This window comes from Chryseobacterium sp. HNCC26DJ241, from assembly GCF_057180505.1.
Window position 1 is genome coordinate 1 of sequence record NZ_JBXUGL010000019.1, and the last position, 57,671, is coordinate 57,671.

Here is a 57,671-nt window from a genome sequence, read left to right on the forward strand (position 1 = left end):
TTAAATCTTATGTTGATACTAATATCATTACCAAAACGAGAGAAAATTTTGTCTAATAAATGATGAGCATCTTTACAATAACCGCATAGTGGACTGGTAACAATAGAAATTTTATGTTTACTTTGACGATTACCCAATACAATATATTCTTTCTCAAAAAATTGCTGTTCCGATTTTTGCAATGTATTTTTAAAAACCTCATAATTTCTAGAAAATCGTAATTGCTTTATATAGTCTTCTTTTATTTCTTTTCTTTCCAAGAAAACGGGCTTTATCATTTTTACTAAAAATGCCATTAATACAAACACAAAAACAAAAAGTATAATAGATTTTATAGTAATATCAAATGTGGGTTTGTATATCAACACTAAAATAAACTGCAAATAGACTATTCCTATTATGGAAAGACAAACCGGACACCACTTTTTTTCTATTTTGTATTGAAAATATATAGAATAAAAAGTCATAGGAAAAGACAATACAAAGCCTATAAACATAAAATTGAAAAATAAACTTGATAAACCTGCTACCGAAAACAACAAAATTGCTAACATTTGAGAGCTAAAAAACCAAATGCTTACATCGCTTATTTTGAAGTTTTTAAACAAAGCAGCTTTGTCAGAATTGATAATCTGCGAACAATCCGCATTTGTAATTGCTTTGCAAAATGTTTGAGATACTTTGGATTCTATACCCAATTCTGTTTTCAAAGCTTCCAAAGCAAGATAGACTCCTAAAATGGAAAATATACCAAAAAGTAAAACCAACCAAGAAGATGAAAAAAAATATATCATTCCTAATAAACCGGCAAATAATGCACACAAAAAAATAGTGTTATACGATTTTTGCTTTATTTCTGTTGTTATTTGCTCTGGTACTTCCGCAAGAAGCACTACATTTTGCCAAAACTTTTTTAATTCTTCCGGAGTATAACAAGAGGTATTCTTTTCTTCTTTGCAGCAATATTTATTATCCTTTTTTGTGATATGTGAAAGAAAAATGGAATCATCTTCTTTTCCAATTAAAGCAACAAATGAATCGGGCAATTCTTCTATTCTATCTGCGGATAAGTTTATTGCTACATTTGAAATATTAAAAAAAGTGAGTGCATCTGAAAATGCCAATAAACTTGGATAATCCGGATGTGTTTCTACCTGAAACTGAAACTCGTTTTTATCTATATCGAATTTTTGAGATTGTATATACGAATAAACTGCTTCTAAATCTTGATTAGATGCCATATATTATTAAACTATTAAAAATTGAACTTATTTTAGATTTTCTTCTAAGAACTTTTCTAATTCAGTTGGTGAAATATCTTTCTTTATAATTTTTCCTTCAGAATCTAAAAGAAATGTTGTAGGAAATTTATTGATATTGTGTTTCATGGTTTGTTCTCCGTTTTCATCAAGAAGATTCTGCCACTTTAAATTGTTTTTCTTTATTACGTTCTTCCAATTTGATATACTTTGAGTTTGATCAGTTGAAATTCCAATAATTTCGAAATTCTTACTGTATTTTTCATAAATGGATTTATAGGCAGGCATTTCCTCTATACAAGGTTTGCAATATGAAAACCAGAAATCAATAAGAGTAAATTTTTTAGAAATTTCAATTTTTGAATCTTTGATTTTGAAATTAAAAACTTTCCCTTCTGAAAATTGCTTTGAATTTTGTATTTCCTGTAATAAAACCTTTCCAGGATAAGATGCTTTAATTGTTTTTGATAAATTATTAAACGCCTTTTCATAAAACTCATTATATTGCCCTTCACGTTTCATTTTTTCTGCAATGTCCCAAAATAAAGCAATAGAATTTGGTTTTCTTTTTGAATAATCAATGATCTGTTTATTTTCTTTTATTTTTATCTGTTCCTGCTGAATATTCAAACTGTCTTCCGTTTTTTTATCAATACTTACAAAATTATTTTTTTTATACCCAATATATCGAAGGCTGTCTAATTTTCCTTTTTCAGCATTAATTACTTTCATATAATCTCGATAATCCGATATATCTTTTTTTATTTTACTGTTATTTCCGGTTTCGCTAAGTATTTTTCCTGTTTCCGAATCGAACACTATGTATTTAGAATTATTCGAAATATAAAAAACTTCAGTAGGCATAAAAGATTTACCTTCTAAATCTATTATAAAATAAAAAGGACGTGGAAAATGATCCGAATAAGGTAAAACAGTAAATCGATATTCCCCATTTTTTATTTGTACACTATCATAATTTATATGATCATGATAATAATTAATTTTAGCTTGTGGAGATAAAGTTAATATTTTTTGATATTTATTTTTGCTGTCTTTCCCTATAATATCAATTTTATTCTGACAATGCGATTTTATTGTAAATATTGAAAATAATAAAATAAAAATTCTATTGAACATGTTTAATTTTTTTAACTAAGTTATAAAAGAAAGTAAAAACTCTCTCTGTAATTGTTAATCAATGATATTTCCATTTTGTAAATAAAAAAGTATACCTATTGTTAAATAATTAAAAATAATCAGTAGGAATGGGTAATGTCTTCCACAATACTTTTCATTTCCTTTCTATAGATACCATTTTTTCAATGTTAAAAAGACTTTTATATTATACTAAATCCTTACAGATTCCAGAGCTTTAGGCAAAAATGTATTCGGGAAAACTTGGCGTGCTTCTTCGGTAAAGACAGAAAGATCTCCGTAACGATTGGAAAAATGTCCAAGAATAAGCCTTCCCACTTCTGCTTTTCTTGCAATCTGAGCAGCTTCTAATGCAGTGGAATGTCCGGTATAATCTGCCATTTCTTTTAAATCGTGAAGAAACGTGGATTCATGATACAGAACATCTACATTTTTAATAATTGGAACAATATCTTCCTTGATTCTGGTATCACTACAAAATGCATAAGAAACGGGAGGTTTCGGATCGGATGTAAGGCTTTCATTTTTTATGACAAAGCCATCACTCAATACAAAATCTTTTCCTGATTTTAAATTCTGATAATCGCAGGTTTCAATTTCCGGATATTTGGAAATTTCTGCTATATTCAGGTGTCGTTCTCTTGGTTTTTCCCTGAAAAGATAACCATTACAATATACTCTGTGATTCAAAGGGATGGTAAATACTTCTACCCTTTTATCTTCATATATTTTTTCGGAATAATCTTTATCAAGTTCATGATACACAACTTCAAAACCTTGATGAGTTTCAGTAATTTCAAAAATAGTCTCAAGCATTTTTTTTATTCCTTTCGGGCCATAGACATGAAGCGGGTTTTCTCTTCCCAAAAGTCTGAAAGAGGCTATCAATCCGGGCAAACCAAAACAGTGGTCTCCATGAAGATGTGAAATAAAAATATGATTGATTTTCGAAAAACGTACTTTTGCTTTACGAAGCTGAACTTGTGTACCTTCTCCACAGTCAATAAGAAAATAGCGTTCCTCCATTTCCAAAAATTGTGCTGTCGGTGAAGAATTAACCGTCGGAATAGCCGAATTGAAACCAAGAATAGTAAGATACGAACTCAAAATTAATCAATAATATCCGGCAAAAATAAAGAAAAAACAGTTTAAATATTCACTTTTCCAAAATCTTTCGGAAATAAAATTCATCTTAAAATATATGATTAATCTTATTCAAACCTATTTTATAGATTTTTCTTATAAAATTAATTCGCCCGATGTAAGAATTCATTATTTTTTCATGAGCTAAATCTCGTTGCTATTAATCAAACTCAGCTTATTAACTATTTATGAGCACATCACTTTTTTCTTTTGAATTAGTTCTTAGTTTTTTGAAACAATTCTTTTACTACTTTTGTGGTTAAAATGTATTTTAATTTTTTTATCATATCTTGAAATTTTTCTTAAATATCTTTTATGAAGCGACTTTCATTCATCATCATCTTTTTCCTATTGTATTCATTTTGTTCAGCACAGAAAGACTATTATTCGCAGATTGAAAAAAAATCACAATTTATAGAACTTGCCGGAAAACCACTTACAGATAAATTTACCAATCTCAAATCGGTGAAAGTAGTATTTGATTATTCTGATAAAAAATTGTATTTCTTTAATAGCAAAAAATACATTTATCATCACGATTTTTGCGAAGATGTATTAGGATATAAAAATGATTTAGGAAAATTCAATGATGAAAGCTATAATGCAACCAACAATCGGGCTTACCTTTTGGCAAACCTCAATTATTTGGAATCTTCAGATGATTGGGTGATGGAATTGGCTGCTTCCGATTTTATGAATGCAAAACTTATCAATTTTTTCTTTGCTGAAGTTAAAAAAAAGGTATACTTCAAAGACAAGTTGAAATTTTACCTCAATACACCCAGAACCATTTCATTACAAGAAAAAGGCGAACTGAAAATTCCTACCGTATATTCTGATTTTCTTTTTAAAAGAATTACGGAACAATCAATAGAAAGCGCATCTGCTGTAGGAATCCTCAAAAAATACGATCTTCTGAAAAAAGAAAATTTTTATCCGCAACCCAACGAAATTATCATTATCAATACCACTCCGGAATTTATTCCGCAGGTAAAAGGTGTAATCGTTACCGAATTGCAAACACCTTTAAGCCATTTGGTTCTTCTCGCCAAAAACCGGAATATTCCTGTTTATGTAGATACAAAAGCATGGGAAAAAGACCAACTGAATAACCTGATCGGAAAAAAAGTAGAATTTGTTACAAATGAAAATTCATATACTTTACAAGGGAGTAACAAACCTATTTCTAAAGAGATTGCAAAAGAAAAAATCATCCTTAAAAGAGATCTTTCCGTAAAAAAACTCATTGATCTGGATGGAATTTTACCTGCAAATTCCCAAAATAGCATTGGTTCTAAAGCGACCAATCTCGCTTTGCTGAAGCAGGTGGAAAAAGAGATTAAAAAATTCAAAACTCCGGAATATGCTTTTGCCATTCCTTTTTATTATTATGACCAGCATATTCGTGAAAACGGATTTCAAGAAAAAATAAATGAAATTCTTTCACTACCAAAAGATTCGGTAAAAGCAATTGATGCAAAGCTGAAAGATATTCGAAAAGCCATTAAAAAATCTAAAATAAATCCTGAACTTTTACAACTGGTACAAGAAAAACTGGAAAAACAATCGGATTTCAAAAGTTTCAAATTCCGTTCTTCTACCAATGCGGAAGATCTGGACGGTTTCAACGGAGCCGGATTGTACGATTCCAAATCAGCAAAACTGGGGGATTCTACAAAAACTGCGGAAAAGGCAATTCTGGAAGTTTGGGCAAGTTTCTGGAATGACCGTGCTTTCCACGAAAGGGAATTATTCGGAATCGACCATCTTTCCTGCGCAATGGGAATTTTGGTTCACCGTTCTTTTCCGGATGAAAAAGCGAATGGTGTTTTGGTCACCCGAAATCTTTACAGAGAAAAATACAGCGGAATTACTGTAAATGTGCAACTTGGCGAAGAATCCGTTGTAAAACCTGAACCAGGAGTTACTTGTGACGAGTTTTATTGCCATAATTTCAACGGATTAGGCGATACCATCAGTATAGATTATCGTTCTACATCAAGTCTGAATCATGATAAACCTATTCTGAATGATGAGCAAATCAAAACTTTGTTCAGACTCTCGCCGGTTTTACAGTCCAAAATAAATGCTCTCTGGAAAAAAAGAGGTATGAGCAAAAGAACAATGCCTTTAGATATAGAATTTAAAATTGTAGGTGATACCAATCAGCTTTACATAAAGCAAGCAAGAGCTTTTATGGATTAGTAAGATACTTTTAAAACCACAATATTTTCTGGAAGATTAATGGTTTTTATCTGATAATTGAAGGCTTTCATCTGCAATTTTTCTGATATGAATTTCCTTTTTTCATCCTCAGAAAACTGCATAAAATCTATAGAAGTGATGACTTCGACATTATTTTTATCACTAGTAGAAGGAGCTTTTTTCTCAAGATAATTCAGGTAAATGTATATTAGAACAATCACGAGATTAATTCCCAAAAGAAATTCCAGCCTATTGATCGGTAAAAGAATATCCAACATGGAAATTGTGATGGAAACAAACAGAAAAACAATGGTTTGCAGTGTAAAAGTATCTGTTCTGAAACGCAAAATGGAAAAAGCTGCAAACAGCCCAAAACCAATACCGATACTTATTTCGATTTTCACAAAAGCCAAACACATAAAAAACGTGCAAATGCTTATAAGACTGAGAAGCGGATGCAGTTGTATTTTCCGATTCCGATTTGTAAAATAATACATTGCAAATACAGAAATGCAAAGTATGATAAAACGTTCTATAATTTCCTGAACTTCCACAAAATGTATTTTTCCGTAAATATAAAAATTTTGCGGTTGATTTTTAAACTTATAAAGTCTAAAAAAAATATAGCAACAATTTTGTCATTCTGAGGAACGAGGATTCTTAGGAGATATTAAATTAATACAAATATAGATACTTCGACTTCGTTCTGTATGACATCTGTAATAATTGAGTTTTTTATATAACATTGTCAGTCTGAGCGAAGTCGAAGACTTAAACATATTTAACTATAATTTAAGCATTTTGAAATTCGCTGATAAAATGCAATTTCACATTCGGGAATTTTTCCTGCGTCATGTGAATCGTGAAAGAAGAATCTGCAAGAAAAACCAATTGATTATACTTATCTCTTGCTAAAAATCTCTGTTTCAAGCGTGCAAATTCTTTAAATTCTTCCGATTTTTCATCCGCTTCCACCCAACATGCTTTATGAATAGAAATGGGTTCGTAGGTACATTTTGCTCCATATTCATGCTCCAAACGATATTGGATAACTTCATACTGAAGTGCACCAACAGTTCCAATAATTTTTCTGTTGTTCATTTCAAGCGTAAATAATTGGGCAACACCTTCATCCATCAATTGATCGATTCCTTTTGCGAGTTGTTTTGCTTTCAACGGATCATCATTATTGATATAACGGAAATGTTCCGGAGAAAAACTCGGAATGCCTTTGAAGCTCAGCTTTTCTCCTGCTGTCAAAGTATCTCCAATTCTGAAATTTCCCGTATCATGCAATCCGACAATATCTCCCGGAAAACTTTCATCCACCACTTCTTTTTTGTCTGCAAAAAAAGCATTGGGTGAAGAGAATTTCATTTTTTTATTTTCTCTTACCAAAAGATAGTTTTCGTTTCTTTTAAATGTTCCGGAAACAATTTTTACGAAAGCCAATCTGTCTCTGTGCTTCGGATCCATATTGGCGTGAATCTTGAAGACAAATCCAGTAAATTGAGTTTCATCTGGTTTTACTAATCTATTATCGGCTTGCTTAGGTTGTGGTTCCGGCGCAATTTCGATAAAGGCATCCAAAAGTTCACGAACTCCAAAATTATTCAATGCTGAACCGAAAAATACAGGTTGCAGATTTCCATTTTTATAATCTTCACGATTGAATTTAGGATAAACCGATTCTACCAATTCCAGCTCTTCTCTCAAAGTTTGGGCAGCTTTTGCTCCAATCACTTCATCAATACTGGAATCGTTAATATTATTAAACGTAATGCTCTCTCCTACTTTTTGTTTTTTTTCTTCAAGAAAAAGCTGAATATTATTTTCCCAAATATTGTAAATTCCCTGAAAATCAGAACCCATTCCGATTGGTAAAGACAACGGAACTACGGACAATCCCAGTTTTTGTTCCACTTCATCCAAAAGATCGAAAGCATCTTTACCTTCCCTATCCAATTTATTGATGAAAACCAACATCGGAATATTCCTCATTCTACAAACCTGAACTAATTTTTCGGTTTGTTCTTCTACCCCTTTTGCAACATCAATCACAACAATTACAGAATCTACAGCTGTTAAAGTTCGGTACGTATCTTCAGCAAAATCTTTGTGACCCGGAGTATCCAGAATATTGATTTTATGATCTTTATAATTAAACGCCAAAACTGAAGTGGCTACCGAAATTCCTCTTTGTCGTTCAATTTCCATGAAATCGGAAGTAGCTCCTTTTTTTATTTTATTGGATTTTACAGCTCCCGCTTCCTGAATGGCACCACCAAATAAAAGAAGTTTTTCTGTAAGCGTAGTTTTTCCGGCATCAGGATGAGAAATGATCCCGAATGTTTTTCGTTTTTCTATTTCTTTGATTAAATCAGACATATTCAAAATTATGGCTGCAAAAATCGGGAATTTTAATGAAATTAAGAAATAACAATTATTTTAAATATATTTGGTCAAATTTTTAAATCACCATTGAAGTATAGATGAAAGAAAATAATAATTTACCAATCACATTATTTGGAGGTTTTGTTCTGATTTTAGGGTATATCGCAGGAAACATATTATCCGGAATTTTAGTTGCTCCTTATATTTTGTATCTCATTTTTGCAGGAGGTTCAAAAAATTTGGATTTAAAGCAAATAGAGTCTGTATTAGGAAGCGCTGGTTTTACGATGCTTTCATTTGTGGTTATATTTTCTACAGTCATATTTTTTTATGATTTTATAGTTGTAAGAAGTAAAACGAAAAAACCTATCAATTTTAATTTTTCATTGGCAGACACCAGTACTTTATTACTTATTTTTCCTATGATGTTCGGGATGATGTTTATAGGCGAGTTTATAGCATCGCAAATTCCTGTTTCAGGGGATTTTTTTGGAAAAATGTATAAAATTTTTAGTGAAATGATGGAAAGAATTACAGATGATACGGCAGCAATGTTTATAACTACGGTAATATTTGCTCCTATTTTTGAAGAAATAATTTTCCGTGGAATCATCCAAAAAGGTCTTATAAATAAAGGAATAAAACCTATTAATGCAATTTGGGCTGCGTCTATCATTTTCGGAGTAGTTCATGGAAATCCATGGCAGTTTGTGGGAGCTGTTCTTTTAGGTTTTGTAATGGGAACTGTATATCACAAAACCAATTCTTTACTCCTTTCAATGCTTTTGCATGGGTTTAATAATCTTTGTTCGGCATTGCTAATTACCTATACCAAAAGTGAAAGTTTTGCAGACGCTTTTAAGGTCTCTGAATGGGTGATTCTGGCGGTTGGAGTTGTCATTTTTTCCCTCTTTTATTATCTGTTTATGAATAAATATAGAGTTAATTATTCTGAAGCTAAAAATAATCTGTAAAAAATGGAGCTGCTCATTGCCACACACAACATACACAAAAAGGAAGAAATCCAACAGATTCTTGGAAATGATTTTTTGGTAAAATCTTTAACTGACTATGACATTCATGATGAAATAATTGAAGATGGAAAAACGTTTGAAGAAAACGCAAAAATCAAAGCAAAATATTGTTTTGAAAAAACAGGAATTCCGAGTATTGGCGATGATTCCGGATTGGTAGTGGAAGCACTAGACGGACGTCCCGGAATTTTTTCTGCACGCTATGCAGGAGATCATGATTTTGCAAAAAATATAGAAAAAGTTTTGGATGAAATGCAGAATGTAGAAAACCGAAAAGCCTATTTTATAACGGTTTTATGCTATTATGATGAGTTCGGTGCAACATTTTTTGAAGGACGGGTTTATGGAAATCTATTGACAGAAAATAAAGGAACGAAAGGTTTCGGATACGATCCTATTTTCATTCCCAAAGGTTATGAAAGAACGTTTGCCGAAATGCTTCCTGAAGAAAAAAATAAAATTAGTCACAGGAAAAAAGCAATGGATGAGCTGTTGAAGTTTCTAAAATAATTTTTATTTTCTAATTGTTTTTTTTATTTTAATCTTATATCCTCATATTTTGCTCTTTCAGTTCTCAAAGAAACCAGCCAATCAAGATACATTTCTTCGGGCATACTACGATAACCAATTTTATGAATATGAGAATACTCTTTATTCATAAGATCAAAAAGTTCTTTCGCTTTTGGATTATTTAATGCAGTTTGAATTTCTTTTGCATTCTGTTCTTTCATCATTTTCTTGAATTGCTTTGTGTGCGTCTCAGCTTGTAATAACAAAGCATTTGGTAAATATGGATATACTTGGATTGCTCTTTCTGCACATTTCAAAGCAAAACTTCCGTCATTGTCAGGAAAACTTCTATTGTATGCATTGGCTAAATCTACCAAAAGGAGTGCAAGGCTTTCTTTATTGTTCAGAGCTTTCATAAACACTCCATTCTTAATAGCATCTAAATGGATAAATCCCGAAGCCATCAACCAAGCATCAATTGGGAAAATTCCACTTGTAATTTCGGTATTATACCAACCAATAGATTTGATATTATGTTTTATATAAATATGGTTAGGAGCAAGTGCCAAATTAGCATCCACCTCCAACTCTTCTGCTAAAATTTTATAAAGATATGGCATTGAGTTGCAGTTGCCTTTTTGAGTTTTAAGTAGTTTTGAGACAAACAAATTAGATAATTCTTTATGTCCGAACACATCTTCAAAATCATAAGCAAAAGGCTTATAATTTAAAGTATCATTTCCTACAATTACGGGTGTTGCCTGACATATTACTGTATAAATTGCAGAATATTTGTTCACTTTAGCCTCATCTCTTTCTGTATAATTAAGTTTTCTGTTATTTAATAAAAGATTACAGAAATGCTTTAGAAATTTGATTTTATTGTTTAATTCTATCGTATCATATTTTCCTTGATAATAAGCATTTTCTACATTATAGACCGCCTCTTTAAAACTATACTTTTGCTTATCATTAAGCATATTATCAATTGTTTGATATGAGTCGGAATAGAAACTATTGTCTTGACTTTTGTACAAGCTAAAAAGCAATAATACCAAAGCAAAATATATTTTTCCCATTTTTTTTATTTGCTAATAAATATTCGTTAAAATAATTATAAGCCTTTTTTTTGAATTAGAATTATGTTTTTTTTAATATATTTTTACTTTTTTTAAAGTGTGTCTGAGGAACATTCCCTTTCCATAAATATCCTAGTTTCATTTTCATTATTAATATATTTACATCCTTTAAAATACATAGCATCTTTAGGTGCATCTGTCTCTTTTGATTTTGGTAAAATTTTAACATCAAATTTGCTTTTTTTAAGATTTTTTCTAAAAAAATAATTGATCTTTAAGTTTTTATTTATCGAGTTTATTTCATAAACGATTGGTACTTTCTTATATTCATAAACAAGATATTTTATATTCATTATACTATTATAAGATCTAGGGCTAATCGTAAATAAATACTCATTATCACATACTTTTGATAAAGAAATTAGTAAAAATTTATATTCAGATTTTTTCTCAATATAATAATCTAAGTTTTTATAAAAATCTGCCTGATTCGTTTGAGCTTCAAACTGAAAACTTAATATAAAGAATAATAAAAATATTATCTTCTTATTTTTTAAATTTGCCTCCATATGCATCTAAAATGGTTTCTGAATTATACAAAATTGTTGTGTTATATTCTGTTGCATAAATAAAATTTTTGGATCTTAAAAAGCGCTGAGAAGTAGATCTATCCCCTTCTTCAGTTTTTCGATAAATTTTAAATTTATAATCGTTTTCTTGTTTAGGAAAAGTGATCATTTCAAAACCACTTGGGTTTAAAGCTCCTGATAATGGTATATTTTTACTCATGAATCCTGGGTGTGAATGCCCAAATAGTGTAACATTATAGTCGTTATTGATAACTCCCAACATTCCTGATACATCACGTGGTTTGTGATCAGTACCAACAACAGTAAAATTGCTTTCTGTAAGAATTCCAAACTCATTATCAGAGTTTTTTGCAGCATAATCAAAATAATTTAATGCTGTATCCTCATTATTTCTTCCAAAATCAATATAATCAAAACCTCCTTGCGATTTTGCATTTTTAGCTATAAATCCTTTTTCACCAACTTCAACACCTCCATCATTTTCGGCTTTTAGATTTCCATTATTATCAAAGTTTTTTTCAGCATAAACAACGTCTGTTTTAGATTCAGCCATCCAAGTAAGATTTCCTAATTTATCCAATTTATATATATCTTTTGCCTCTCTACCATCAGGATCAATAAACTTTATAGGATTATTCATCGCATAATTATAAGGCGACCAATCAGAAAACTCCTCACTCAAAGGATCAGGAGAAATCCAGCGACCATGAGTATCACCAATGGGTTGTGCATCAGGGTCAGATAAGTCAATTTCTCTTAATTCTATGACGCTTCCGCTTTTTGTATCATATTTTATAGAGCCAATTACAACAATACTATCCGTATCGTGAAACTCCAAATATTTTCCTTTGCTTAATGTGGAAATTTTTGGATAAACTCCATATTTAGCAAATGGATTTCCGATAGCAATATTTTTGCGTCTCCTTTCAGCTTCTTCTGGAGTAAGCGAATCTTTAGTTTTCAAAACTTCATCCATATAGGGACGGTTTCGTTCTTCCTTAGTTAGCTTTACAGGATTTACCCATTTCTTTTCGGTTTTGGATTTCTGTTTTGTTAGAGTTTTTTTTACTTGCGCCTGTGTAAAAATTGCCAGTATTGCAAAAATTAGCAATAGAAACTTTTTCATAGTCATTTGTTTGTTCGCTAAAGTTATTTAATAATTTTTTATTTAGATAATATCTTATCTCTAATCTCATATTTTATATTTCAAATCTCACACCTCGAATCCCGAATCTCGCATCTCCCCATCTTACAATTTACTCGGATCTATCGGAATATATTTAGGCTTTTGTTTCTCCTTTTTCTTTCCTTTAGTTGCTTCCTGCTTTTCCTTTTGCTTTTGTAGCTGATATAGGTGCATTTTTTGAGTCAATGCTTCACTTTCCTGCTTGTTGCTTTCTGTTTTCAAGTTTGCAAGCCATGTTTCATAAGCAGAAGCGGGCATTTCGGCATAGCCTAACTCATCAATATGCTGCATTTGCTCAGTGCCTTGTTTAATTTGTTCTATTGCCTTTGGAAAATAATTGATCTTTTCCAAATCATTTTGATCTTTCGGATTAATGCCTAATCGTTCTAAGACAGAAAGTAATCTTGCCCTGCTTATATTTGCCTTTTCCATATTCGGAGATATTCCGTTAGGATAGAGTTCTAATGCTTTGTCAATAACCTTATTCACAAATTCGTCATAACCGAATTTATGTACATAACCTCTTGCTAAGTCAAAATAAGCCATTCCCAATAATTCTTTTTTGGAAAGATTTTCCATATAGATTTTATTTTGCAGAGCTTCGGATTTGATGTATCCCGATTCCAATAAAGAAGTATCGGTAGAAAACATTCCGTTGGTCAGTTCTATATTCCGCCACTTTCCTTCATCATCCATAAAACGGATATAGGAATGATTGGGAGCCATAGACAAATAAGCTTCTGTTCCCATAGCTTCCGCAAGCATTAGATAATATTGGGGCAAAGAATGACATTGTCCCGAACCAGTTTTCAGAAGTTTGGAAACAAACATTTTGCTCCAGTCTTTTTCTCCCATATAATCTTTAAAATCATATTCAAAGGATTTATGGGGTTTTCCTCCCAAGTTCATATCTTTAGAAAAATACTCAAAAATCATCAGGTTTTTAGAAATATTGTTCTCGGTGTCCTGTTTCCGTTCTTTCATCTTCTGCAAGAGTTGTTTTGCAGTTTTATTAATTCCTGATTTAAAATTCTTCAAATCTCCTTTGTTATCATAAAAAGCATTTTCTACAGTAAAATTAACATCGGTCAAAGAATAATTTTCAGAATCCATTGCAGATAATTTATCAAAAGCACTGTAATAAGATTGTGTTCCGGCTTTTCCTGACAGGGAGGGCAATTCATAAGACATAGCACGTCCATTTATTACCCATTCGTGAAATTTTATTTCTTCTATATCTTTATTCAGTTCTGCCTGTTGTCGGTTTTTTTCTTTTTCTTCCGCTTCCACCCGTTTAAAATCTTCCAAAACCATTCTTCTGTTTTTCTCTTCCATTTGGGATAGATTACCATCAAGATAATTATTCGGAACAGCAGGAACATTGGATCTCGGATTGCTGAAATTTTGATGGAAATAATTGCCTAGACTACTTGGATTATTAGTAGCTTGAATATTGGGTAAGTTGGGAATCTGAGCAATAACTGGAATGCTGAAAATTAATAATAAAAGAAATAAATAGTGTTTCATTTCATCAAATGTGGGGTTAAAGATAATAATTTTCTGTAAAAATAAAAAAGGTGTGAATTGACATTCACCCTTGTCTCAGGTTACTGGTATAACCCATCTAAGAAATGAAGCAAAACACACCCAATCGGGCGCATCTTACAGTCATATTTCTTTGGTTTTAATATTTCGAGTATTTGAGTTAGAAAATGACTGCTAAACACAATATGTTATTTTTTTACCTTTTGTTTTTTTTCTTATATTTTTTGTTTTTTATTATTCAGAAAATATAGCAACAATTGTATTTTGGTAGAATAATTTTTTACATTTGTTTGCGTTAATTACAAAAAAATACTAAATATGGCATCAATATCAGAAAAAGGACATGCAAAAAACATTGCAAACGCAAATCTTTTAAACACCCACATTACACAATTGGGAAATATATACAATCCCAGCAACCCAAAATTACTTTTATCCAATCTGCAAAGCATTTATACTAATGCTCGCACCCATCAGGAAGCAGTGAATGATAAGCTCGCTCCCTATTCTATTGCAGTAGGCAATCGGGAGATTCTTTTCAAGCCTCTTGGAAAAAAGGTTACAAAGCTTAGAAAAGTATACAAAGCGACTCAGGATGTTACTGAAACACAATTGGAAAATTTTATGACTATAGCCAGAAGATTAAAAGGAACTAAAAAAAATAATGAAACAGCTCCCAATCCTGAAGAAGGAGGAGAAAGCCAGACACCACATTCTACTTCACAGATGAGCTTTGATCAGCGTACCAATAATTACGGGCAGCTCATTGCATTATTAGAGAATACTCCCAACTATTCACCCAATGAAGCAGAATATCAAATTGCAAATTTATATGCAGAAAGAGAACAGATGTTACAGGCAACTCAATCCGTTGCTGATACATTCATACCGCTTAATAGCGCACGAAGTGTACGAAACGAAACCATGTATTTAGGCGAAGAAAATCTAGTGGATACTTTCAACAAAGCAAAAGATTATCTTTTCACCATTTTAGACAGCAACTCTGTACAATATAAAGCCATATCGAAAATACGATTCAAAAAAGCATAATTTTAAAAATAAGGTTCTGGCAAAATTGCCGGAACCTTATTTTTAAAATCAACAGTAGCAAAAATAGAATAGTCTCCTGCTAATCTTGAATAATCTTCCGCCGAAGTTGAATAGCCTTCCGCAAATCTTGAATAAACACCCGCTAAACTTGAATAACCTTCCGCCAATGTTGAATAGACACCCGCTAAACTTAAATAACCTTCCGCCAATGTTGAATAGACACCCGCTAAACTTGAATAACCTTCCGCCGAAGTTGAATAGACTATTGTCTAAGTAGAAAAGTAGAAAAGTAAAAACAAATAATCTCTAAAATAAAAATCCCGAAAACTTTTCGGGATTTTTACTTCTAAAGACTCAAATCTTTTTTTACTTGTTGGATTTTCGCTTCCAAATCCGGAAGTTTTTCTATAAAATCCTGTTGAGAACTGATACTATCTCTTACGGAAACGTAGAATTTAATTTTCGGCTCAGTTCCGGAAGGACGAACACAAACCTTAGTCCCGTCTTGAGTATAGAAAATCAAAACATTGGATTTTGGAATATCGTCCATTACTTTTTTCTCATTTTTTGAAACTACCAAACACGTCTGTTCTTTAAAATCCTTCACTTCTTCCACTGGAGAACCAGCAATTTCTTTTGGAGGATTAGTTCTGAAATCACTCATCATTTGGTTAATTTCTTCAGCTCCGCTTCTTCCTTTTCTTACCACATTTATTAAACCTTCATAATACATTCCGGTTTCTTTATAAATATCAATCAGATATTGATACATGGTTTTTCCGTTTGCTTTACACCAAGCTGCAATTTCACAAGCTATAAGAATAGAACCGCAAGAATCTTTATCACGAACAAAATCTCCCGTCATAAAACCAAAACTTTCTTCACCGCCGCAAATAAATTTTTCTTCACCTTCAAAATCACGGATCATTTTTCCGATCCATTTAAAACCTGTTAATCCTACTTTGCAGTCTACACCAAATTTTTCAGCAACATCAAAGAAAATATCAGAAGTTACAATTGTAGAACCAATGAATTCTTTTCCGGTAATTTTTCCCGCCTGCTTCCATTGATTCAAAATATAATAAGTAAGAATTGTATTGGTTTGGTTTCCATTCAGAAGCTGAATTTCTCCATCCAAATTTCTTACGGCAATTCCCAATCTGTCACCATCAGGATCAGTACCAATTACAATATCCGCATTGGTAATTCTGGCTAAATCTGTTGCCATTTCCAAAGCAGCAGGTTCTTCCGGATTCGGAGATTCTACGGTCGGGAAATTTCCACTTGGAATCATTTGTTCCGCCACCAAATCCAGTTTTGTGAACCCGGCTTTTTTCAGAGCTTTTGGGATTGTAGTATAGGTTGTACCATGAATAGAAGTGAAAACAATATTCAGATTATCTCTTCCTACATTCTGATATAGAGAATTTTCTATACAGGCATCAATATAAACATCATCTTGCGCTTCTCCGACCCACTCAATCAGATCATCATTTCCATTAAATTTAATATCTTCAAATTTTGTAGAATACACTTCTTTAATGATAGCTTCATCATGTGGTGGAACAATTTGCGCTCCATCATTCCAATATACTTTGTACCCGTTATATTCCGGTGGATTGTGCGAAGCTGTCAATACAATTCCAGCATTACATTTTTTGTCTCTTACTGTGAAAGAAAGTTCCGGAGTCGGTCGGTGCTCTTTGAATAACAAAACTTTAATTCCATTTGCTGTTAAAACATCGGCAACTATTTTCCCGAATTCTTTAGAATTGTTTCTTACATCATAAGCAATTGCCACTTTTATTTCTTCTCCGGAAAATTGCTGATGAAGATAATTTGCCAAACCTTGTGTTGCTTGTCCGAGTGTATATTTGTTGAGGCGGTTGGTTCCCACTCCCATTATTCCACGCATTCCACCTGTTCCGAATTCTAATTCTCTGTAAAAGGAATCTTCCAAATCGGGAGAATTGGAATCAATTAAAGTTTGAACCGTATTTCTGGTTTCTTCATCGAAAGTTTCTAAAAGCCAGAGCTTTGCTTTTTCTAATGTTGTCATATATTTTGGTTGTTTGTTGATAGTTGTTTGTTGATAGTTGTTTGTTGATGGATGTTGCGAAATTTCTAATAACTATTAACCATCAACTGACAACTAATTTATTCTAATTTTTTATTCTCCACTCTTGCTGTTTTATCTATTTTAAATGCCCGAATCGGATCATTGTAATATAAAAATTTAGCAGTGTTTCGGATATGGCCTTTCAAGGAATCTTTTACATTCACTTCTGCATAATTCCCGTTTTGGGAATCAATATTCAGATTATCAATATACCAATAGGGAGCAAGAATATTTGCCGTATCTTTTATTTTAATTTCAGCATTTTTCGTGAATCCTTTAAAATTCGCCAAACTCAAATCCTGCATTTCAACAGTAGTTTTTCTGGAATTCACTGCGCCAATAAATTTAGCATTATTTTTTAAATTCAGCTTGATATTATCTGCCCGAATTTCTCCCGAAACATTAAACTCCACAGAATCAGAAATAGAAATATCGGAAGGATTGTATTTTCCGTAAATGGTAATATTGTAAAAATCAACTCCTTTTGTTTCCCGTTTTTCGGAAATAGTTAAAATTTTATCTTTTACCTTTATTTTAAGATTGTCAAAAATATTGGGATACGTTTCCACTTCCACTCTGCTTTTCGGAGAATTTATCAGAAATACCCGGAATTTTCCATCAACAGAAATCCCGGTAAAATCCTCAACTTTTTCTTCTTTGAGTTCAATTTTTCCTTTCTGTGAGATTTTTCCGCATGAAATAAATATGAAAAATATAAAGAAATAAGAATAGATTAATTTCATTTTCTCATTTTGTTTTAAACAATTTTTTTAGATTCCTTCGGAATGACACGTATTGAGTTTAACCATTGATTTAATCAAACTATCAAATCACTTCATCAATATTATAATTCTTATGCTCTCTGTTGGTTCGGATTATCATTTCACCTAAAAATCCGGCTACAAAAAGTAAAGTTCCCAAAATCATCAATGTCAATGCGATAAAAAACCAAGGATTATTTACGATTAAATTTCCATACACTTTATAAACATATACATCAATCAATTTTGAAATTCCCAACCAAAGCGCAGAAAGAAAACCGAAAATAAACATCAATGTTCCCACTGCTCCAAAAAAATGCATTGGTCTTCCTCCAAACCTACTGATGAACCACAACGTAACCAAATCCAAAAATCCTCTTACAAATCTTTCCGTTCCGAATTTTGAACTTCCATAAGGTCTTGCCTGATGTTGCACCGGCTTTTCTGTAATTTTTCTAAAACCTGCATTGGCAGCCAAAACAGGAATGTAGCGATGCATATCTCCATAAACATCAATGGATTTTACCACTTGTTTTTTATAGGCTTTCAAACCACAATTGAAATCATGAAGCGAAACGCCCGAAACTTTTCTGGCCGCAGAATTAAAAAGTTTTGAAGGTATGTTTTTAGTCATCACATTATCAAAACGTTTCTTTTTCCATCCGGAAACAATATCGTAATTTTCGTTTTTTACCATATCATAAAGTTCCGGAATTTCTTCGGGAAAATCCTGTAAATCAGCATCCATCGTAATTACCACATCACCATTTGCTCTTTCAAAAGCGGCGTGCAAAGCCTGAGATTTTCCATAATTTCTGGAAAATCTAATTCCACGGATTTGCGGATGCTGAACTTTTAAATTTTCAATAATTGCCCAGGAAAGATCAGTACTTCCGTCATCTACAAACCACACTTCATAAGTATAGTTATTTTTTTTGCAGATTGCATCAATTCGGGAAAAAAGTTCTTCAAGGGATTCTTCTTCATTCAGAAGAGGTATGATGATGGAAAGATTCATTAATCAATTTCAAATTTTATAACACAAAGATAAACGGAATTATTCAAATTTTCATCTTGCTCTTTTGCTTCTGAAAAAGGCTCCGAAAAAAAGCGAAATCGCCACATAAAAAATCAGTATCGCTGCAAAATATCCCGCAAAATGGCTGAATGTAAGCATATCTTTATCCTTTACTTTTTCGGGAGCAAAGCTTTGCAATCTTTCCTTGTATTTTTTTTCGAGTTCATCAAGGTCTTCTTTATTTTTCAGAATGCTTTTGGCTTTGTTGTATTCGGTATTCAATTCCGATTTTTGCCTTTCAACATATTGATAATTCAATAGATCTTTTGCATCTCTGTCTACAAAATTCAGAAAGGCGAAAATGCTTGACATTGATAAAAATCCTCCTACAAACATCGGAACAAATGCTCTTCCAAACGCTTCTCTAAAATTGATAGAACCATTATTTTTCCAATAAGAATACACGGAATAAAAAGCAGTTCCGCAATATAAAACAGGAAGCAGAAAAGCATTAATTTTAATAGATGTATCAAAAAAATGGATTCCTGAGAAAAAATAATAGACAATAAAAAAAATTATCATCGTGATAATGAAGAGGATAACTCCAAGAGCTAAAGGATTTTTATTCATATATGAATTTTGATTTTCAAATTTTATAAAATTATGTATCTTTGCAGCGGCAAGTCCTAAACAACCAGCTCCTGAAAATCCTCCAGGGTGGGAACGCAGCAAAGGTAATCGGTTGTAGCGGTGTGATTTAGGTAGCTTGCCATTTTTTATTTAATTGAATAAAGAGATTAAGCTGATTTTTTGAAAGTTACTTAATCTCTTTGTTTTTAGTTTATATTTCAAATTCTTCTCCTAATTTTGGTAACGTAAAATCAATATTTCTCTCCTGAAATCTCGCTTTTGCTTCATCGTGATTAATCTTAATTGGTGGAAAAGTATCAAAATGACATCCGATTACTTTTTTTGTCTTTAAAAGTTCTGCTGCTGCAAAACTTGCTTTTCTTGCACACATGGTATAATGCGAACCTACCGGTAAAATAGCCAAATTAATTTCACCAAAAAGCTGATTGAAATATGCCATGTCTGCCATTACTCCGGTATCTCCTGCCAAATACACATTTTTTCCCTGAAATCTGAAAATATATCCGGAAGGTTCACCTCCATAACTTCCATCCGGAAATGAGCTGGTATGAGAAGCCGGAACCATAGAAATTTTCATATCATCAAATTTCGCAGAACCTCCGAAATTAATATCTATTGAATTGGAATGCGCGAAATATCCGCAGATTTCCGGCTGACCAATTACCGCTGCATCAGGATGTTTTTCCAGAACTTCTTTTACGTCTGCAATGTGATCTCCGTGTGCATGAGTAATCAATACATAATCTATTTTCTGAGCCTCAATTTCAAAACCTGATTGAGCTTTTTGATAATTATAAAACGGATCTGAAAGAATGTTTTTTCCGTTGTAGGTGAACAAAAAACAATTCTGTCCTAAAAATTTTATTTTCATATTTTTTACTTTTTTATAAATTTTATCATTACTGGAAGATGTCTTCCTTCAATTTTTGTAGGTTTCATTTCTACAGTTTCAAATCCAGATTTTTTGTAAAAGTTTTCGGCATTCGGATCAGCATCAAGAGTTACTTTCTCTATATCAAATTCCTTTATTCTTTCAAAAAAATCATTCATTAATAGAGTTCCAAATCCTTTTCCCATATATTCAGGAAGAATAAATAAATCTTCTAAATGCATATTTTTAGCTTCCAAAATAAAGGCATAAAAACCTATAATATCGTTTTCACCATTTTGTAAATGAAAAACTTGGTTTTTCGAAATAAACTTTGGTGTTATGGTTAAATCTTCATTCCACAGATTCATTAATTCTTCATAATATCCCCAAATTTTTTTTGATTTTTTGGCTATATCCGTAAGTATCAAATGGTGTTCTGGTAAAGATTTTACTATTTTCAAATTTACTTATTTATAATCAATTTCTAATTTTTCGCTCCAATTGAGATTTTCGGGCAAATTTTTATTGCTGAATTCAATATGAATTACTCTCCTTCTCTTTTCATTAATTGTTCTGTTAGAAGCATGAAAAGTTAAAGGACTCATGAGCATGATTCCTCCCGAATTTACATTACAAATAAATTGTTCTGCATAATCCAGATTGATTTCTTCTACTCTTTTTACTCCATTTTTATGGGATTTTGGAATTACTTTCAATGCTCCGTTTTCCAGAGTAGTATCATCTAAATGAATTCTTACAGTAAAATTATTCTCAAGGATTTCAACAGGTGGCTGTACTGCAAATTGCTGATTTTTAGTAGTCCAATTGATAAAATGCTCCGATTCGATTTTTTTATCTACGGAAATGGTAAGATCCTGATGAAAGGAAACAAACCAGTTAGAATCTTTAGGTTTATCAAAATAGATGGATTTGGTGATAAAGTAATCTTCACCAAACATTTTAATAATCAATTCTTTGAGATTATCATTGAAGATGTGAGGAATAATTTCCGGTAATTCTTTATGAAACTGACGAATTGCAAATAAATCCTTTGTTATCCTGAAACTTTTGCCTTCCTTATTTTTACGGTCTATAACCTTGATAATTTCGTGAATTTCTTCCTTAGAATAAATATCATTAATAACAGCATAACCGTTATCAGCAAAGAATTTTTTTTCTGTAATAAAATCTGTCTGCATTTATTTAAAAAAATTCAATCCGAAAGCCAGCAAAACAGCCATTATTAAAGTCATAATTCCGACCTGCTTTAAAAATGGGTCTAATTCTTTCGGTTCTTTTACAGATAATATTTTCCGGCGAAGCCTTGTCATCGGGAAAAGCAAAACCATTACGATAAATGCATAATATTTTCCATTCTGAAAAAACTGGTTGATCCCTAAAAATATCAGAATTAAAATCAAAGGCAATTGCAGAAGAAACATTTCGTACAACATCGCATTTCTAAATCCTAAACGTAAAGCCAACGTTTTCTTTCCAGATAATCTGTCGCTTTCAATATCACGCATGTTGTTTAAATTCAGAACAGCGGCACTCATCATTCCGACAGCAGCAGCAGGAAGAAGAATATCCCAATCAAAACTTTTTGTAAATAAAAAATAGCTACCTCCCACAGAAACCAATCCGAAAAAAATAAAAACCATAATATCTCCCAAACCAAGATAGCCATACGGTTTTTTACCGACTGTATAACCAATTGCAGCCAAAATACATGCAATTCCCAATCCTATGAAGATCCAAAATTCTTTGGTATAATTTGGGAAAAAGGCCTTATACAAAAGAACAACAGTAGCAACCAACGAAAGAATGGAAAATAAGATAACCGCATTTCTCATTTGTTTTGCACTGATTTTTCCGGAAGCAACGGCTCTTGCTTCTGCTTCATTGCTTCTCAAAGCATCCGTTCCTTTTACACCATCTCCGTAATCATTCGCAAAATTGGAAAGAATCTGATAAAGAAGAGTCACCAATAATGCTAATGCAAAAATTTTCCAATCCCAAAATCCGTCTTCGGAATCGAGTCTCCATTTGGCAATGAAAGAACCCATAATAATTCCACTGATGGAAAGCGGAAGTGTGCGCAAACGTGCAGCTTGTATCCAATCAATCATTTTTCTGTTTTTTTAGTTTTAGTAGATAGATTCTCCATTTAAATTGGTGGTAAGTAATTCGCTCATATAATCGAAAAAAGGACGCATTGCCAAAAATGTAGCCATCACTTCTTTCTGAAAATCAGGAGAAAAAACCTCTTTATCCGAAAAATTTCTCATTACTACATATTGCTTTTTCCTAATCAAATCAATGGCAGGATGATTTTTGTCAAAACCTTTTGGAGCTGTTTTTACACCGTCTCCTTTAAGTTCTCCAAAATATTTTATGAAAGTTTTGTCTGATGTAATTTTTCTGATTTCGGTGGCATCTATTTCAAATTCCTTGCGAATGCGAAGCAAATCTTCATTATTTGGCCCCCAAAAACCACCCCCTACAAAACTTTTATCAGGTTCTAAATGAATATAATAACCGCCTCGCAATAATGGTTTTGTTCTGGAAAATCCTGCTCCGAAATTAGTTTTATACGGTGTTTTATCTTTTGAAAAACGAACATCATTATAAATTCTGAAAACATGAATTCTTCCTAAACTATCATGGTTTTGAAGTTCAGAATAAATCTGATCAAAAAAAATTTTGTTTTCTTTTACAATTGAATCGTATTCCGATTTATGTTCCGAAAACCAAATACGGTTGTTGTTATTTTTTATTTGTTTCAGAAATTCAAATTTTCTTTTCATTATAATGTCGATTTTTGACATAATCAGTGGCTTTCAGTTTGCAAAAAAATGCCAACTAAAAACCGATAACTCACAACTATTTTTATGAAATCCACTGATTTTCTCCAAAGTCCGGCTTTCTTTTTTCCAAAAATGCATTTCTGCCTTCTTTAGCTTCATCCGTCATGTATGCAAGACGTGTTGCTTCTCCTGCAAAAACTTGTTGCCCAACCATTCCGTCGTCTGTAAGATTCATGGCAAATTTCAGCATTCTGATAGAAGTCGGAGATTTTGCCAAAATTTCCTGAGCCCATTCATAAGCTGTGTCTTCCAATTCTTCATGAGGAATTACTGCATTTACCATTCCCATATCCGCAGCTTCTTGCGCAGAATAATTTCTTCCCAAAAAGAAAATTTCACGGGCTTTTTTCTGTCCCACCATTTTTGCTAAATATGCAGAACCATAACCTCCATCAAAACTGGTAACATCGGCATCTGTTTGCTTAAAAATAGCGTGTTCTTTACTTGCCAAAGTAAGATCACAAACTACATGCAAAGAATGTCCGCCTCCAACTGCCCATCCGTTTACAACAGCGATTACAGCTTTCGGCATGAAACGAATCAATCGCTGAACTTCCAAAATATTTAAACGATGTCTTCCATCGTCTCCCACATAACCTTGATGTCCACGAGCTTTCTGATCTCCACCACTGCAAAATGCGTGACCACCATCTTTCGGACTTGGACCTTCTCCTGTCAATAAAACAACTCCAATACTGGAATCTTCATAAGCATCATAAAAAGCATCGTACAATTCAGAAGTGGTCTTCGGGCGGAAAGCATTTCGCACTTCCGGTCTGTTAAAGGCAATTCTTGCCACTCCGTTACATTTTTTATAGGTAATATCTTCGTATTCTTTTACTGTTTTCCAGTCTGCCATTTTTTAGAATTTTTGGTGCGTAAAGATAGGGAAATTTTGTCTGAAAACCGAAGCAGAGAAGACTGTAAAAGTATTCAATCTTTCTTTGTAGAAAATATTTTTAAAAGAATAAATATCAATAAAAATATTGGTACAATCGGAAGTAACAGATAAAACAATAGATTTTCTTTTGCAAAACCTTTTAGAACTCCAAAAAAATCTTTTAGAATTGTTTTAGGATCGTTTAAAAAGATATATAAAATCCATATAATTCCGCAAATGAAAATTAACGGAACTAAAATCTGTACTATTTTTTCCTCCATTAAAAAAACTATTCGGTTTTCTTATTAATCAACAAATAAACAGGAAGTCCCAATAAAACCAGAATAAGTCCCGGCCAAGTGTATTGAGGTTTGTAAATAATCAGTAAAGTGCAAAACGCAGCTCCTATTAATAAATACAAAATCGGCGTAATAGGATATAGCCATGTTTTATAAGGTCTCTCAATTTCAGGTTTTTTAAATCTTAAATAAATAACTCCGAAAACGGTAATCATGTAAAAAAGTACAATCACAAAAGAAATCATATCCAAAAGATTTCCGTATTGTCCGCTCAAGCAAAGTACAGAAGCCCAAATTCCCTGCATCCAAAGAGATTTTTCAGGAACTCCGTTTTTGTTGTTTTCAATAGCTGCTTTGAAAAACATTCCATCTTTTGCCATCGTTTGGAAAACTCTTGCACCTGCCAAAATAAGTCCGTTATTACAACCAAAAGTCGAAACCATCACTAAAATTGCAATAATGGTAGTTCCGAAACTTCCGAAAATATTTTGCGAAGCAGCAACCGCTACTCTATCGTTTTCAGCAAAGGCAATCGCATTTCGATCTAATGCATTGAGGTATACGAAATTGACCAAAAGATAAAGAACCATCACCAACGAAGTCCCTATAATCATGGAACGAACGACATTTTTCTTAGGATTTTCGATTTCTCCGGAAACGAATGTCACATTTTCCCAAGCTACACTGGAAAATACCGAACCTACCATTGCTGCTGCAATTCCGCCAAGCAAAGTCATTCCGCTAATAGATTTCCAACCTCTTTTAAGAAAATTTCCACTATCATCTTTTTCTAAATTATTAAAGGAATCATATCCAAAGCTGAAATTCTGATCCCAAAAAGAATTTTTAACTAATATAAATCCCAGAATAATAATTCCCAAAATTGCTGCTACTTTGGAAACCGTAAAAACATCCTGAACAATTTTTCCACTCTGGATTCCTTTAGTATTGATATATGTAAGAACCAAAATAATAACTATGGAAAGAATCTGAATCCATGTAATTTTAAATTCTCCACTTTGGAAAATCGGTGCTGCATCATTGAGAGCCGGAACAAGATACGCCGTAAATTTTCCGAAAGCCATTGCTACTGCTGCAATTGTTCCGGTTTGAATTACGGTAAACAAACCCCATCCGTAAAGAAAACCCGTCATTTTTCCAAAAATTTCCTTCATATAGGTATATTGTCCTCCTGCTTTGGGAAACATGGCGGAAAGTTCACCATACGAAATTGCAGCCGCAACCGTCATAATTCCTGTAATAATCCATACTACAACCAGCCAAAATCCTGAACCGAGATTCCGCATCATATCGGAGCTTACAATAAAAATTCCGCTTCCGATCATAGAACCCATCACCAACATGATTGCATCCCAAAGTTTAAGTTTTTTCTCCATAGTTTACATCGTTTATCCTAAAAATCAAATATAAAAATTTTTGTTTCACGAACTGGTTTTATTTTTCAAAATGCTTCGATAAACTAAACATATTAAATTGATTTGAAATCGGCAGAAAATAGCCAATATTATTTAACGCAAAGTATTACTTTTCAAACCGTTATATTGTAAGGCGCTTTGCTTAGCGAAGTTCGCAAGGCAAAAATCAAAGATTTTTATTTCAAAACTAACTCTTTATTTATTTTTTCAAAAAAAAATATTCAAACAGCTCATTTTCAATAAAATAATATCCATTTTACGTTAAACAGAAACAAAAGAAATATTAAAAACGGAAGAATTTCAAAAGGATAAAAAAGATAGGAAACATTTTAAATTTTTATCTGCTATTTTTTTGAAGAACTTAAAAAATCATAAATCTTTTGCATCTTTTGTGGTTAATAAAATTTACTTATTTTTGAGGAAAATATTGAAAATGAAAAAATTTCTTTTTGCTTTAGCTATTGGTACATCGACTATTCTTTTTGCACAGGAAGGTGAAAAATCAACCGTTTCTCCACCTTCAGGAAATGCAGCAATTGGCGAAATTTATGGAGCAGGCGTTTCGGCTTCTTCTGAGAAAAAGGCTATTTCTCCTGAAGAACTGGAAAAAAAGCTGAAAAAATCTAAAAAATTGAAAAATGTTGCAGTAAAGGGAAAAGTGACCGATGTTTGCGAAAAAAAAGGATGTTGGCTGACTGTACAAACAGAGGATAATGATACATTTTTTGTAAAAATGAAAGATTATGCCTTCTTTGTTCCTACTGCTTTGAAAGGAAAAAATGTAGTTTTACAAGGCAATGCAGAATTTAAAACCACTTCCGTAGACGAACAAAAACATTACGCTGAAGATGCAAAAAAATCTGCCGAAGAAATTGCTGCCATCACAAAACCTGCGGAAGAAATTAGGTTTATGGCTTCCGGAATAAAAGTGGTGAATTAGAAGATTTTTTATAAAAATATTAAGCGGAACTGAGGTTTCGCTTTTTTAGTTTTATATTTTTGTATTTAAGATTATTAACAGTATCATTTATAGAATATAAGTATTATTATTAATACGTTTTTAATAAAGAGGAAAGCTGAAGATTGTTAAAAAATAGCATTATAAAAATTAAATGAGTATTATAATTTTATTAGTTATTGCTGTAGCTCTATTTTTATTTAGAAAAATAAGTTTTGAAATAAAGCGCAAAAAACGCCGCAACTATTATCGAAATGTTTATCTTAAATCGGAAGCATGGCAACGTAAACGTTATGTTGTTTTAAGGAGAGATAACTGGCTTTGCGTTTATTGTGGAGCAAAAGCTACGCAAGTTCATCATAAAAGATATGCTAAATATAATATTGGAAAAGAGCCAATAGAATGGTTGGTTTCAGTTTGTCGTTCTTGTCACGAAAAGCAACATAGATAAAACTTTTGATTAAAACTCAATTTCACACAATCTCAAAATCTACTTCCGCATCCAGTTTAGGAAATTTTCTTTCGCATTTAAAGAATTTTCCGGTGCAGTCTATTTCTTTCCAGCCTTTCTTTTTTCCACAGTCTCCAACTTCTACAACAATCGGGACAAATGAAATTTCTTCGTCTCCGTCTTTTATTTCTTCTTTGTACTGAACAGCAATATCCAGAACACAGTGAAAATCGGTGTTCAGCTTTACATTTCTGTAAATAATATCGTAATGATCTTCCTTATTTTCCGGAATTTCCAGATATTTTTCCCAATTTTTAGTAGAACCTCTCAATTGTGCAATTGCCTTTAAACCTTCGTACAAAGCAATCGTATAAAATTTTCGTGTTCCTTCTCTTTTATAATCTTCAGGAAAATGACCACCTTCATACAAAATCGTTGGAATTCCCATTTTTGTAAAATTATCGCCGGTTGATGTTGGATAATATTCGTCGTTGTATCTCGCAATCTGATTGGGAATCATGCTTTTCATATTTTCCACAATTTGCGAAATTACAGCCATTGCTTTTTTTCTTGTTTCGGTGATTTCACGTTCAGCATTTTCAGCAGGAGCTAAAAAGGAAAGTGTAGCAGGATGAATTCCGTCTGTACTGAACAGCGTTCTTTGCTCATGCAGATTCAGCCCATAATCGTAATGATTCGTTTTTGCCAAATTTTTTAAAATCGGAAATTCTTTGCTGGATTCTTTCAAAAAATCTCTGTTTAGATCTATATCCAAAGCATTTCGTCTTGTCCATTTTTCGGAACCGTCCGGATTGAGCATAAAAACAAAATCCAGTGTTATTGCATCAAATATACCATTTTCAAGTTCGGAATAATTTTTAAAAGTTTCAAGCAGATCCAGCATTGCATGTGTAGAATTACTTTCGTTTCCATGCATTTGCGACCAAGCCAAAACTTTTATTGCACCGTTTCCAAATGTTGCCTTATAAATAGGTTTCCCCAAATACGAAGTTCCGATCTCAGAAATAGAATCGCTGAGATTGTCTTGTAGATAAAAAAATAATTTTTCAGGGGAAATATAGCGATTTGGGAAATCAGGGTTTTTACAATAAATAAATTCTGAAGGCATTCTAATTCAATTTACAATTTTCAAATTTATTTTATTTTTCTATCATTTCCAATTTTCACATTTGTAAATTATCTAAACAAGTCAAATTGTCAGTTTGTCTGTTGATAAAAATGTGGATTGCATTATTTTTAAATAGTATTTGTAAAGTATTAAATATCATATATTTATAAATTTTATATGAAGTATTTTATCAATATAACTTTAAGTGCTAAAACAATCAATTTTTCCCATTTGAAGGAAAAAATATTAAACAGGAAAATAATAAGAATAAGTGTTTATAAAGCATATATTTACATTTGTATATTTTTGGAAATTTGATATTTTCAGTATCTTTGAGCAATCACTATTTTATGTCACAAGAAGCTTTATACTTAATTGGATTTTTAATTTTTATAGGACTCGTACTGGCTTTAGATCTTGGTATTTTAGGGCAAAAAAAGGAAACAGTATCCCTGAAACAAGCCGGAATTATGAGCTTCATTTTCGTTTCTCTGGCAATTGGTTTCTACTTCCTCCTACTCTTCTACGGAAATTATATCCATGATATCGACAGTATGCAAAAATTGGAAACTATCATCCAAAAGCATCATCATCCTGTCAAAATAATTCCCGGAAATCTGGAACGCAGTATTGAACTCTATAATCGAAATCTTTCTGTAGAGTTTTTCACAGGTTATCTTATAGAATATGCACTTTCTGTAGATAATATCTTTGTGATTCTTTTGATTTTTACCTCCTTCAATGTTGCAAAAAACAACTATCACCGAGTATTATTTTGGGGAATTATCGGTGCAATTGCAATGCGCTTCATCTTCATATTTTTAGGAGCTGTACTTATCAATAAATTCGATTGGATCCTTTATATTTTCGGAGCATTTCTTATTTATTCGGGTATAAAGATGTATCTGGATAGAAATAATGAAGATAAAATCGATACTCACGAACATCCTGTCGTAAAATTTGCCAACAAGTATTTTAAGGTTCATAATCACTTTATAAAAGAAAAATTTTGGGTAAAAATCGACGGAATTTGGAAAATGACCCCTTTGTTCCTTGTACTGATTATCGTCGAATTTACCGACCTTATTTTTGCTGTAGACAGTATCCCCGCAATATTCTCCGTAACTAAAGATCCTTACATCGTTTTCTTTTCTAATATTTTTGCAATTATGGGTCTGCGTTCCATGTTCTTTTTATTGGCTGGAGTTGTGGATAAGTTACGTTACCTGAAAATCGGACTTGCAGCATTACTTATATTTATAGGTGTTAAAATGCTGTTTCACATTTATTTAGAGAAAATAGGATTTAAGACTACGCATTCCTTGATTATCATTGTAGTGATCTTAGCAACAAGCATTATTGCATCGCTACTCAATCCTGAAAAGAAAAAAGAAAGGAAACTGCATTACGATCCAGATAAAGACCAACATTTAAGGCACTAATTTCACAAAATTTATTCGCTAAAAAATTAAAAATCAATGTATTATGTATTAATTTTATTTTTGTAAACTAATGAATTCCCTGTTGTTTACATTTGTGTTTTATTTTTGGCAATTTTAATATTACATTTGTAATTTGTAAAAATTTACAATTGTGATGAATCTTAACGAAAGAATTTCAAAAATTATAGAATATTCCAACCTTACTTCTTCGGAATTTGCGGATGAGGTAGATGTGCAACGCTCTTCTATTTCGCACATTACTTCTGGGCGTAACAAACCTTCACTGGATTTTTTGATAAAAGTAAAAGATCGGTTTCCGGAATTGGAATGGAACTGGCTGATAAAAGGCGAAGGCGAAATGTTGATAAAAGAGCAAGAAGAACCTGAGGAAACAGAAAAAGCAAAAAATATTTTTCCAGACCTTTTTGCAATGGTCGATGATGATAATTTTGGAATTACAGAAAGAGAAGATAAAGTACAAAAAGAAATTCCCCGAGAATCCTTTAAAACTGAACCAACTCCCGATTCAAAAAAAATAAGCGATTCTCAGCGATTAGATGTTCAGGAAAATTTTAAAAATATTCAAAGTACTGAAAATCAAAGTAATAAAATAAAACGCATCGTCCTTTTATTTGAAAACGGAACTTTTGAAAGTTTTGAGCCATAATTTTAGGCTAAACCTGTTCCTATTGATTATTCAAATTATTCAGTAATTGAGCTGGGTTCTTATTTTAATAAAGATCGATTTTTTATATTTTTGCCGAAAAACAGGCTATGATCTTTGGAGGAACAAGAAGAACCGAAATTTTACGAAAATATATTCAGGATATCTATTGCAAATATTGTGATGAAAACACCGAACATATTTTAATAATCTATTGCAAAGCATTCGTTTTCGGAATTTTCTATCCTTTAAAATGGTGGGCTTCCGATAAAGAAAGCTATATTAAGTGTCAGAAATGCAGAAGAGAAACCTTTGTGTCTACTGAAGAAAAAATCCCACAAAAAGTTCTAAATTATCACAACGAAACTAAAATTCCTTTCCGATTCAAAGTTCCGAGTTTTACGCTCATTGGTTCTCTGATCTTGATTGGAAGTCTTTTCTTGTTTGGCGTCTTTTCTGTAATTATTGAGGCTTTAACTCCTATCAATGCAAAGCTAAGAGGAAAATGGCAGGATGAATATCAAGTCTATCAAATGTATATTTATCCGGACAAAAAATTTACTGTAGTAGGACATGATACTATCGTTTTTGGAAAATATACGCAAAACGGTAATTTCATTGATTTTCCATTTATCGGAAAAGAAAATCAATTTAATAAGTTCCAAATCAATCCGATTGTTTTGAAAGACAGCGCCGATGATCGTTTTTCATTTAAGAAAATACGAAAAATTAAAGATTTTGATGATGTTTACAAAAATGAAAATAATCTTTGGCGAAACAAATCTTTAACTCCGGAAACTAATGAACAAATTCGTAGAAAAGTAGTCGGCTATCTTGAATTTGAGAAAAATAAATTTGAAAAAGCTGTAGAAAACGATATTGATTTTGTGGAAAGTGATCCTAATGCTGCTGTTGTTTTTGCCATGAACGGAATTCAGGTAAATTATTACTCCGAAAAAAAATGGAGATATCTTTTTAATAATGATGAAAGCTGGGGAAAAGCGAACGAAATTCTCCATTCGGAATTTCCGCCAGACGGAACTATAGACAAAGAAGAAGAAAACGTTTTCAAAAGAAATGCAGATTTTTTAAAGACTTACATTCAAAGAGTTAAGTCTTCAGATTTAAAATTCCTTGAAAATTTTAAATAAAATTGGGAGTTTAATCTATTATCATTTCCGGAATTTCTCCTTCTATAATAAGCTCAGCTTCAGTAGCTTTTATAATATCTTCGACCGAAATTCCGGGAGCACGCTCTAAAAGTTTGAAACCTTTTGGTGTAATTTCCAAAACAGCTAATTCCGTAACGACTTTTTTCACGCAGTTCACACCTGTTAAAGGGAGAGTACATTTTTTCAAAATTTTGGATTCTCCTGCTTTGTTTACATGCATCATTGCTACAATAATATTTTCGGCAGAAGCTACCAAATCCATTGCACCACCCATTCCTTTCACCATTTTTCCGGGAATTTTCCAGTTGGCTATGTCTCCATTTTCAGAAACTTCCATAGCTCCAAGAATTGTTAAGTCTACTTTTTTGCTTCGTATCATTCCAAAACTGAAAGCAGAATCGAAAAAAGAACCTCCCGGCAAAATCGTAATAGTCTGCTTTCCAGCATTGATGATATCTGCATCTTCTTCTCCTTCATAAGGAAAAGGGCCCATCCCAAGAACACCATTTTCACTTTGAAATTCTACATTTAGATTTTTGGGAACATAATTCGCCACCAAAGTCGGAATCCCGATTCCGAGATTTACATAATATCCGTCTTTTACTTCTTTTGAAATTCTTTTTGCAATCTGTTCTTTTGTGAGCATAGCATAATCTTATTGAGCCAATATAATTAATTTTTCAGAAATATGAAATACTTTTTGTTTTTAACATATAATAAAACATGGATGGAAGATTTGTTGTAAATTTGCGAGCTTCAAAATCATCAAATGAAAACGTTATTACATTACTTAAAACCATACCGTTGGCTCATCATTGTTTCTTTATTATTAGCTGCTGTAAATCAGGTATTTTCATTATTTGCTCCTGCCATTACAGGAAATATACTGGACAATTTGGTTACACATCCCAATTTTTTTGACAAAGAAAAACTCCTTCCGAGAAATTTAAACGATTATCTTTACGGAAATGGCTTATATCACGGCGTCTTATATTTTTTAGGATTATTGATTGGTACCGCAATGATAAGCCGGATTGCAAAAGCATTTCAGGATTATATCGTGAATGTCATAATCCAAAAATTTGGAGCTCAGATTTTTACGGACGGTTTAAAACATTCCATGAGATTGCCTTTTCAGGAATTTGAAGATCAAAGAAGTGGCGAAACACTTTCTATTTTAACTAAAGTACGGGAAGATTCTGTAAAATTCATCAATAATTTCATCAATGTATTTTTCGGAATTTTGGTAAGCATTATTTTCGTTTCTGTATATGCTATTCGTTTGCATTGGTCTATTATGCCGGTGTATGTAGTTGGGATTGTTCTTATTGCAGTAGTCACTAATTTATTGAGTAAAAGGATAAAGATCATTCAGAAAAATATTGTAAAAGAAACTACCAGTTTAGCCGGAAGTACTACTGAAAGTCTTAGAAACATAGAAATAGTAAAAAGTTTAGGCTTAACAAATCAGGAAGTAGAACGTCTGAACAACAATACTTATAAGATACTTGGTTTGGAGCTTAGAAAAGTAAAAAGCATCCGTTCTTTGAGCTTTGTACAAGGAACTTTGGTGAATTTTTTACAACAGACCATCACTTTTACTTTGCTATTGCTTATTTTTAAAAATATTGTAACTCCGGGACAATATTTGTCGTTAATGTTTTATGGTTTCTTTATTTTCGGGCCTATGCAGGAAATCGGGAATATCATTATCTCTTATCGTGAAGCACAAGCATCATTGAATAACTTCGATTATTTGATGAAAAAATCTGTAGAACCTAAACCTCAGAATCCTAAACAAATTGGAGAAATTGAAGAATTAGAATTCCAAAATGTATCTTTTCAGCATCAATCAGCTCATTATAAAGCCCTTAATTCTATTTCTTTTGATGTAAAAAGTGGTGAAACCATAGCTTTCGTAGGACCAAGCGGATCCGGAAAAAGTACGTTGGTAAAATTATTAGTAGGATTGTATCGTCCACAAGAAGGAGCAATTTTTTATAATTCCATCAACGGAAAAGAGTTTGATTTTGATGAATTGAGAAATCAGATTGGTTTTGTAACGCAAGACACCCAACTTTTTGCAGGTACCATAAAAGAAAATCTACTTTTTGTAAATCCTTTTGCCACTGAAGAAGATCTTCAATTAGCCCTAAAAAAAGCAAGTTGTACAGCGCTTTTACAACGTGCCGAAAACGGAATAGAAACCATCATTGGAGAAGGCGGACTAAAATTAAGTGGAGGTGAAAAACAAAGAATTGCTATTGCAAGAGCACTTTTAAGAAAACCGCACCTTCTTATTTTTGATGAAGCTACTTCTGCTTTAGACAGTATTACAGAAGAAGAAATTACGACCACAATTAAGGAAATTTCTGAAGAAAAAGAACAAATTACCGTGTTAATTGCACACCGATTAAGCACGATAATGCATGCAGATAGAATTTTCGTATTGGAGCGTGGTCAAATTGTGGAAACCGGTTCGCACGAAAATCTTCTTAATGAAAAAGGATTGTACTATGCAATGTGGAGACAGCAAATTGGGGAAAGAAAATTTGTAACGGCTTAAAAACTTTTAAATAGTTTAAAATTACGGCGATTGCCTAAAGGCAATCGCCGTAATTTTATCAGATAATATTTTCAGAATTTTTTTACTCTCTTTTCCTTACCGTTCTTTGCTCTATTCTTTTTTCAAATTTTTCTCCCTGAAAAATACGTTGAACCATTATTCCCGGAATATGGATTTCGTTTGGGTCTAATTCTCCCGTTTCTACAAGTTCTTCCACTTCGGCAATGGTAATTTTTCCTGCTCCTGCCATTGGAAAATTAAAATTTCTGGCTGATCCTTTAAAAATCAAATTCCCTGAATAATCACCTTTCCATGCTTTTACAATGGAAAATTCTGCTTTAAAAGCGTGTTCTAAAATATGGGGTTTTCCATCAAATTCTTTAATTTCTTTTCCTTCAGCTACTTCTGTTCCGAAACCTGCCGGTGTATAAAATGCAGGAATTCCGGCTTGTGCAGCACGGCTTCTTTCTGCCAATGTTCCTTGCGGAATGAGTTCTACTTCCAGTTCACCGGAAAGCATTTGTCTTTCAAATTCTGCATTTTCACCAACATAGGAAGAAATCATCTTTTTTATTTGTCTTTTGTGCAGCAACAATCCAAGCCCGAAATCATCAACTCCTGCATTGTTGGAAATACAAGTCAAATCTTTTACATCACTTTCTACCAAAGCATTTATAGAATTTTCCGGGATTCCGCAAAGTCCGAAACCACCCAACATTAGCGTCATTCCATCTTTGATTCCTTCGATGGCTTCTTTTGCATTTTTTACTCTTTTATCGATCATATTTTTATTTATTTTTATATACAACCCATTGAATTATTAGTATCATACCGAAAATTATAAAAAATAAATACATGAGATTCTGCCCAATTGTATTATTCGGAATATCAGTTGAACTATACAATATCACACCAAATCGATACGGTTTTTTTTCCATGTTTCCAAAAATTATTGAAATCCATCCAACGAGAGAAAAAATAATTCCGTAGAAAATGTAATATTTTTTATTCGTTACAAAACTGGGGATATATCCTCCTGTAAATGCATAAGGATTATTGGCATTTTTTTGCAAAAATTCATATTCCTGAAGAATTTCTTCATTTATCTCTACATCATCTTCGTCCAGCTTCAGGTCTTCTATAAGAGATTGTATTTTGGATTGATCAATTTTTAATCCTGATATTGTTAAATCATCATAATTAGTGGAATGTTCTATACCTTTTTCCTTTAAACAGGCAGACGCATATTCTAAATTAGAGATAAATTTAAATTGTTTAATAACTTCCATTACTAAATGGTTTTCAATATTAAAACTTTGTTATAACATATTTTTGATATTTAGTAAAGATATTAATCCTTAACATATATTGCAACTATTATTTTAATCCATATTAAAATTTTGCTTTTATAATTCAGTATTAAGCAACAGTTTATATTTTAATAAACACCCAATTAAATTTTTTTATGAATATCGAAAATTTCGAGTTTTATATCTAATTTGTTTGGCATATTTAAAACTAATTTTGTACATTTGCAGCCTGTTAATCAACCTCTGACGAAAGACGTGAACGTTGTTTAGCTTTGAACTTATTTTTATATAAACTAATGGATTTAGTAAAGTACGTACAAGACAAGTACATCACAAAAAAAGAATTCCCTGAATTTAAAGCAGGAGACACGATTACAGTGTATTACGAAATTAAGGAAGGTAACAAAACAAGAACTCAGTTCTTCAAAGGTGTTGTTATCCAATTAAGAGGAACCGGAGCTACTAAAACTTTCACAATCAGAAAAATGAGTGGAGATGTAGGTGTAGAAAGAGTATTCCCAATCAATTTACCAGCGCTTCAAAAAATAGAAGTAGACAGAAGAGGTAAAGTAAGAAGAGCAAGAATCTATTATTTCAGAGATCTTAGAGGTAAGAAAGCGAGAATTAAAGATGCTGCTTTCAAAAAATAAGAAAGAACATTTCAGTTATATACAGATTGCGGTTCAAACAAAGTTTGAACCGCAATTTATTTTTGCAATGCTCCAATGCATTCTTCCCTAATTTTCCAAAATTCATTCAATGAATAAGGAATTTCCGAATTGTTTTCTAAGTATTTTTCAAGAAAATTTTTATGATATTGAATTTTGAAATCTATAATCTGATTGGGCTGAATTTCAATTTCTTCAAATAAATCATCTTCAAAATCTTTTGGTGAAGAGTTTTTTCGTGTAAAATCCAACCTTTCATTATTTAATTTCAGATAATTGTGAGCTTCCGGCATTTCTTTTAGGTTGTAGTTTTCCAAAACATTTCTAATTTTTGGAGTGTTTGAAGCATTCATTCGGAAAATGCCCAACATCAATTTAATTTCCGGATGATTGTTTTCTTCTGCAATAGCTTTAAGAAAGGCGTGTTTGGTACTACAAGTCCCTCCATTATCATCCACAATGCAAAGTATATTGTTTTTATCTGCATTTCTTTTATAGGGTAGATTTTTTGTCCATAATGAAATTTCAGAAAAATCGGAAAAGCCTTTATTTTTTGCAAATATAGAAATCGGTTTTTCAGAAAAAATGGAAAAATTAAATTTCATATTTAATACCAATTTTATTCTTTTGATAGGATTTTATCCTATCTTTTATTAAATCGCCACTTCGTGGCTGTCAGTTATAGAAAAACCCTTTCATTTGAAAGGGCATTATTTATTAAGGCTTAAAGCATTTTGAGATTATTCACTTCCAATTCGGTGAGAATTCTCCAATGTCCCCTTTTAATATTTTTCTTCGTGAGTCCGGCAAACATTACTCTGTCCAACGTATCCACTTCATATCCTAATTTTTGGAAAATCCTTCTGATTACTCTATTCCAGCCAATATGTATCTCAACTCCTACTTCATTTTTTGGTTTTCCTTCAATATAGGAAATACTATCTACTTTTGCTACACCTTCATCTAATCTTATTCCCTCTACAATGGTCTGCATATCGTCCGTAGAAAGCTTACGATCCAAAACTACATGATAGATTTTTTTCACATCAAATGAAGGATGCGTCAGTTTTTTGGTAAGATGTCCATCATTAGTCAAAAGAATAACACCAGTTGTGGAACGATCCAGTCTACCTACAGGAAAAAGCCTGTAAGGAGAAGCATTCGCAACTAAATCCATCACAGTTTTTCTGGCTTTCTCATCTTTAGTAGTAGAAATATAGCCTTTTGGCTTGTTCAGCAAAACATAAACTGGCTTTTCCGGAGATACATTTTGCCCATCGAAAACTACTTTATCTGCTTTCTGAACCTGATAACCCATTTCTGTTATCACTTTTCCGTTTACTTCTACTAATCCTTGCTTGATAAGCTCATCTGCTTCTCTCCTGCTGCAAATTCCCGCATTGGCAAGGTATTTATTTAGACGAATAGTATCTTTCTGTATCTCTTTTTCTATTTTTTCAAAACGTCTTTTTTGTACGAAAGATCTGGCTTTATCTTCATTCTTGTCGTCAAATTTTTTGAAAGGCTTTTTACCTGTGCTCAGATTTCCCTTTTCATATTTCTTTCTCGCATCGAAGGTTTTGCCTTTGTTTCCCGAACCCTGAAAATTATCAGAATTTCCCGGCTTGGAAATTCTTGGCCTTTTTGGTCTTCCGGAATTGTTTTCATTATTCATTTTTACTTTAAATTTTTGCAAAAGTACGATTTTATTATGCAATGTACTTAAAAAGTTTCCAGAATTAGAATTTAGCAAAAATTCCGTTTAATAACATAGACAAAATCCCAATGAAAATCCAAATTCTAAGAATATTTACAGCAAAAAAATTAGAATTCTTAAAAGTATTGGTTGTAAGATGTATTGTCAAAACAATAATGAAAAGACTTGCTGCAAAATAATAGCCATTTATACTTCGCAATCCTTTCTCATTAATAAGCAACATGGATATACTATACAAAATAATTTGAAGGATCACCAATACTAATTTTGAAATATTACTTCCAAAAAAATTGGGAATTGTAGTATAACCAAAAACTTTATCTGCATTTTTGGTAAGTGTATCTTTCAGTATATCAATAATTAATAAAATCAAAAACAAGAAAATCGCCATAAAGAAAATTTTCACTGAAAACGTTCTGTAATACACCAACATTCCAAAAAATGGATATAAAGTAAGAGCAACAAATGTGAGATTATTAAGAATCAGAATTTTAGACAATTTATGGCTATAAAACCACATTACAAACTGGTAAATCAAAAGATAAATAAAAACCCGATAAGAAATCATCCAGGAAATCCCAAGAGAAACCAAATTCAATGAAAGATAAGCGTAAAGAAAATATTTCTGTTTTAGGAAACTTTGAATTTTACTGCGAAAAGGTTTAGTGATTTTGTCTTTTTCCCGATCATAAAACTGATTGATGATTCCGCCCGCAAGAATGCTTAAAAGTGTACAAAAAATAATCCCATGAACTTTAAAATCAAAAACAAAATTTCGCAAACTTTCCTCCTGATTGAAAAGGAAAAAAGTGGAAACATATAATGCAAAAGCTAAAATAATAACAACAAAAACCCGAGCTCCCAAAAGGAAACCGACTAGTTGTGACAGTCTGTATAATATTGATTTGTACCCGGAATTTTGAGATCGGAAATTTTCTTTTGCAGAATCCATTTCCTATCTGTTTTAAAATCTGTAAATCACTTCTTTATTGAAACCTTCCAACATTTTTTCTGCTTTGGAATAATCTTTCGTGAAGCCTAAAATATAACCTCCACCTCCGCTTCCGCAAAGTTTAAGATAATATGCATTGGTATCAAGACCTTTTTTCCATGCATTGAAAAGATTTTCAGGAATCATTGGACTAAAATGTTCATAAGCCCAAACTGAAAGTTTTTTTAGATTTTTGAAAAAAGGATTCATGTCTTTTTTCAAAAAAGCATCAATACAAGCATTATTATATCGAATAAATTCTTCTTTCAGAGTTTTGCGGAAACCTTCCGTTTTCATCTTTTCGAAAAAAATCTGCACCATTGGACCAGTTTCACCTACTGCACCGGAATCAATAAGGAAAATTGCTCCTTTTCCTTCTTCACTCTTCGGAATGGAAACACGGTCTACATTCTCTTTATTTTCAATAAGAATTGGCAGATTCATATAACAGATTAATGGATCAATTCCTGAACTTTTTCCATGAAAATAACTTTCTAAAAGCCCAAAAACCTTTTTCAGATTTTTCAATTCTTCTTTGGAAATGCTATTCGGTGAATATTTTTTTAAAGAATATTTTTCAAAAATTGCAGCAACCAAAGCTCCGGAACTTCCTACTCCATATCCTTGCGGAATATTGGAATCAAAGAAAAGTCCTTTTTTAAGATCATTCTTAAGCTCAGAGATATCAATACGAAAATCTACCGGCAATTCAAGATCAGAAAGATAATCCGAATATTTTTGTAAATGAAAATTTGATTTCTTTTCAAAATCGGAACTAAGATCAGAAAATTTCAACGTCCCTTTATAAAAACTATACGGTAAAGTCAATCCTTGGGAATCTTCAATAATCCCATATTCTCCGAAAAGAAGAATTTTTGCATAGAATAAAGGGTTTTTCATCCAGTTATCTGTTTTGTTTTGCAAAGTTACAAAAATTTATTTGATTGACTTTCAGCAAATTTTAAACCAATACTAAATTTGAATCAACTATTTTTTACCGTCCAAAATTTTGGAATTCACAAAACGAATTAAAATTAATCCTATTGCAAAAAATATTGACATGGATAAAGCCGAAAATCTCATATTATGATATTTCTCAATCATGGTAGAAAAAATGAATGTTCCTAAAATAATTGCCAACTTTTCCAATACATCATAAAAACTGAAAAATGTAGTATTATCCATAGAATCTTCCGGCAAAAGTTTGGAATATGTAGAACGAGACATTGCCTGCAAACCACCCATCACCAAACCTACAATAGCAGCAACACCGTAAAACTGATATTCTACATTAGGATTTTCTTTATTAAGATAATACGCTGATAGACAAGCTACAATCCACAAAATTACAGTAATGGAAATCACATTTTTATTCCCTATTTTTTTGGAAAGCCACGAGAAAAATAATGCTCCGATGATCGCTTCAATCTGAATCACCAATAATGTCAAAATCAATTTATCCTGAGCCAGATTGATCTCGCTTTTACCAAATAATGTTGCCATCAGGAAAATAGTTTGCATACCTACACTATAAAAGAAAAAAGCGGAAAGAAAAAATTTAAGATTACGATTTTCAAAAAGTTTATTTCCTACTTTGAAGAGTTCTTTAAAACTTTCCTTGCCTACATCAAGATAGAAACTGATATTGTCTTTAAAAACTTCCCAAATACCACCCTGATTTTCGTGATTTTTGAAAATATTTTTGTAATTTAAAAGAACTAAATCTTTTGGTAATTTGTCTTTTACATTTCCAAATTGTGGAAGATGTTTAAATGTATATTGAGAAAAACCAAACCACCAAGCTCCTGTTAAAAGGAAACTTATTCTGGTATATATTTTAGCTTGTTCCGGAGTTTTTGCAAAAACCTGAATAAGTACCAAACAAATAATTACTAAAATTACAGAACCTATATATCCATACACATATCCTTTTGCAGAAAGCGCATCCTGCTTGTCCGGAGTTGCAATATCTGGTAAAAAGGAATTGTAAAATACCAAACTTCCCCAGAAACCAACACTCGCTGTAATACTGAACAAAATCCCAAGAAAAACATTTTCCATTCCTGTAAACATCGCCAATCCCATACAAGAAGTAGCTCCTAAATAACAGAAAAATTGTAAAAAAGATTTTTTATTTCCAATAGTATCAGCTAATGAAGATAAAAAAGGCGACAGAAATACCACTATTAAAAAAGAAATGGTGAGTGAAAATCCATAAATAGCATCTGGTTGATATTCTTTTCCGAAAATACTGATGAGATTGCGGACAGGAACATCAATCCATTGTCCTGTTTCTTTTACATATTCCTTTTTTTCATAAGCTGTAGTAATAATGGAATAATAAATAGGAAATATTGTTGAAGTTATTACAAGAGAATAAACGGAATTCGCCCAATCATAGAAAGCCCATGCTTTCATAATTTTCGGATCATTCTTGATATTCTGGTTTGGCAGGTTTTCGTTTTCTGACATTCGTTTGAAAATTAATTAGACAAAAATAAAAAAACCATTAAGATAATGATTAAAAAATCATTTTTTCTTAATGGTTTTATTTAGATTCAAAAAAAATCTTATTGCAGATTCTCAATTACAATCGCTGTTGCACCGCCACCTCCATTACAAATGGCTGCGGCTCCATATTTTCCGTTGTTTTGTTTCAGAACATTGATAAGTGTTACAATAATTCTGGAACCGGAACTTCCAAGTGGATGTCCTAATGAAACGGCACCTCCATTCACATTTACTTTTGTAGCATCCAATCCTAAAATTTTGTTATTTGCTAAACCGACCACAGAAAACGCTTCATTAAATTCAAAAAAATCGATATCAGAAATTTCTAAATTTGCCTTTTTCAAAGCGATAGGCAAGGCTTTGGAAGGAGATGTTGTAAAATCTATCGGATCTTGTGCTGCATCTGCATAAGAAACGATTTTTGCCAAAGGTTTTACTCCTAATTCTTCCATTTTTTCTTTAGACATCAAAATCAATGCAGAAGCTCCGTCATTTAAAGTGGAAGCATTGGCTGCGGTTACCGTTCCGTTTTCTTTTTGGAAAACTGTTGGCAAAGTGGAAATTTTATCGAAATTTACATTCTTATATTCTTCATCTTCGGCAAAAATAATTGGCTCTCCTTTTCTTTGCGGAATTTCCACTGGAACTACTTCTTCCTTAAATTTTCCTTCACTCCAGGCTTTTGCAGAACGTTTGTAAGATTCTATTGCAAAATTATCCTGATCTTCTCTGGAAATATCGTAATCTTTCGCACACTTTTCTGCACAAACTCCCATGTGAACTTTATTGTAAACATCGGTGAGACCATCTAGTAACATTCCGTCCTGCATTTTTACATCTCCTAATTTTGCAGAAACTCTTGCATTGTAATAATGCGGAACCATCGACATATTTTCCATCCCACCTGCAACAATAACGTCAATATCTCCGGCTTTTATTGCTTGTGCTCCCATTGTTACAGCTTTCATCCCGGAAGCGCAAACTTTATTAATAGCTGTTGAAGAAATTTCTTTTGCTAATCCTGCTCCTAAAGCAACCTGACGAGCCGGAGCTTGTCCTTCTCCTGCTTGCAAAACATTTCCCATATAGATTTCCTGAACCTGATTCGGATCAAGATTGATTTTTGATAATGCACCTTTTACAGCAATTTCTCCCAATTTTGGAGCCGGAATTGCAGATAAACTTCCCATAAAACTTCCCATCGGAGTTCTGGCTGCTGATACAATGAATACTTCTTTCATGTTTAGATATTTATTATTTTTTTGTCACGTGTAACCTTTCGGTTTCTTTTTAATTTTAGTAGTATTTTTATATTTTAAGAATTATTTTTCTTTGCTAAAAGCATCACAACTGCTCCGGAAAATTCTAATAACCAACCCCAACTTAGTTTTACGATTCCGGCTGCAAATTCTTTCCAAGATTTGAATGGAAGAAAATTGAAAAAATCCAAAGATTTGAATTTTACCGCAATAATGGTAAATACAAAAAGCAAAAGCAATAGTATGGACGAAAACTTTACCAAAACCTGCTTGTCTGTAAGTATACCCAATAAAGCGAGAAAGCTAAAAATCCAACAAATGATGGCAAGATAATGGTCTACATCAAAATAGTTCCAGTTTCCAACTAAAGGAATATGTACTAAAGGCAAAAAACTTCCTGCCACTACCAAAATAAACCCGAATAATTGAATGTTTTTCATATATATTTTGGGAAAGTACAAAAAAAAACACACTTTCAAAAGTGTGTTTTAAATTATTATAAGTAATTGATTTTATGAATTTTACAATTTAAATTAAAAATATGAATTCTTATTAAAATTCCTTTTTTATTAAGCAATGGACACCATTTTCAGATATCATATAAAATTTTAATGAGAAACTCCTGCAACATCTTCAGGATTGTGCTTGTGCTTAAAGAAAAGGGCAAATAAAATCGCAATTATTAGAGCATATCCAGCAAAATAAAGCCAGATTTCATGCCACATTTTGTCTCCGTTTGCATGAGTAAAATATTTCTGAATAAGCCACCCGCTTACTAAACTTCCCATCATTGCACCAAAGCCATTAGTCATCATCATAAATAGACCTTGTGCAGAAGATCTAATCTTAAAATCAGTAGTCGTTTCTACAAACAAAGATCCTGAAATATTGAAAAAATCGAAAGCCATTCCATAAACAATACAAGACAAAATAATTAATGCCAATCCAAAACCTTCCGGAACCCCATAAGCAAAAAATGCAAAACGAACCACCCAAGCAAACATAGAAATAAGCATTACTTTTTTAATTCCAAATTTCTTTAAAAAGAAAGGAATTGCAAGGATAAATAATGTCTCTGAAATCTGTGAAATCGACATAATGATGGTAGAATATTTTACTACAAAACTATCCTTATACAATGGATCTTTTTCAAAATCTGAAAGAAAAGTATCTCCATACATATTGGTTAATTGCAATGCAGCACCCAAAAACATTGAGAATATAAAAAACAATGCCATTTTTCCGTTTCCAAACAATGAAAGCGAATTCAATCCAAGTTTTTCTAAAATAGTTGCATTTTTAGGAATTGAATTTTGTGGTGGACATTTTGGTAGAGTAAAAGAATAAATCCCCAAAAGAATAGCAAAAAGAGCTGCAATATAAAATTGGTTTTCAGAAGCCTTATTCCCAGAAAGATTGGTAGTCCACATTGCTACGATAAAACCTACAGTTCCCCAAACTCTGATCGGTGGAAAAACTTTTACCACATCATAATTATTGTTCTTTAAGATATAATATGCAATGGAATTAGATAACGAAATAGTAGGCATATAAAAAAACATAGCTACAAGCATTACCCAAAAAAACTGATTAGGATCATTTACCTGTGGTAGAAAAAACAAAACAACTCCATAGAGAATATGCAAAATTCCGTACAATTTTTCAGCATTGATCCATCTGTCTGCTATAATTCCTGTAAGTGCAGGCATAATAATGGAAGATATTCCCAAGGTAGAAAATACTGCTCCAAATTCTGCACCTCCCCATTGTTTGTTTCCAAACCAATAAACTCCAATAGTAATAAGCCAAGCTCCCCAAACAAAAAACTGAAGAAAACTCAGTATTGTTAAACGTAGTTTTAAATTCATATAGTTTTTGATTTTTTTAATCTATCTTCTTTTTTCTTCTCTTTATTTCCTCCTGAATTTCCAGAGCAGAATCAAAATCTTCGTCTCTTACCGCTTCTTCTAATAATTGTTGCAATTCTTCCATGGAAGTATGCTGCAAATCGCTTTCTGGGCCGCCTCCTTCTGTCAATGAACTTTCCTGTTTTGGTGTTTCTTCCAAATCAAGAAGAATACCGGCATCATTCAGAACTTGTTGAGTAGTGAAAATAGGCGCATCAAAACGCACTGCCATTGCTACTGCATCAGAAGTTCTTGCATCCAGAATCAGCTCTTCTCCGTTAGCTTTATTTTTAAAATTTAAGTTAGAAAAAAATACTCCATCTACAATCTGATAGATAATGACAGACTCCAGATTATAGTTAGTTGAAGTTACAAATTTTGTGAATAAATCATGTGTCAAAGGACGTGGAGGATGTATATCTTTTTCTAAACCTAATGAAATAGACTGAGCCTCGAAATTTCCTATTACTACCGGAAGTTTTATATTGGTTTCTTCTTCTTCCAGCAATAATGCATAAGCGCCAGATTGGGTTTGGCTATATGAAATACCGCGTATTACTAATCTTTTATAATCCATACACAAATATAAAATTTTCCTTAAAATAAAAGGAATTTGTTTGAAGGTTTTATTCTCTACTGATTATCAAATTTTTATCGTCATTTTGCAGCCCGGCTTGAGCGGAGCTCTTTTTGTGAAGAGGAACGATGAGCAAAAAAGCGGGAGCGGAAGACGGATTAAGCTGCCCAAATAAAAAATCCGGAACTTAATAATTCCGGATTCTATTATATTAAAAAAATCAATGATTTTTCAAAGCTTTAATTTTCTCTGTAAGAGCCGGAATAATCTGGAAAGCGTCTCCTACTACTCCATAATCTGCGGATTTGAAGAAAGGTGCTTCCGCATCATTATTAATCACGACAATTGTTTTTGAAGAATTGACTCCTGCCAAATGCTGAATAGCTCCCGAAATTCCTACTGCAATATAAAGATTTGGAGAAATTGCTTTTCCGGTTTGTCCAACGTGTTCAGTGTGAGGTCTCCATCCAATATCCGAAACCGGTTTGGAACAAGCGGTTGCCGCTCCCAAAACATTGGCCAAATTTTCAATCATTCCCCAATTTTCAGGCCCTTTCATTCCTCTTCCTGCTGATACTACGATTTCTGCTTCTTTCAGGTCTAATTTTCCTGAACTTTGCTCATGAGAAAGAACTTTGGTATCATCATTAGCTACAGATAGATTTTTAACTTCTTCCGAACCTGAAACTCCATTTTCCTTCACACCGAAAGCGTTTTGGGAAACAGTTACGATCACACCATTTCCTTCTGCTTTTGCATGCATGAATCCTTTTCCTGAGAAGGCTTTTCTTTTCACCTGAAACGGAGAAAGACTTTCCGGAGCTGCCAAAGCATTGGTGATTAAGGAATAATTTTTCATTACTGCCAACATTGGAGCTATTGAAGATGCATCTGTAGTATGAGGAAAAACAATAGTATTTCCATTTGCAACTTCACTGATAGCCTGAGCAAATGCTTTTGCTGAGAAACTTTTAAGACCTTCGTCTTTAATATTGATGACATTGGATGCTCCATATTTATACAATAAATCTGAAGAATCGGTTGGATTTACAGAAATTGCAGTTACTGAATCTTCTGATTGATCTGCAATAGCTTTAGCATAAGAAACCGCTTCAAAAGCTGCTTTTTTGTAAACTCCGTTTATATTTTCTGCGTATACGAATACTGCCATTTTTTTTAATTTAAAGATTAAAAAATTTAATTATTAAAATATTAGATAACTTTTGCTTCTTCGTGAAGTAGTCTTACTAACTCATCCAGATTATCTGCTGAAACAATTTTGACAGCTGCTCTTGGCGGAACACTATCAAAGGAAACTCCCTGAACTTTCACTTCTGTAGAAACGGGCTCTACAACCTGAAGAGGTTTTGTTCTTGCAGACATAATTCCTCTCATATTAGGAATAATCAGCTCTTTTTCGTCTACTAAACCTTTTTGACCGGCAATTACAGCAGGAAGATTTACAGAAATGGTTTCTTTTCCACCTTCAATTTCACGAACAACTTTAGCTTCGGAACCTTCTACTTCTAAACCTACGGAAGCATTCACGAAAGGTTTCGCTAAAAGTTGCGCTACCATTCCCGGAACTGAACCACCGTTGTAATCAATAGATTCTTTTCCGCAAAGAATTAAATCGTATCCTCCGTTTTGTGCAACATTTGCAATTTCTTTTGCCGTAGAAAAGCTGTCTTTTGGTTCTACATTTACTCTTACTGCATCATTTGCACCAATTGCCAATGCTTTTCTGATTACGGGTTCGGTTTCTACACCACCAACATTTACAACGGTTACAGTTGCTCCTTTGGATTCCTGCAATTTAATCGCTTTTGTAAGTGCAAATTCGTCAAGAGGATTGATAACCCACTGAATTCCGTTTTTGTCGAATGCAGATTTGTCTGCTGTAAAGTTAATTTTAGAAGTAGTATCCGGAACACTACTGATACAAACTAATATTTTCATTGTGAGAAATATGTTATTTAATTTTCGTAAAGATAAAAATTAAAATATTATGCATGCATAACATTTTTGAAAATTTATTATTTAAAGCATTGAAATATACAAAAACTATTTATTATTCGGTCTTGAAGGGCGAATCTCAATTTTACTCGGCAATGCACGAGGATTCATATTCAGAATATCAAGAATTAAATTCCCCAAATCTTCTGGCTGTATCTTCCAATCGTCTTTTTCCGAAGGAACATTATTATTAAAATATGTAGAAACCGAACCGGGCATTATAGTAGAAACTTTAATATTATATTTCCTTAAATCCATCATTGCAGCTTGGGTAAAACCAACTACACCAAATTTTGAAGCATTATAACCGGAACCGTACTCAAAAAAGTTAGTTCCTGCTAAACTTGAGATCGTAACATAATATCCCTCTGATTTTTTCAATTCTTCTACAGATGCTTTTAAGGTATAAAAACAACCGGTAAGATTGGTTTCTATCATGGCATTCCATTCTTCAAAAGAAAGCTCATCAACAGATTTGAAAATCCCTAATCCGGCATTGGCAATCACAATATCCAAACTTCCGAATTTTTCTAAAATTTTAGAAACTGCATTTTTCTCATCTTCCGGATTTCTGACATCGGAACGTACCCCAAAAACTTCTTCTGAAATTTTTCCAAGTTCCAAGACTGCTGCGTCCACATCTTCTTGTTTTCTGCCACTGATGGCAACTTTGTAATCATTTTTAAGCAAAACTTCTGCTATCCCGAAACCAATTCCTTTGGTTCCTCCTGTAATATATACAACTTTATTTTTCATATTTATAAAGATAAAAAAACGCCTCAAAAGAGGCGCTATATGATTCTAAAATATTGTTAAATTATTTTTTTATGAATTTTAAAGTTTGGATTCCTTTATCAGTTTCAATAGAAATCAAGTAAAGTCCTTTAGAAAGATTTCTTACATCTATAGCATCTGATGGTTTAAATGAACCTAATTTTCTACCTTGCATATCTTTAATCTCGATAGATTTCACTTTATCTGATGTTGAAATCTTAATTATATCCGATACCGGATTAGGGCTAATTTTTAATATGCTTTTATTAACGTCACTTGTCGCAAATGATGGTGCTAAAACTGTAACTACAGCTGTTTCTTCATAAGCGTTATTATCTACATCAAAGTAAGAAATAGTATAATTCACTGTTTGATCTGTAGCTGTATTATTCGTTAAACTTCCAGAAATAGGGAAAGCTGGTGAAGTTACTGAGCTATCAGCATCTCCGGCATTTGCAGTTCCTGTAACATTCGTTGTATTGTCTCTTGACCAAGTACCAATATAGCCATTATAATAAGATATTTTTCCATAAAATCCTCTTGCAACATTATCAGTACTAAATAAGTCATTACCACGAACTCTGTGCGTCACTGTAAGTGTACCATCAGTAATTGGAGCTCCTGTAGTAGCGCTAGTTCTGTATGCAAGTTTGAACCCTGATGTTGCAGAAGAATTGTTGCATACGATATACATGCCAACAGATTGTCCTGCTGCTAAAACAAATTCATTAGCATCTAAATAAGTTGTAAGCAAATATCCCGAATTCATAGTTGTGGCAGGAAAATTAAATGTAGGGTTTGCCAACATTGTCCAAGCAGCAGAATTTGTATAATTTCCTACTGCAGTACTTGCAGTGGTAGTTTTATAAATTGTAAAAGCTGTTGAAGTAGTTGTTGTAGTTGTACTTGCTGCATAAGAAGCAAAATCTAATGCAGTAACCCTTAAAGGCGATGTTCCGGAATTGGTAATATCAAAAAAAATTCCATTATTAGCAACTCCAAGATAAGTTCCCGCTCCTCCCGTAATAGCATCTAATTTTGTATAACTTTCAGCAATAGCAGGAGTAGATGTAATAGCAGTAATAGCTGAACCTGAGGAAATAGTCTGGCTTAGAGGTGTAATAATAACTGCACTTGGACTTTTAGCATTGTGATTAGCATTTGTTATAAATCCCGGTTTTCCAGCGGATAATTCTTTTAAATTAGTATTTGCAATTTCTCTTTCAGTTTGTGCAAAAAATAAATTTGACAAACTTAAGACTCCAATAAATAAAAGTTTTTTCATTTAATAAATTTTTAATTTTAAGGCTAAATTATCAATTATATTATAACTACAAAAAGATATTCTAAACTTTAACATTACTATTTATACAATTCCGGTTCGATACGGTTGTTGTTTTTTGCTAAACCTTCTTTAGTTCTTTTTTCTATTTCGCGATATATTTCATTAGGATCTGAGAATTCTTTGCCATCATTATTTCTTACTTTGAAAACCATTCTGTTTCCATCTCCATTGTTTTTCATCATCATTTCCCTGATATTTTTTGCAGGATCATTCACATATTCTTTCCATAGTTTTTGAAATTGCTTTTCCGAGATTTCAATTTCTTTTTTATTAAATCCAATTGATATTGTATTTGCAGGCAATTCAACATCCTTATCTTCAACAGGTTGAAATTTTTTGTTACCAACAAGTGTCATGATATGAGAAGCCGTACTGTCTTCTATTTTTACGATCAATCCGGGCAAACCATAAAACTTATACGGTCCATCCTGAATTGGAATTTCGGTTGTGAACCAAGCTGTCCATTCTCTTCCGCCAAAACTGGTAGTTGCTTTTTGGGTGTTGTATTCTCCAATTTTTTCTTTATCGGGTAGAATTTTCCATTCCGGTTTAGAGTCTTCTGCAACTTTATATTGATCCATACTAATGCTTGTATAAAGAAAAGTTTTATAATCCGGATAAGATTTAGTCACTTTATCAGAGATACTTCCAATATCCTTCTTTTTTTTGATGCTAATATTTCCTGTACCGGATTTTATTTGCTTTTCTAAATCGGCTTTTTCAATAGAATCTGCAACAAATGTAGTATGGCTGTAGTATGTTGAACCATTTTTATCCACATCCAAAAACATCATTTCCGTTTTTACATCTGCTCTATCTTCAGAATTGGGAATGAATTTGTAATTGTAAAAAAATCTTTGATTTTGGGCAAAAATCACAATACCTGATAAAGCTAAAATGAAGGCAATAATCTTTTTCATTTTCTATTTTTTTTTAATTAAAAGTTAGTTCGATTTTATTATTATTTTTTTTGATTTTTTCTTTAATATCTTTTTCTCTTTCTCTCATAAATTTTTCATTTTCTGCACTTTTCTCCTTCATTACGACTGAAACACCACCCATAGAAATTTGTTTCATTCCTTTGGTTGGGTCATTTTCATAATCATTTACCACCTTTTCGTACTGTTTGGGAGTGACTGCTATTTCATTAATTTTAAAAACATCATTCTCAATTACTTGTTCTCCTATTTTTGAAATTCCTTTCAGTTCATAGATATGAGATTTAGTTTGGTCGCCAATTTTCACAATAATTCCTGGCAAACCGCAAAATTTATAAGGACCATCCTGAATAGGAATTTCTGTAGCGAACCAAGCTATCCAATGTCTGCCTGCAAAATCCGTTTCTGCTTTTTGAACATTCCAGTTTCCAATTTTTGATTTTTCAGGGAAAATATTCCATTTCATTTTTCTGTTCTCTGGAACCTTATAACCATCTGCGGCTACCTTCGTATGAAAAAAAATAGAATAATCCGGGTATGTTTTGCTAACACTATAGCGAATATTTCCCTTTCTTTTACTGGTATCAATGTTGATAGAACCTGTAGCTTTTAATTGTCTTTCTAAGTCTTCCTTCATCAAAGAATCTGAATGAAAAACCGTGTAACTATAAAATTTAGAACCAGAATTGGTAATGTCCAAATTCATCATTTCTGTTTCTATAAGAGCTGAATTTGTAGAATCTGGAACAAACTTGTATTCATAAAAAAATCTTTGTGATTGCCCAAAAAATAGGCAACTCAACAATAGAAAAGTGCATATATATATTTTCTTCACAAGTGATTTATTTAATAGATATCAACGATTTAAGAAAATTGCCAAAGTGCGTTATACTTTGGCAATTTTAAGATTTCTATTTTTTGGTACGAATTTTTATTTCGCTGGTTTCTTTACCGTTATTATTGCTTTTATTAATATTCATGGATTCTATGTCTTCGGAATCCAGTTTATCCAAATCTTCTTTGGTAGAAAGTTTTCCATCAATATAAATCTTCGTATTCTCTGAAACATCACTATTTCTGATATCATTAGTATCGAAAAATAGACTCTTCGGAGCATTACGGTTCAAGATAATTACTCTTCGTTGGTTACCATCTATCTTGGCCTGCTTTTTTACAAGATCAGCTTGTTTTTTGGCTAATTCAGCTTGTTTCTTAGCAATTTTGGAACTTTCCTTTGCTATTTCAGCCATTTGTTTTGCTTTATCTTTGGAAATTTTGGCATTTTGCTTTCTAAGATATATTACATTATCATCTCCATTAAAACCATAGGAAAATTCTGGCATCTCTGGAAATTCTGGTAGTTCTGCAATTTCAGGCATTTCAGGCATTTCAAGCTCTAAATTTCCTAAAGATTTCATTTGATTTTTCCATTCATCAGATTTAAAGAATTCTTTATTTTTTGCTATTTGTTCTTTAAATTCTTTTGAATTAAAATGTTCCTGCACTTTTTTCATTTCCTCCTGAAAAGCCTCCTGATTCCACATATCACCATCAAATACTTTAATATGATATTTTAAATCATCAGAATTTGCAATATCTCCAATCTTATCACTTAAAGTATTGATTTCATCCAATTTATCAGAAAATTCTTTGGAATTAGGAGATAGCTTTTTAAGTTCAGCAGATTTCTCTTTCAGAGATTTTCCTAAATCAGCAATATCTTCTCGATCTTTTTTGAAATCCTTTACTATTTTTTTCGTCGTTATTGAAATATCCTCAGATTCTTTAGCATCGTTTTTAGGTTTCAGCGTATCCATTTTGATTTGGCTTACTGCTTTTTCAATTTCAATATTAGTTGCTTTTATCTCTCTGTTTTTGGCATTTACAAGATAAGCAAATGCAATGGCAAAAACTAAAGGCAGTGCAAAAATTCTTCGCGCATAGCTGAATTTTGTTTTTGGTTTCTTAAGCATTTTAAGTCTTTTTTTAAGGTTAGAACTAAGAAACGGACTGGTTGCAGGTAACATATTTCCGGAAAAATGACTTGCCAAAAGCATCTGCGCAAATGCCTTCGTGTCCGATTGTTTCACGGCTTTTTTATCAGCCAGATATTCGTGTATGAGATGAATTTCTTTTTTAATAAGATAGAAAAACGGATTGAACCAGAAAACAGACTTTATCACCTCAATAAAAATTTTGTCGAAGGTATGTTTCTGTTCAATGTGTACCATTTCGTGTTTCAGGATTTGTTTTCCTAAGTCAGAATTTATCAGGATAGAATTCTTCCAGAAAAGATTTCTGAAATAAGAAAATGGAGCATTGTTCAGATCCGTATGGTAGAAATTGATTCCTTCAAATTCTTCCTTCGGAAATCGGTTTTTAAAGTGGGAAATTTTCAGCACTCCCAAGATCAGCCTGCCTAAAAGAAAGACAGAAACCAATCCAAAGCAAACAGCAAAAATTTTAAAATAATCGAAAGCATAATCGGTAGTATTGGTATTTGTTTGTTTTAGTTTATTGATTAGCAGATAAATATCATTATTCACTTCAATCGTAAAATAACTTACTTTCAGCAAAGGCAAAAGCAAGGAAACCAGCATCACAGCCAAAAGGTAAAACCTGTTGTAATGATGAAAGGTTTTATCTTTTAAGAACAACTGATAGTACAAATACATTACACCAGAAGTTAAAATTACTTTTCCGAAATAGAATAAAAGCGCTTCCATCAGTCTTTATTTTTAAGTTCGTTCAGTAGCATTTCCAGATCTTCCACACTCATTTCATTTTTTTCTACCAAAAACGAAACGGCATTAGTATAAGATCCTGAAAAATAATTTTTCACCAGACTTTTTATGGATTTTCCGCTGTATTGTTCCTGAGAAATAATGGGAAAATATTCATGCTGTCTTCCATATACATTATAATCTACAAAATCTTTTTCCTTTAGTACTTTCAGAATTGTAGAAACAGTATTGGTATGTGGTTTTGGTTCCGGGAATTCTTCCAGAATATCTTTCAGAAAACCTTTTCCGATTTTCCAGAGATATTGCATTACCTGTTCTTCTGCTTTTGTTAATGACTGAATTTTCATCTCAACACATTTTAAAAATTAGTAGGATAAAAACGATGAACGTTTCATATCACTAAAAAATTAGTTATACAAATGTAGAATTTATTTCTGAAATTACAACTATTTTTTTAGTGATAAAAGATTAAATGACATAACTGATTGATAGTCAAATATAAAATTTAGTTATTTTTTTGAAAGTACAGCAAGATACTGATCGTTTTCGTCTTCAAAAACGACTTTTGCTTTCCAGCCTTCTTCTTTAGCAATGGATTTCATGGTTTCCTGATCTATGTATAGCCAATTGAACCAATCCGTGAATTCTTTATCAAATTCATAACAGCACTTTACTTCTCCATAATACTGTTTTTCAGGCATTTTCCAATTTTCGTACATATAAGAAATATCAGAAGAATCAAAAATGATTTGCCCGTTTTGGTTGAGCAAATCTTCGGATTTTTTCAGAAATTTCCGAAAACCATTAAGAGTTGAAGAAATACCGATTCCGTTCATCAATAAAAGCAAAGTATCGAATTTTTGATTTTCAAATTGAAAAAAATCTTTACAAACGACATCTTTCACTCCCCTTTCTTCTATCACTTTACAGGCATTTAAAGATATTTCCAAAGCACAAACCTCCATTCTTTTTTTCTGAAGTTCCAGAGCATGAGAACCGGCTCCAGCTCCAATATCCAGAATTTTTCCTTTGCAAAGTTCCAATGCTTTTCTTTCCAAATGAGGCATTTTATGATAATCCCGAAAATAAAGAGAAATAGGCATTTCTACTTTTGGTCCAAAAATATCGTGAACAAAAAGTTTCTTTCTGGACTTGTCAAAGAAAAAATCATGAATCGCTTTGCCCGGTAAATCTGACATTAAATAGATTTTTTACAAAAATAAAAAAAACGTTTCAAAAATTTGAAACGTTTTTTCTTAGTAGCGGGGACACGACTCGAACGTGCGACCTCCGGGTTATGAGCCCGACGAGCTACCTACTGCTCTACCCCGCGATATTGTGGTGCAAATATACAACTTTTTTTTATTTCTGCAAATTTTCTTTAAAAAACTACTTATCAAATGTATTTTCTTAAATTTGCGTATGGCAAAAATATTAAAAATATACCCAAAAAATCCACAGGAAAACCTTATAGATGAAATAATTACAACTCTTGAAAAAGGAGGATTAATTATTTATCCATCCGATACCGTTTATGCATTAGGTTGTAATATTTTTGATATCAAAGCGATGGAAAAGCTAGCTCAGATCAAAAAAATGAAACTTGAGAAAGCACAATTTTCCATTATATGCAACGATCTGAGTCACCTTTCGGAATTTACAAAACCGATTGATACTTCCGTTTTCCGATTTTTGAAAAGCCATATTCCGGGACCTTTTACATTTATTTTGGAAGCCAATAAAAGTCTTCCTTTAGCGTATAAAGGTCATAAAACGGTGGGAATTCGTGTTCCCGATCATATTGTTCCTCAGCTTATCGTGGAAAAACTCGGACATCCTATTGCTTCCACTTCCATTAAAGATGAAGATGAGGTGATCGAATATTCTACAGATCCGGAACTGATCGCCGAAAAATACGATCATCTTGTAGATATTGTGATCGATTCCGGATATGGAGACAATGTTGCTTCTACAATAGTAGATTTAACTTCCGGAGAACCTGAAATTATTAGGCAGGGAAAAGGAATTCTTTAAATTCAAGATTCAGAATTCCGAGTTATAATCTTGAACACTCAACTTTAAACTTTGAACATTTTATGAAAATCATAACCTCACCTGCAAAACTGATGAATATTGAAAATTCTACGGAATTTTTAAAATCAACCACTCCAAAATTCATAAAAGAGGCAGAATTTATACAATCATTCCTGAAAGAAAAATCTCCGGGATTTTTGTCAGAACTTATGGAAATTTCTCCAAAACTTGCCGATGAAAACTGGGAACGCAACCAAAAATGGAAATCCAATCCAAGACCCAAAGAAAGTTGTCCTGCCATGTTTGCTTTTGTAGGAGAAGTGTACAGAGGTTTGGATGCAAAAACATTGGACAAATCTGCAGTAGATTATCTTCAAAAAAATTATAGAATGCTTTCCGGACTTTACGGATTGTTGAAACCTTCGGATAAAATCATGCTGTATCGTTTGGAAATGGGAAGAGAATTCAAATTTGACCAATATGAAAATCTGTATAATTTCTGGAAGGAAAAAGTAACGGAACAAATCAACTCCGAACTGAAAACCAAAGATCTGGTTCTTAATTTGGCGAGTAATGAATATTTCAAAGCCATCGACAGAAATAAATTGAAAGCTCCCGTTATTGACTTCGATTTTTACGAAATGAAAAGCGGAAAACCCAAAACAGTTGTAGTATACACCAAACATGCAAGAGGTTTGGTTGTACGCTTTTGCGCAGAGACCAACGCAAAAACTTTAAATGATGTTAAAGCCTTTAATTATGAAGGTTATCTGATTGACGAGAAACTTTCTTCCGACAAAAAATTAGTATTTACGAGATAAAAAAGTAAAGAAAAATAATGATACTAAAAGAGATTAGAGAATTATTCAAAATTGGTCTGGATAAATTGTTTTCCGAATCCGAAATCTCTGAACTTTTCTTCATTTTTTCAGAAAAAATACTGAATAAGAACAGAATTGAAATCAGAAATTCTATGGATCAGAAAATGAGTTCCGCAGAAGAAAATGATTTCAAGGATTATATTGAGCAACTCAAAACCGGAAAACCCTTCCAACAAATTTTAGGAGAAACCGAATTTTTCGGAATGAAATTTTTTGTTGATGAAAATGTTTTAATTCCAAGACCTGAAACAGAAGAATTGCTGGAATTTGCCATTGAAAAGATCTCAAACTGCAAATCTCAAATTATCAAAATAGTAGACATCGGAACCGGAAGCGGAATTATCCCGATTGTTCTGAAAAAACACTTTCCGGAAGCAGAAATTTCAGCCATTGACATTTCCGAAGAAGCATTGAAAATTGCTCAAAAAAATGCTGATTTTCACGACGTAAACATCCATTTCATAAAAATGGATTTTTTAAGCGAAAACCCAAACGGAAATTTTGACATCATTATCTCCAATCCGCCTTATATCGGCATTGATGAAAAAGATGAAATTGCAGATTCCGTGAAAGAATTTGAACCTAAAATTGCTTTGTTCTCCCCTATTTCCGATACTTTGGTTTTCTACAGAAAAATTGCAAATGATGCGGAAAAACATGTAAATGAAAACGGATTTATATTTTTAGAAATCAATCAGAAATTGGGAAAAGAAACTTTGGAACTGTTTCAGAATTTTCAAAAAACCGAGCTTATTAAAGACATTTCGGGAAATGACCGAATTGTATTTGCAAAAAAATAGATTCGATAAGATTCAATTAAAAAAAGTATTTTTGACTTAGAATTTAATCTATGCTTTCCACTCAAAATCCTACCATTTTAAAAATTTCCCGAGTACTATCGGATTTTTTTAATCCGCTTACATCGCTTTTCATTTATTATATTTATTTCAGCCTCAAGAATTTTACTCTGAAAAATGCTGCTCTTAATTTTCTTCCTATTTTTTTAATTATGATTGTTCCAATTACGGGTTGGATCACTTGGAACGTGAAAAAAGGAAAATATACGAATATGGATGTTTCCAACCGCAATCAGCGGAAAAGCCTTTATTTCTTTATTGCCGGTGTTATTTTAGCGTATTTGGTTTACGATTATTTTAAAAATGATACTATTGATTTTGTAATGCTATTCATTACGATTCTTTTGTTCCTGATGCAAATCAGCAATTATTTTATAAAAAGTTCGATGCATACTGCTTTCAATGTATTTGTGGCAGCATTGTTTTTTGTTCAGGATATAAGATTTGGAATTGGGTGGCTTTTTATTGCCATTTTAGTCGGAATCACCAGAATTATCCTGAAAAGACATACTCCAAAAGAAGTTTTGATGGGAGCAACTATCGCTTTATTGGTTTCTTTTATGTACATTTATGTAATGATTAGTATGAAATAATCCATTAGTTTAAAAAAATTATGCACATCACTTCACTCACCAATGCAGAAGAACAACTGATGCAACTTTTCTGGAAAATGGAATCTTTCTACCTGAAAGACGTAATGGAACAACA

At 32.3% G+C, this 57,671-nt stretch carries 59 protein-coding genes, 1 tRNA gene and 1 other RNA gene (1 of these 61 running past the window's edge); 17 read left to right on the plus strand and 44 right to left on the minus strand.

Translation table 11 applies throughout. The annotated features are described in order from the left end of the window. From AC2A1C_RS09960 to AC2A1C_RS09970, 3 genes are all read right to left on the minus strand, one after another. Positions 1-1,241, minus strand: a 1,241-nt coding sequence (locus AC2A1C_RS09960; RefSeq protein ID WP_484025562.1) for a vitamin K epoxide reductase family protein, incomplete at its 3' end; no start/stop codon positions are given. A 27-nt stretch (positions 1,242-1,268) separates the two neighbouring features. Beyond that, complete coding sequence (locus tag AC2A1C_RS09965) at positions 1,269-2,396, minus strand: TlpA family protein disulfide reductase (protein ID WP_484025563.1); 1,128 nt, start codon at positions 2,394-2,396, stop codon at positions 1,269-1,271. A gap of 210 nt (positions 2,397-2,606) precedes the next feature. After that, complete coding sequence (locus AC2A1C_RS09970; RefSeq protein ID WP_484025564.1) at positions 2,607-3,521, minus strand: ribonuclease Z; 915 nt, start codon at positions 3,519-3,521, stop codon at positions 2,607-2,609. 351 nt (positions 3,522-3,872) lie between these two features. On the opposite strand from AC2A1C_RS09970, the gene AC2A1C_RS09975 reads away from it, so the two are divergent. After that, positions 3,873-5,762: a PEP/pyruvate-binding domain-containing protein gene (locus tag AC2A1C_RS09975; protein ID WP_484025565.1), complete on the plus strand. Its 1,890-nt coding sequence runs from the start codon at positions 3,873-3,875 to the stop codon at positions 5,760-5,762. On the opposite strand, the gene AC2A1C_RS09980 is transcribed toward AC2A1C_RS09975, so the two are convergent. Next, entirely contained in the window at positions 5,759-6,316 is a 558-nt protein-coding gene (locus tag AC2A1C_RS09980) for a DUF4956 domain-containing protein (RefSeq protein WP_484025566.1), read from the minus strand. The two genes, AC2A1C_RS09975 and AC2A1C_RS09980, sit on opposite strands and share 4 nt — an antisense overlap. Before the next feature lie 238 nt (positions 6,317-6,554). After that, complete coding sequence (locus AC2A1C_RS09985) at positions 6,555-8,150, minus strand: peptide chain release factor 3 (protein ID WP_484025567.1); 1,596 nt, start codon at positions 8,148-8,150, stop codon at positions 6,555-6,557. Between the two features lie 104 nt (positions 8,151-8,254). Here AC2A1C_RS09985 and AC2A1C_RS09990 point away from each other — a divergent pair, with 104 nt between their 5' ends. Beyond that, a complete protein-coding gene (locus AC2A1C_RS09990; protein WP_484025568.1) occupies positions 8,255-9,130 on the plus strand; it encodes a lysostaphin resistance A-like protein in 876 nt (291 codons plus the stop codon). Between the two features lie 3 nt (positions 9,131-9,133). After that, entirely contained in the window at positions 9,134-9,700 is a 567-nt protein-coding gene (gene rdgB / locus AC2A1C_RS09995) for an RdgB/HAM1 family non-canonical purine NTP pyrophosphatase (RefSeq protein WP_484025569.1), read from the plus strand. Positions 9,701-9,723: 23 nt separating this feature from the next. On the opposite strand, the gene AC2A1C_RS10000 is transcribed toward rdgB, so the two are convergent. From AC2A1C_RS10000 to AC2A1C_RS10015, 4 genes are all read right to left on the minus strand, one after another. Next, complete coding sequence (locus AC2A1C_RS10000) at positions 9,724-10,779, minus strand: hypothetical protein (protein ID WP_484025570.1); 1,056 nt, start codon at positions 10,777-10,779, stop codon at positions 9,724-9,726. 92 nt (positions 10,780-10,871) lie between these two features. Continuing rightward, positions 10,872-11,348 carry a hypothetical protein gene (locus AC2A1C_RS10005; protein WP_484025571.1) on the minus strand — a complete coding sequence of 159 codons (477 nt, stop codon included), beginning with the start codon at positions 11,346-11,348 and terminating at the stop codon, positions 10,872-10,874. Further along, entirely contained in the window at positions 11,326-12,495 is a 1,170-nt protein-coding gene (locus AC2A1C_RS10010; protein WP_484025572.1) for an RHS repeat-associated core domain-containing protein, read from the minus strand. Before AC2A1C_RS10010 ends, AC2A1C_RS10005 begins: the two co-directional genes overlap by 23 nt. Before the next feature lie 123 nt (positions 12,496-12,618). Continuing rightward, positions 12,619-14,082, minus strand: coding sequence for a hypothetical protein (locus AC2A1C_RS10015; RefSeq protein ID WP_484025573.1), 1,464 nt, complete (start codon positions 14,080-14,082; stop codon positions 12,619-12,621). Between the two features lie 336 nt (positions 14,083-14,418). On the opposite strand from AC2A1C_RS10015, the gene AC2A1C_RS10020 reads away from it, so the two are divergent. Continuing rightward, positions 14,419-15,150, plus strand: a complete 732-nt coding sequence (locus AC2A1C_RS10020; protein WP_484025574.1) for a hypothetical protein — start codon at positions 14,419-14,421, stop codon at positions 15,148-15,150. A gap of 2 nt (positions 15,151-15,152) precedes the next feature. Here AC2A1C_RS10020 and AC2A1C_RS10025 read toward each other — a convergent pair whose 3' ends face one another. From AC2A1C_RS10025 to AC2A1C_RS10045, 5 genes are all read right to left on the minus strand, one after another. Then, the gene (locus tag AC2A1C_RS10025) at positions 15,153-15,359 is read right to left on the minus strand and encodes a hypothetical protein (RefSeq protein WP_484025575.1); all 207 of its coding nucleotides are present in this window, start codon (positions 15,357-15,359) and stop codon (positions 15,153-15,155) included. Between the two features lie 137 nt (positions 15,360-15,496). Further along, the gene (locus AC2A1C_RS10030; RefSeq protein WP_484025576.1) at positions 15,497-17,209 is read right to left on the minus strand and encodes a phospho-sugar mutase; all 1,713 of its coding nucleotides are present in this window, start codon (positions 17,207-17,209) and stop codon (positions 15,497-15,499) included. A 98-nt stretch (positions 17,210-17,307) separates the two neighbouring features. Continuing rightward, the gene (locus tag AC2A1C_RS10035) at positions 17,308-18,012 is read right to left on the minus strand and encodes a GIN domain-containing protein (RefSeq protein WP_484025577.1); all 705 of its coding nucleotides are present in this window, start codon (positions 18,010-18,012) and stop codon (positions 17,308-17,310) included. Between the two features lie 82 nt (positions 18,013-18,094). After that, positions 18,095-19,048, minus strand: coding sequence for a glycosyltransferase family 2 protein (locus AC2A1C_RS10040; protein ID WP_484025578.1), 954 nt, complete (start codon positions 19,046-19,048; stop codon positions 18,095-18,097). Between the two features lie 51 nt (positions 19,049-19,099). Beyond that, on the minus strand, positions 19,100-19,678 hold the full coding sequence (locus tag AC2A1C_RS10045; RefSeq protein ID WP_484025579.1) for a DUF4199 domain-containing protein: 579 nt from the start codon (positions 19,676-19,678) through the stop codon (positions 19,100-19,102). 47 nt (positions 19,679-19,725) lie between these two features. Between AC2A1C_RS10045 and ffs the strand changes: the two genes are divergently transcribed. Continuing rightward, positions 19,726-19,823, plus strand: an RNA gene (gene ffs / locus AC2A1C_RS10050) — signal recognition particle sRNA small type. 66 nt (positions 19,824-19,889) lie between these two features. Here the strand turns inward: ffs and AC2A1C_RS10055 are convergent. The 7 genes from AC2A1C_RS10055 to AC2A1C_RS10085 all read right to left on the minus strand — a co-directional run bounded on the left by AC2A1C_RS10055 (position 19,890) and on the right by AC2A1C_RS10085 (position 26,013). Continuing rightward, on the minus strand, positions 19,890-20,570 hold the full coding sequence (locus AC2A1C_RS10055) for a metal-dependent hydrolase (RefSeq protein WP_484025580.1): 681 nt from the start codon (positions 20,568-20,570) through the stop codon (positions 19,890-19,892). Between the two features lie 5 nt (positions 20,571-20,575). After that, positions 20,576-21,031 (minus strand): GNAT family N-acetyltransferase, encoded by a 456-nt coding sequence (locus AC2A1C_RS10060; RefSeq protein WP_484025581.1) that lies wholly within the window; start codon positions 21,029-21,031, stop codon positions 20,576-20,578. A 6-nt stretch (positions 21,032-21,037) separates the two neighbouring features. Next, positions 21,038-21,769: a phytanoyl-CoA dioxygenase family protein gene (locus AC2A1C_RS10065; protein WP_484025582.1), complete on the minus strand. Its 732-nt coding sequence runs from the start codon at positions 21,767-21,769 to the stop codon at positions 21,038-21,040. Next, complete coding sequence (menA, locus tag AC2A1C_RS10070) at positions 21,770-22,699, minus strand: 1,4-dihydroxy-2-naphthoate octaprenyltransferase (protein WP_484025583.1); 930 nt, start codon at positions 22,697-22,699, stop codon at positions 21,770-21,772. Between the two features lie 18 nt (positions 22,700-22,717). Then, the gene (locus tag AC2A1C_RS10075) at positions 22,718-23,377 is read right to left on the minus strand and encodes a DUF2461 domain-containing protein (RefSeq protein ID WP_484025584.1); all 660 of its coding nucleotides are present in this window, start codon (positions 23,375-23,377) and stop codon (positions 22,718-22,720) included. Positions 23,378-23,459: 82 nt separating this feature from the next. After that, positions 23,460-24,296, minus strand: coding sequence for a 1,4-dihydroxy-2-naphthoyl-CoA synthase (locus tag AC2A1C_RS10080; protein WP_484025585.1), 837 nt, complete (start codon positions 24,294-24,296; stop codon positions 23,460-23,462). A 310-nt stretch (positions 24,297-24,606) separates the two neighbouring features. Continuing rightward, positions 24,607-26,013, minus strand: a complete 1,407-nt coding sequence (locus AC2A1C_RS10085) for an APC family permease (protein WP_484025586.1) — start codon at positions 26,011-26,013, stop codon at positions 24,607-24,609. 472 nt (positions 26,014-26,485) lie between these two features. Between AC2A1C_RS10085 and AC2A1C_RS10090 the strand changes: the two genes are divergently transcribed. Beyond that, the gene (locus AC2A1C_RS10090; RefSeq protein ID WP_484025587.1) at positions 26,486-26,992 is read left to right on the plus strand and encodes a DUF4920 domain-containing protein; all 507 of its coding nucleotides are present in this window, start codon (positions 26,486-26,488) and stop codon (positions 26,990-26,992) included. 172 nt (positions 26,993-27,164) lie between these two features. Then, positions 27,165-27,461, plus strand: a complete 297-nt coding sequence (locus AC2A1C_RS10095; protein WP_484025588.1) for an HNH endonuclease — start codon at positions 27,165-27,167, stop codon at positions 27,459-27,461. 22 nt (positions 27,462-27,483) lie between these two features. On the opposite strand, the gene AC2A1C_RS10100 is transcribed toward AC2A1C_RS10095, so the two are convergent. Then, positions 27,484-28,590, minus strand: a complete 1,107-nt coding sequence (locus tag AC2A1C_RS10100; RefSeq protein WP_484025589.1) for a M14 family zinc carboxypeptidase — start codon at positions 28,588-28,590, stop codon at positions 27,484-27,486. A 350-nt stretch (positions 28,591-28,940) separates the two neighbouring features. On the opposite strand from AC2A1C_RS10100, the gene AC2A1C_RS10105 reads away from it, so the two are divergent. The 3 genes from AC2A1C_RS10105 (at position 28,941) to AC2A1C_RS10115 (ending at position 31,847) form a co-directional block, all read left to right on the plus strand. Then, the gene (locus AC2A1C_RS10105) at positions 28,941-30,032 is read left to right on the plus strand and encodes a TerC/Alx family metal homeostasis membrane protein (RefSeq protein ID WP_484025590.1); all 1,092 of its coding nucleotides are present in this window, start codon (positions 28,941-28,943) and stop codon (positions 30,030-30,032) included. 154 nt (positions 30,033-30,186) lie between these two features. Beyond that, entirely contained in the window at positions 30,187-30,699 is a 513-nt protein-coding gene (locus AC2A1C_RS10110; protein WP_484025591.1) for a helix-turn-helix domain-containing protein, read from the plus strand. A 107-nt stretch (positions 30,700-30,806) separates the two neighbouring features. Then, complete coding sequence (locus AC2A1C_RS10115; RefSeq protein ID WP_484025592.1) at positions 30,807-31,847, plus strand: hypothetical protein; 1,041 nt, start codon at positions 30,807-30,809, stop codon at positions 31,845-31,847. Positions 31,848-31,857: 10 nt separating this feature from the next. Here AC2A1C_RS10115 and AC2A1C_RS10120 read toward each other — a convergent pair whose 3' ends face one another. Continuing rightward, complete coding sequence (locus AC2A1C_RS10120) at positions 31,858-32,514, minus strand: CoA transferase subunit B (RefSeq protein WP_484025593.1); 657 nt, start codon at positions 32,512-32,514, stop codon at positions 31,858-31,860. A gap of 123 nt (positions 32,515-32,637) precedes the next feature. Between AC2A1C_RS10120 and AC2A1C_RS10125 the strand changes: the two genes are divergently transcribed. Further along, the gene (locus tag AC2A1C_RS10125) at positions 32,638-34,434 is read left to right on the plus strand and encodes an ABC transporter ATP-binding protein (protein WP_484025594.1); all 1,797 of its coding nucleotides are present in this window, start codon (positions 32,638-32,640) and stop codon (positions 34,432-34,434) included. An 82-nt stretch (positions 34,435-34,516) separates the two neighbouring features. Here the strand turns inward: AC2A1C_RS10125 and AC2A1C_RS10130 are convergent, their stop codons facing one another. Both AC2A1C_RS10130 and AC2A1C_RS10135 read right to left on the minus strand, forming a co-directional pair. Next, on the minus strand, positions 34,517-35,218 hold the full coding sequence (locus AC2A1C_RS10130) for a CoA transferase subunit A (RefSeq protein ID WP_484025595.1): 702 nt from the start codon (positions 35,216-35,218) through the stop codon (positions 34,517-34,519). 4 nt (positions 35,219-35,222) lie between these two features. Then, entirely contained in the window at positions 35,223-35,723 is a 501-nt protein-coding gene (locus AC2A1C_RS10135; protein WP_484025596.1) for a hypothetical protein, read from the minus strand. A gap of 317 nt (positions 35,724-36,040) precedes the next feature. On the opposite strand from AC2A1C_RS10135, the gene rplS reads away from it, so the two are divergent. Continuing rightward, positions 36,041-36,394 carry a 50S ribosomal protein L19 gene (rplS, locus tag AC2A1C_RS10140; RefSeq protein ID WP_484025597.1) on the plus strand — a complete coding sequence of 118 codons (354 nt, stop codon included), beginning with the start codon at positions 36,041-36,043 and terminating at the stop codon, positions 36,392-36,394. A gap of 56 nt (positions 36,395-36,450) precedes the next feature. Here rplS and AC2A1C_RS10145 read toward each other — a convergent pair whose 3' ends face one another. The 19 genes from AC2A1C_RS10145 to AC2A1C_RS10235 form a co-directional block, all read right to left on the minus strand. After that, a complete protein-coding gene (locus AC2A1C_RS10145; RefSeq protein ID WP_484025598.1) occupies positions 36,451-37,017 on the minus strand; it encodes a hypothetical protein in 567 nt (188 codons plus the stop codon). Between the two features lie 119 nt (positions 37,018-37,136). Next, complete coding sequence (locus tag AC2A1C_RS10150) at positions 37,137-38,087, minus strand: pseudouridine synthase (protein ID WP_484025599.1); 951 nt, start codon at positions 38,085-38,087, stop codon at positions 37,137-37,139. A 64-nt stretch (positions 38,088-38,151) separates the two neighbouring features. Continuing rightward, complete coding sequence (locus tag AC2A1C_RS10155; protein WP_484025600.1) at positions 38,152-39,081, minus strand: UbiA family prenyltransferase; 930 nt, start codon at positions 39,079-39,081, stop codon at positions 38,152-38,154. Positions 39,082-39,093: 12 nt separating this feature from the next. After that, a complete protein-coding gene (locus AC2A1C_RS10160) occupies positions 39,094-40,020 on the minus strand; it encodes a mevalonate kinase family protein (RefSeq protein WP_484025601.1) in 927 nt (308 codons plus the stop codon). Between the two features lie 87 nt (positions 40,021-40,107). Continuing rightward, the gene (locus AC2A1C_RS10165; protein ID WP_484025602.1) at positions 40,108-41,592 is read right to left on the minus strand and encodes an MFS transporter; all 1,485 of its coding nucleotides are present in this window, start codon (positions 41,590-41,592) and stop codon (positions 40,108-40,110) included. Positions 41,593-41,690: 98 nt separating this feature from the next. Next, entirely contained in the window at positions 41,691-42,872 is a 1,182-nt protein-coding gene (locus tag AC2A1C_RS10170) for an acetyl-CoA C-acyltransferase (RefSeq protein WP_484025603.1), read from the minus strand. A 74-nt stretch (positions 42,873-42,946) separates the two neighbouring features. Beyond that, positions 42,947-43,330 carry a hypothetical protein gene (locus AC2A1C_RS10175; protein ID WP_484025604.1) on the minus strand — a complete coding sequence of 128 codons (384 nt, stop codon included), beginning with the start codon at positions 43,328-43,330 and terminating at the stop codon, positions 42,947-42,949. Positions 43,331-43,498: 168 nt separating this feature from the next. Then, positions 43,499-44,758 (minus strand): nucleoside permease, encoded by a 1,260-nt coding sequence (locus AC2A1C_RS10180; protein WP_484025605.1) that lies wholly within the window; start codon positions 44,756-44,758, stop codon positions 43,499-43,501. Between the two features lie 16 nt (positions 44,759-44,774). Further along, positions 44,775-45,374 (minus strand): bifunctional nuclease family protein, encoded by a 600-nt coding sequence (locus tag AC2A1C_RS10185; RefSeq protein ID WP_484025606.1) that lies wholly within the window; start codon positions 45,372-45,374, stop codon positions 44,775-44,777. Between the two features lie 220 nt (positions 45,375-45,594). Continuing rightward, entirely contained in the window at positions 45,595-46,545 is a 951-nt protein-coding gene (locus AC2A1C_RS10190) for an electron transfer flavoprotein subunit alpha/FixB family protein (protein ID WP_484025607.1), read from the minus strand. A 41-nt stretch (positions 46,546-46,586) separates the two neighbouring features. Further along, complete coding sequence (locus AC2A1C_RS10195) at positions 46,587-47,333, minus strand: electron transfer flavoprotein subunit beta/FixA family protein (protein WP_484025608.1); 747 nt, start codon at positions 47,331-47,333, stop codon at positions 46,587-46,589. Positions 47,334-47,438: 105 nt separating this feature from the next. Next, the gene (locus AC2A1C_RS10200; RefSeq protein ID WP_484025609.1) at positions 47,439-48,146 is read right to left on the minus strand and encodes an SDR family oxidoreductase; all 708 of its coding nucleotides are present in this window, start codon (positions 48,144-48,146) and stop codon (positions 47,439-47,441) included. Between the two features lie 61 nt (positions 48,147-48,207). Next, positions 48,208-49,449, minus strand: coding sequence for a T9SS type A sorting domain-containing protein (locus tag AC2A1C_RS10205; RefSeq protein WP_484025610.1), 1,242 nt, complete (start codon positions 49,447-49,449; stop codon positions 48,208-48,210). A 77-nt stretch (positions 49,450-49,526) separates the two neighbouring features. Continuing rightward, complete coding sequence (locus tag AC2A1C_RS10210) at positions 49,527-50,429, minus strand: GLPGLI family protein (RefSeq protein WP_484025611.1); 903 nt, start codon at positions 50,427-50,429, stop codon at positions 49,527-49,529. 13 nt (positions 50,430-50,442) lie between these two features. Beyond that, a complete protein-coding gene (locus AC2A1C_RS10215) occupies positions 50,443-51,282 on the minus strand; it encodes a GLPGLI family protein (protein ID WP_484025612.1) in 840 nt (279 codons plus the stop codon). 76 nt (positions 51,283-51,358) lie between these two features. Then, positions 51,359-53,173 (minus strand): M56 family metallopeptidase, encoded by a 1,815-nt coding sequence (locus AC2A1C_RS10220; RefSeq protein ID WP_484025613.1) that lies wholly within the window; start codon positions 53,171-53,173, stop codon positions 51,359-51,361. Continuing rightward, on the minus strand, positions 53,173-53,538 hold the full coding sequence (locus tag AC2A1C_RS10225; RefSeq protein ID WP_484025614.1) for a BlaI/MecI/CopY family transcriptional regulator: 366 nt from the start codon (positions 53,536-53,538) through the stop codon (positions 53,173-53,175). Before AC2A1C_RS10225 ends, AC2A1C_RS10220 begins: the two co-directional genes overlap by 1 nt. A 162-nt stretch (positions 53,539-53,700) precedes the next feature. Continuing rightward, positions 53,701-54,390, minus strand: coding sequence for a class I SAM-dependent methyltransferase (locus AC2A1C_RS10230; protein WP_484025615.1), 690 nt, complete (start codon positions 54,388-54,390; stop codon positions 53,701-53,703). A gap of 61 nt (positions 54,391-54,451) precedes the next feature. After that, positions 54,452-54,524: transfer RNA gene (locus AC2A1C_RS10235), tRNA-Met, on the minus strand. 89 nt (positions 54,525-54,613) lie between these two features. On the opposite strand from AC2A1C_RS10235, the gene AC2A1C_RS10240 reads away from it, so the two are divergent. The 5 genes from AC2A1C_RS10240 to AC2A1C_RS10260 form a co-directional block, all read left to right on the plus strand. Next, positions 54,614-55,225, plus strand: a complete 612-nt coding sequence (locus tag AC2A1C_RS10240; RefSeq protein ID WP_484025616.1) for an L-threonylcarbamoyladenylate synthase — start codon at positions 54,614-54,616, stop codon at positions 55,223-55,225. A gap of 62 nt (positions 55,226-55,287) precedes the next feature. After that, positions 55,288-56,046, plus strand: a complete 759-nt coding sequence (yaaA, locus tag AC2A1C_RS10245) for a peroxide stress protein YaaA (RefSeq protein WP_484025617.1) — start codon at positions 55,288-55,290, stop codon at positions 56,044-56,046. Positions 56,047-56,063: 17 nt separating this feature from the next. After that, on the plus strand, positions 56,064-56,906 hold the full coding sequence (gene prmC, locus AC2A1C_RS10250; RefSeq protein ID WP_484025618.1) for a peptide chain release factor N(5)-glutamine methyltransferase: 843 nt from the start codon (positions 56,064-56,066) through the stop codon (positions 56,904-56,906). Positions 56,907-56,956: 50 nt separating this feature from the next. Beyond that, on the plus strand, positions 56,957-57,556 hold the full coding sequence (locus AC2A1C_RS10255; RefSeq protein ID WP_484025619.1) for a phosphatase PAP2 family protein: 600 nt from the start codon (positions 56,957-56,959) through the stop codon (positions 57,554-57,556). Between the two features lie 20 nt (positions 57,557-57,576). Further along, positions 57,577-57,671: the beginning of a BlaI/MecI/CopY family transcriptional regulator gene (locus tag AC2A1C_RS10260; protein ID WP_484025620.1), read on the plus strand. It continues 382 nt past the right edge of the window; the window shows 95 of its 477 coding nt (coding positions 1-95); the start codon lies at positions 57,577-57,579; its stop codon lies off the right edge, out of view.

Coding starts and splice junctions, on each gene's coding strand:
- AC2A1C_RS09985 (WP_484025567.1), bottom strand. CDS start 8,150: ATGTCTGATTTAATCAAAGAAATAGAAAAACGAAAAACATTCGGGATC.
- AC2A1C_RS10190 (WP_484025607.1), bottom strand. CDS start 46,545: ATGGCAGTATTCGTATACGCAGAAAATATAAACGGAGTTTACAAAAAA.
- AC2A1C_RS09975 (WP_484025565.1), top strand. CDS start 3,873: ATGAAGCGACTTTCATTCATCATCATCTTTTTCCTATTGTATTCATTT.
- rplS (WP_484025597.1), top strand. CDS start 36,041: ATGGATTTAGTAAAGTACGTACAAGACAAGTACATCACAAAAAAAGAA.
- AC2A1C_RS09965 (WP_484025563.1), bottom strand. CDS start 2,396: ATGTTCAATAGAATTTTTATTTTATTATTTTCAATATTTACAATAAAA.
- AC2A1C_RS10065 (WP_484025582.1), bottom strand. CDS start 21,769: ATGCAGACAGATTTTATTACAGAAAAAAAATTCTTTGCTGATAACGGT.
- AC2A1C_RS10225 (WP_484025614.1), bottom strand. CDS start 53,538: ATGAAAATTCAGTCATTAACAAAAGCAGAAGAACAGGTAATGCAATAT.
- AC2A1C_RS10110 (WP_484025591.1), top strand. CDS start 30,187: ATGAATCTTAACGAAAGAATTTCAAAAATTATAGAATATTCCAACCTT.
- AC2A1C_RS10105 (WP_484025590.1), top strand. CDS start 28,941: ATGTCACAAGAAGCTTTATACTTAATTGGATTTTTAATTTTTATAGGA.
- AC2A1C_RS10200 (WP_484025609.1), bottom strand. CDS start 48,146: ATGAAAAATAAAGTTGTATATATTACAGGAGGAACCAAAGGAATTGGT.
- AC2A1C_RS10055 (WP_484025580.1), bottom strand. CDS start 20,570: ATGAAAATAAAATTTTTAGGACAGAATTGTTTTTTGTTCACCTACAAC.
- AC2A1C_RS10130 (WP_484025595.1), bottom strand. CDS start 35,218: ATGATCGATAAAAGAGTAAAAAATGCAAAAGAAGCCATCGAAGGAATC.
- AC2A1C_RS10010 (WP_484025572.1), bottom strand. CDS start 12,495: ATGAAAAAGTTTCTATTGCTAATTTTTGCAATACTGGCAATTTTTACA.
- AC2A1C_RS10145 (WP_484025598.1), bottom strand. CDS start 37,017: ATGAAATTTAATTTTTCCATTTTTTCTGAAAAACCGATTTCTATATTT.
- yaaA (WP_484025617.1), top strand. CDS start 55,288: ATGAAAATCATAACCTCACCTGCAAAACTGATGAATATTGAAAATTCT.
- prmC (WP_484025618.1), top strand. CDS start 56,064: ATGATACTAAAAGAGATTAGAGAATTATTCAAAATTGGTCTGGATAAA.
- AC2A1C_RS10085 (WP_484025586.1), bottom strand. CDS start 26,013: ATGGAGAAAAAACTTAAACTTTGGGATGCAATCATGTTGGTGATGGGT.
- AC2A1C_RS10045 (WP_484025579.1), bottom strand. CDS start 19,678: ATGAATAAAAATCCTTTAGCTCTTGGAGTTATCCTCTTCATTATCACG.
- AC2A1C_RS10210 (WP_484025611.1), bottom strand. CDS start 50,429: ATGAAAAAGATTATTGCCTTCATTTTAGCTTTATCAGGTATTGTGATT.
- AC2A1C_RS10220 (WP_484025613.1), bottom strand. CDS start 53,173: ATGGAAGCGCTTTTATTCTATTTCGGAAAAGTAATTTTAACTTCTGGT.
- AC2A1C_RS10075 (WP_484025584.1), bottom strand. CDS start 23,377: ATGAAAAGAAAATTTGAATTTCTGAAACAAATAAAAAATAACAACAAC.
- AC2A1C_RS10175 (WP_484025604.1), bottom strand. CDS start 43,330: ATGAAAAACATTCAATTATTCGGGTTTATTTTGGTAGTGGCAGGAAGT.
- AC2A1C_RS10095 (WP_484025588.1), top strand. CDS start 27,165: ATGAGTATTATAATTTTATTAGTTATTGCTGTAGCTCTATTTTTATTT.
- AC2A1C_RS10155 (WP_484025600.1), bottom strand. CDS start 39,081: ATGGATTCTGCAAAAGAAAATTTCCGATCTCAAAATTCCGGGTACAAA.
- AC2A1C_RS10015 (WP_484025573.1), bottom strand. CDS start 14,082: ATGAAACACTATTTATTTCTTTTATTATTAATTTTCAGCATTCCAGTT.
- AC2A1C_RS10240 (WP_484025616.1), top strand. CDS start 54,614: ATGGCAAAAATATTAAAAATATACCCAAAAAATCCACAGGAAAACCTT.
- AC2A1C_RS10180 (WP_484025605.1), bottom strand. CDS start 44,758: ATGAATTTAAAACTACGTTTAACAATACTGAGTTTTCTTCAGTTTTTT.
- AC2A1C_RS10195 (WP_484025608.1), bottom strand. CDS start 47,333: ATGAAAATATTAGTTTGTATCAGTAGTGTTCCGGATACTACTTCTAAA.
- AC2A1C_RS10230 (WP_484025615.1), bottom strand. CDS start 54,390: ATGTCAGATTTACCGGGCAAAGCGATTCATGATTTTTTCTTTGACAAG.
- AC2A1C_RS10170 (WP_484025603.1), bottom strand. CDS start 42,872: ATGAAAGAAGTATTCATTGTATCAGCAGCCAGAACTCCGATGGGAAGT.
- AC2A1C_RS10090 (WP_484025587.1), top strand. CDS start 26,486: ATGAAAAAATTTCTTTTTGCTTTAGCTATTGGTACATCGACTATTCTT.
- AC2A1C_RS10005 (WP_484025571.1), bottom strand. CDS start 11,348: ATGGAGGCAAATTTAAAAAATAAGAAGATAATATTTTTATTATTCTTT.
- AC2A1C_RS10120 (WP_484025593.1), bottom strand. CDS start 32,514: ATGCTCACAAAAGAACAGATTGCAAAAAGAATTTCAAAAGAAGTAAAA.
- AC2A1C_RS10150 (WP_484025599.1), bottom strand. CDS start 38,087: ATGAATAATGAAAACAATTCCGGAAGACCAAAAAGGCCAAGAATTTCC.
- AC2A1C_RS10205 (WP_484025610.1), bottom strand. CDS start 49,449: ATGAAAAAACTTTTATTTATTGGAGTCTTAAGTTTGTCAAATTTATTT.
- rdgB (WP_484025569.1), top strand. CDS start 9,134: ATGGAGCTGCTCATTGCCACACACAACATACACAAAAAGGAAGAAATC.
- AC2A1C_RS10080 (WP_484025585.1), bottom strand. CDS start 24,296: ATGGCAGACTGGAAAACAGTAAAAGAATACGAAGATATTACCTATAAA.
- AC2A1C_RS09990 (WP_484025568.1), top strand. CDS start 8,255: ATGAAAGAAAATAATAATTTACCAATCACATTATTTGGAGGTTTTGTT.
- AC2A1C_RS10185 (WP_484025606.1), bottom strand. CDS start 45,374: ATGGATTATAAAAGATTAGTAATACGCGGTATTTCATATAGCCAAACC.
- AC2A1C_RS10160 (WP_484025601.1), bottom strand. CDS start 40,020: ATGAAAAACCCTTTATTCTATGCAAAAATTCTTCTTTTCGGAGAATAT.
- AC2A1C_RS10040 (WP_484025578.1), bottom strand. CDS start 19,048: ATGAATCTTTCCATCATCATACCTCTTCTGAATGAAGAAGAATCCCTT.
- AC2A1C_RS10000 (WP_484025570.1), bottom strand. CDS start 10,779: ATGGGAAAAATATATTTTGCTTTGGTATTATTGCTTTTTAGCTTGTAC.
- AC2A1C_RS10035 (WP_484025577.1), bottom strand. CDS start 18,012: ATGAAATTAATCTATTCTTATTTCTTTATATTTTTCATATTTATTTCA.
- AC2A1C_RS10125 (WP_484025594.1), top strand. CDS start 32,638: ATGAAAACGTTATTACATTACTTAAAACCATACCGTTGGCTCATCATT.
- AC2A1C_RS10255 (WP_484025619.1), top strand. CDS start 56,957: ATGCTTTCCACTCAAAATCCTACCATTTTAAAAATTTCCCGAGTACTA.
- AC2A1C_RS10020 (WP_484025574.1), top strand. CDS start 14,419: ATGGCATCAATATCAGAAAAAGGACATGCAAAAAACATTGCAAACGCA.
- AC2A1C_RS10115 (WP_484025592.1), top strand. CDS start 30,807: ATGATCTTTGGAGGAACAAGAAGAACCGAAATTTTACGAAAATATATT.
- AC2A1C_RS10165 (WP_484025602.1), bottom strand. CDS start 41,592: ATGTCAGAAAACGAAAACCTGCCAAACCAGAATATCAAGAATGATCCG.
- AC2A1C_RS10030 (WP_484025576.1), bottom strand. CDS start 17,209: ATGACAACATTAGAAAAAGCAAAGCTCTGGCTTTTAGAAACTTTCGAT.
- AC2A1C_RS10135 (WP_484025596.1), bottom strand. CDS start 35,723: ATGGAAGTTATTAAACAATTTAAATTTATCTCTAATTTAGAATATGCG.
- AC2A1C_RS10100 (WP_484025589.1), bottom strand. CDS start 28,590: ATGCCTTCAGAATTTATTTATTGTAAAAACCCTGATTTCCCAAATCGC.
- menA (WP_484025583.1), bottom strand. CDS start 22,699: ATGATTGATTGGATACAAGCTGCACGTTTGCGCACACTTCCGCTTTCC.